We start from the raw sequence: 57,160 nt of genomic DNA, 5'->3' as shown, positions 1-57,160 counted from the left end.
CTCGTAGTTGTAGAGGCAGTGCACCAACGGCACCAGGTACGCCTCGAAGTAGCGGCGCAGCCAGTCCTCCGGGGCCAGGCCGGAGCGCTCGATCAGGGCTGAAACCATGGGCTTTCCGGCGGAATCCACGTGCAGCAGCGCGGCCATGGTGGTCAGTTGCTGCCCGTCCTCAAGGAGCGGCAGCGGACTTTCCCGCCACAGTGCGGACAGCATTTTCCGGTACGGCGACCCGCTGGCTGACGCGGCCTCGTAGGTCCTGTTGTGGTAGCCGATGGCCGCGATTTCGCCGATCATGGTGAACCCGCGCTGTTGCAGTGCGGCGTCGGCGGTGATCAGCTTCCGCAGCCAGTCGTTGATGGCCGGCGTGGCCTTCATGTACTGGGGTGAGAGGCCGCGCATGAACCCCATGTTCAGCACGGACATGGCGGTCTTCACGTAGTTCCGCGAGGGCTGGCTGGTGTTGAAGAACGTCCTGATGGACTGCTGTGCCTGGTAGGAATCGGTTCCGGTTCCCAGGTAGACGATGCGCTGCCGGGCGATTTCAGCCGCGAAGGTGACCGTGAGCTTGTTCTCCCATTGCCAGGGGTGGACCGGCATGAAGAAGTACTGGTCCGGGTCCAGGCCCTGCAGCAGCAGTTCGCTGGTGAAGCTGCCGGCCAGGGGGCCCAGTTCGGCGTCGAGGTGTGCCGCGTAGTCCAGCCCGCTGCTGGTGCTGACCACTGCGTGGCTGCGGTGCACGGCGATCCATTCCAGCAGCACGGGCGCCCCGGTTTCCGGCGCGAAGGCCAGGTAATCGCTGACGCCGAACCCCAGCCGGCCGTTGTTGGCCACGAAGCACGGGTGTCCTTCGGTCATGCTCCGCTCGATCGCCTGGAAGTCGGCGGCGATGTCCTGCCCGCCCGTCACCCCGGCGGCCAGTTCCCCGGCGGAGGGCTGGCCGGCCCATTGCTTGTAGGCATGGCTGGCCAGGGTGCTGCTGACCTCTTCCAGGTAGACCGGGAGCATCTGGAGGTTGATGCCGAGGGTCTTGTGGAACACGGTGATGAACTCCAGCACGTCCAGCGGCGCTTCGGTGCCGTCCTGGAGGTGCCGGATGGAGTCCGCGCTGATGGACCAGTGCTCCAGCTCCAGGATCCTGGCGGTGAACCGGTACTCGTGGGAGCCGTCGGCACTGGCCAGGCGGTAGGTGTTGGCCTCCGGAGCGCCAGGCACGGGCTCTGGTGTGAGGATCCGTTCGTGCGAGAACTCGGCGATCGCCTTGCGGAGCAGGTGCCGGTTGGCGGCATCCCACCGGCCACCTTCGAGGTGTGGCGCTGCTGCTGCGGCGGTGGCGGTGGAATCAAGCTGGACGGTCATAGTGCTGCGGCTCCCTGCAGGTCTTCTGTCTGGGTGGTGGCGGTGGTTTTCAGCTGGAGTAGGTTTTCACGGGCAGCGAGGTAGCCGGCCCGGGTGCAGAAGCTGAGCAGCGCATCCTTGTCCGGCAGCCCCACCACGCCCGCGGGCAGGAACCCGAACCGTCCGTTAAGGGCATGGATTTTGGTGTTGCGGGCGTCGGGTTCCACCACGATGCGCTCCACCTCCGGCCTGCCGAACAGCCGGGCCAGGACGGTGTCCATGACGGCGGTGGTGAAGCCCGGCTCCGGGTCGCCCGACGGCGGCGCCACCAGCAGGTGCATCCCCGCGTCGCCGGGAAGGACGGGGTAGGCGGCGGCCAGCGGCGAGGACGCCGGAAGGTACTCCTCCATCAGGAAGGCGGGGACGCCGCCGTCGAGCCCCAGGAGGGCGTGGTGGTGGCCGCTGGCCTGGATCTTCGCGTATTCGTCAACGACATCGGCCTCGGTGGCGGACTGCATTCCCCAGAACGAGGCGTACGGCTGGGTTACCCAGCTGTGCAGGAGCGGTGCGTCCGCCACGGGGTCCACGCAGCGGAACGTAAACCTCATGCCGGCACCTCCACGGGCACGTTCCCCGCTGCGGGTGCCGGATGTTTTCCGGACTGCGCAGGCGCCCCGAACTGCTGGAAGGCGATGCTGCGTTCCACCGGGTATATCTCGCGGCCGGTCATTTCCCGGAGGATGCAGGAGTTGCGGTAGGCACCCATGCCCAGGTCCGGGGTGACGAACCCGTGGGTGTGCAGTTCGGCGTTCTGGACGAAGATCTCGCCCGGTTCAACGCCGGTGCTGTAGTTCCGGTCCACGGCGAAGCGGCCGGAACCATCCCGGGCAATCCGGTCCTGTACCCCGGTGAGGAACGCGGGTTCACGGTAGCCGTACCCGGTGGCCAGCACCACGGCCTCGCTGTCCAGGGTGTAGGAGGTGCCCTGTTCGCCATGCTCCAGGTGCAGCCGGTGAGTTACACCGGCCGCGTCCCATTCGGCGGCTGTCAGCGTGGAGTGGGTGAGCAGCTGGGTGTCCACCATGCCGGACAGGCTCCTGGTGTAGAGGAGGTCGTAGATGGCATCGATCAGGTCCGAGTTGATGCCCTTGTAGAGGTTCTTCTGGGTCTTGTTAAGGTGGTCTCGCTGCTCCGGCGGGAGGCCATGGAAGTAGTCCACGTATTCCGGCGAGGTCATCTCCAGGGTCAGCTTGGTGTACTCCAGCGGGAAGAACCTGCCCGAGCGGGTCACCCAGTTCAGCTGGTATCCGTAGGCGTCCGCTTCCTGCAGCAGCTCGTAATAGATCTCCGCCGCGCTTTGGCCGCTCCCCAGGATGGTGATGCTGCGCTGCCGCTGCAGTTCGGCTTTCCGGGCCAGGTACTCGGCGTTGTGGAAGGCCACTCCCCCGCCTCCGGCAGCCGCGGCGGCAAGGATCCCCTCGGCCGCAGCCGGCACGTACGCGGAGGTGCCGGTGCCCAGCACCAGCCGCCGCGCGTAAAGCACCTCCGGCCCGTCCGGACCTGACACGGAGAGCCGGTACACGCCGTCGTCGTATGCCACCTCCTGCACGGCCGTGCCGAAACGCACTGAAGGCAGCTGCCCGGCCACCCACTGGCAGTACTGGTTGAACTCGGCGCGCAGCGGGTAAAAGTTTTCCCGGATGTAGAAGCGGTAGAGCCGGCCTGTCTGCTTCAGGAAGTTCAGGAATGAGTAGGGCGAAGTGGGGTCCGCCATGGTCACCAGGTCAGCCATGAAGGGAACCTGCAGGTGCGCGGGTTCCAGCATCATGCCGGGGTGCCAGTCGAAGGAATCGCGCTGTTCGAGGAAGATGCCGTTGAGGCCCTCCACGGGTTCTGTGAGGGCGGCCAGGCCCAGGTTGAAGGGCCCGACGCCGATCGCAGCGAAGTCGAAGATGGCGCCGTTGGCGGAGGTGCTCATGCGGTGGTTTCCTTCTGCAGGAGTCCGGCGCCGGTGCTGCGCAGGAGGGTGATGATCTCCGTGATGTCTTCGAGGGTGGCCTCGGCGTTGAGGAGCGTGAACTTGAGGTAGTGGCGTCCGCCCACCTTGGTGCCGGCCACCACGGCTTTGCCGGAAGCGAAGACGGCCGCCCGGATGGCAGGGTTGAGGGCATCGGCGTCCTCATCGGAGAGGCGTGCGCCGGATTCCAGCACAGGGCGGTAGCGGAACACGAGGGTGCTCAGCTGCGGTGCAGCGGCAAGCTCGAAATCGTGGTCGGCCTCGAGGGCCGAACCCACGCGGGCGGCGAGGTCGATGGCCTCGTCGAAGAGCGCGCCAATGGCGTCCGCCCCCATGATGCGCAGGGTGAGCCAGAGCTTCAGGGCGTCGAAGCGGCGGGTGGTCTGGATGCTCTTGTCCACCTGGTTGGGGATGTCCGCCAGGGCTGCGCTCTCCGGGTTCAGGTAATCGGCGTAGTACGTGATGTGGCGCAGCATCGCCGCTTCCCGGACCAGCAGGGCGCTGGAGCTGACAGGCTGGAAGAAGGTCTTGTGGAAGTCGACGGTGACTGAGTCCGCGAGTCCTGTGCCGTCCAGCAGGTGCCGGTACCGGCCGGAGACCATCAGGCCGCCGCCGTAGGCGGCGTCGATATGGAACCAGGCACCGTAGGCACGGGCCAGGGCGGCGAGCTCTGCGAGCGGGTCCACCGCGCCGAAGTCCGTTGTCCCGGCGGTGGCCACTACAGCCATGGCGGTCAGGCCGGCGTCGTGCGCTTCCGCCATGGCCGAGGCAAGTGCCGCCGGGTCCATCCGGTGGTCCGCGGAGCACGGGATGGTGATGACGGCATCAAACCCGAGGCCCAGCATGGACGCTGACTTCTGGACGCTGAAGTGGCTGTCCTCGGAGGTGAAGATGCGCAGGGTATCCAGCAGTGCCGGGAGCCGGAGGGATGCCCGGGCAGGGTCCTGGCGGAGGCCGGCCACAGCGTGGTTCCGTGCGATGAGCAGGGCCTGGAGGTTGGACTGGCTGCCGCCGGACGTGAAGATGCCGTCAGCCGCGGCGCCCAGGTGCAGCCGTCCGGCGGCCCAGTCGATGAGGCGCCGTTCGATCATGGTGGCGCCGGCGCTCTGGTCCCAGGTGTCCAGCGAGGAGTTCACGGCGGACAGGATGGCCTCACCCACCAGCGCCGGGATCACCACGGGGCAGTTGAGGTGGGCGGCGTACTTGGGGTCGTGGAAGTAGACGGCGTCGCGCAGGTAGACGTCCTCGAGTTCCTGCAGGGCCGCGGCGGTGTCCGGCAGAGGGGTGTCCAGGTCCACGGCGCCGACGCGGTCCCGCATTTCGGCGGGCACGACGCCGGTGAACGGCCGGGTGGTCCGCTCCAGCTTGGTTGCCACGGTGGTGACGCCCTGCAGCACCTGCGCAACGTACCGGGGTGAGTTCCGGGCATTGAATAGGTGGTTGGTTGCCCCGAGGGCCAGTTCCACGCGCGAGCCGAAATCCTGCCCCTGCGGAACTGTGTTGTCCAGGTCCTGGCGGGTCACGTCGGGGCGCGTGGAGTGGTCCACTTGCGTCTCATCGAGTCGGGGCATCAGCGGCACGGGTCTTCCTTCGGTCAGCAATTTGGAGGCGTTGCGTAGGTAAGCCTTACTTAGGATGCCCTTTTAATCAAACTTTTGTGCCCTATTTCTCTTTCGCCCCGGAATGGCGGGGTTTATATGATGTGCAGAAGGTCATTGACTGGCGCGAAGCGGGCCTGTGGTGCACAATTCACGCCCCACCCATGGCGCGCGGGCGGGAATGTCCGGCTTGTCACACCGTTAGTAAGCATGCTTTGCTTGTGGGGATACATGACCTCCGCAAGCAGTTCGCGGCGGGGCTGGACGAACAGCCTCGTGAAGAAGCCCAAGGATGAACATCGCATGACCACCGCAACGGAACACCGCCTTACCGCGTCCGGGGAACGCACAGAGTCAGCGGGCCGCACAACCCAGCCCCTGGACCTGGGGCTCCTGGTCACCCTCAATTCGCGCATGCACTGCCGCACGCCGATGCAGCGGATTGATCCGCAGGACCTGCCCGTCGGGCAGCCTGTTTACGTCGATGGAACCGGTGTGCTGCCCGCCGGGCCGGCCACAGCGGCCGGAACGGTGGTCACCTACCGCTGCGCCTGCGGCTTCACCCTCGACGATCCCGCCTTCAGCGCCACAGTCAGCGACCAGGCCCTGGCCAGCTGACGCAGGAATGACCGCAGTCCCGCCATGTAGCGGGACCGGCTCCCATCAGCTAAATCGCCAGGGCGAATCCGGGCCGCTCCCGCTGACGGGGCGCCCGTGGCGGCAGCTGAAGCACTGCCGCGCTATCCCTCCGGCCAGTCGACGAACTGCTCGTACCCTTCGTGCTTGCGGAGGTAGCTGGAGATGAAGGGGCAATGCGGGATGACCCGCTTGCCGGTAGCCACAACGTCGTCCAGGGCGAAATGCGCCAGCACCTTGCCCAGGCCCCGGCCTTCGAAGTCCTGGCCCGTCTCGGTGTGGGTGAAGTCGATGTGGCCCGGCAGGTCCCGGAAGAAGGACTGCACGGCGAGCCTGCCGCCCACCAGCAGTTCATACCGGTGCTCCGCGTCGTTGCGCCGCAGCGTGACATCGGGGGCGAACCTATCCTCGGTGGACAACGTGTTCTCGGTCATGGTTCGACACTGGCACTACTTCACTCCGCTGGCAATGCCCTTCCGCCCCCTCCTGCGCCAGGCACGCCCGCGCGTACCAGCGGCGGCCGTTTTTCGCCCAGGGACAGGACTCCGCCAGGGCACCGCACCGAGGATCAGTTGGATGAGGGCAAAGAAGGCAGCCCCGGTTCCCAGCAGGGCGAGGGTGAGGCCACCCAGCGCTGCGTCCGCCACCGGAAGGAAGACCACCACGACGGCGGCGCCCACCGCGGCGGGCTTGGCGCCGGAGCCCGGAGTCGCCGTCGGGGCGTCCTCGATGCGCCCGAAGGCGGCGATGACGGGCAGCAGCAGGAGCAGCAGTACCGGCAGGACCACGGCGCGCGCCCACCACCATTCGGGCGTTCCCGACTCCGGTTTCGGGACAGGCGCAAGCAGCAGCAGGCCGGACATGGCCGCCAGCAGGGGCAGGTGCCAAAGGTACACCGTGAGGGACCGGGCACCCGCGATCTGCAGCACCCGGCTGAGCCACGGCCACGTCGCCACCCCTGCCAGGACCGGCCGCGCGGCCTCCATCAGGGCCGCCTGGGACACGCCCAGCAGCAGGAGGGCCAGGTTGGGTGGGTTGAGGTTCACCAGCATGTTCCCGGTGTAAAGCCCCAGGCCCGTCACAGCGCCCAGGAGGACATTCGCTGCCAGGGCCACCGCTGCCAGTCCGGAGCGTGAGAGCACGGCCAGTTTGCCGTCGGCGATGAGGAAGCCCATCTGCTGGACGGCGCACCACAGGAACAGCAGGTTGATGTTGGCCAGGAGTGGCAGGGTGCCGCGGAGGCAATCGACGGCCACCACCAGCGCAGTGAGCAGGAGGAAGGTCCGCCAGGGGGCACGGGCGTGGAATGCCGCAAGCAGGGGAATGTTCAGCTGCGCGGCGAGGTAGGCGGCCAGGAACCACAGGGGCATTCCTGCCCCGGCAGCCATCAGCTCGATAACCTGGGGATGCACCCCGAGCAACTGCGCCGCGCCGAGCCCCAGGAACATTGTGGCCAGCAGGGCCGTGGCGGGCCTGACCAGCCGCAGCAGGCGTGCCCGGATGAACAGGGCAGCTGTGCCGCCGTTTGCCGAAAGCCGCCGCCAGGACTCCAGGCCTGTCATCCCGCCGGTAACGAAGAACAGCGGCATGACCATGAAGATCCAGATAACAGGTTCGAACCAGCGCTGCTCAGCCAGGGTGTTCTGCGTGGTCACCGTCCCGTCGGCGTGCAGCACGGGGCTGACCATCATGCAATGGCCCACCACCACCAGGGCCAGGCAGGCGAACCGGACAAGGTCGATCACCGGATCACGGCCCGCCGTGCGCGCCGTCCCCGCCCGGAGGCTTCCGCTCAGGCCGCCGGCGGTACCCACCGTGCACCCCGGAGCGTCCCGGCCCTGTTCACAGCACTATTGTGCGCCTGCCGTCCGGGGTGGCGAAGGATTGAGCGCCCGCGGCAGGAGTCAAGCGCCGCGCAGTTGGAGTGACCGCGCAGCTAGAGAGCCACAGCCAGTACGCCGAGTACGACGGCGAGCAGCGGCGTGGCGCCCTGGGTTGCGGCCGCTCGGAGGTACTTGCGCCCGGACAGGGCCAGGACCAGCGCCGCCAGCAGCATGGAGCCGCAGCCGGCGAAGATGAGGGTCCAGCCGGCCACGTCCTGCGCCGAGCCGTCCGCGCCGACAGCCACCAGGCCTATGCCAATGAGGGCTCCAACGGCCAGGAACAGGTTATAGAAGCCCTGGTTGTACGCCAGTGACTTGGTGATCTCCGCGTTTTCCTGGGACTCGATGCTGAAACGCTTCCACGTTGCCGGTTTGGTCCAGGTCACGGACTCCATCGTGAAGATGAAGACGTGCAGGGCGGCAGCAAGGAACGCGAAAAGGAGGGAGGCCAGGATCATGGCTCGATCCTAGCCTCCCTCCCCGGAGTTTCTTCGCGCCCGGGACTTATCGGGTCAGCGTGGCCAGCGTGGCGTCGGCAAACTCTCCGGCGGACCGGTTCCAGTGGCCCAGGAGCGCCTGCAGGTTTTCACCGTCGGCGCGGTGGACGGGGAGCTGCTCCTGCAGGGTTGCAAGCACCCCGGTGCGCAGCTCGGTGTTGAAGTTGACCTTGCCCACGTTCATGGCCGCGGCCTTCACCAGCTCTTCGGCCGGAATACCGGACGCGCCGTGCAGGACCAGCGGAAGGTGGGTCCGCACGGCGATGTCCTGCAGCACGTCCCAGCGCAGCTGCGGCTCGCCCTTGTACTTGCCATGGACGTTGCCCACGGCAACGGCAAGGAGCTGGGCGCCGGTACGGGCCACGAAGTCCTCCACTTGGGCGGAGTCGGTCAGCCCTGCCACGGCAACGCCGGACTGGTCTGCAGGCCCGTCGGCCGAGAACGCGCGGTCCTCGTCGCCGGCCAGGCCGCCGAGCTCGGCTTCCAGCACCACATCGGGGTGCCCGTTGGCTGCCAGCAGTTCGCGGGCGGCCACCACCAGGGCGATGTTTTCCTCATAAGGCAGGGAGGAACCGTCGGCGAGGACCGAATCCGCCCCCGCCGCGACGGCGTCGGCCATTACCGCGAGGTCCGTGGCGTGGTCGAGCTGCACCGCGACCGGGACGGTGGCCGCGTCCGCCAGGCCCCGAAGGGCCGTGACCAGGCGGAGCCCGTTGGGGGTGGCGGCCGTCTTGGGAGCCACCAGCAGGATGACGGCGCGTCCGGATTCCTCGGCTGCGCCCACCACGGCCATTGCGGTGGTGAAGTCGTAGCACGTGAAGGCGGGAACAGCGGAGCCCTGCTGCAGCGCGGAGGTGACCAGGTGGTCGAGTCGGGTGCGCATCAGACGCCCAGGCCTCCCACCAGGATCCAGACCACGAAGGTCAGGGCGAAGCCGGCCAGGCCCAGGACCGTGGTGAGCACGGTCCAAGTGCGCAGGCCGTCGGCCACCGAGAGCCCCAGATAACGGGTCACGATCCAGAATCCGGAGTCGTTGACGTGGCTCAAGCCGAAGGCACCGAAGCCGATGGCGACGAGAATCAGCGCCGTCTGGATGGGCGAGAAGCCGCCGTCAGCCACCGAGGCGGCGAGCAGGCCTGCGGTGGTGATGATCGCCACCGTGGCGGAACCCTGCGATGCGCGCAGGATGGCGGCGAGGATGAAGGCCATCACGATGACGGGCAGGCCTGCGGTCTGCAGCCCCTCGGCGAGTGCCTTGCCGATGCCGGAGACGGTGAGGACCTTGCCGAAGACACCGCCGGCGCCGGTTACCAGGATGACGATGGCCGTGGGGGCAAGTGCCGAGTCCATGACTTCACCGGTGTGCTGCGAGGACCAGCCGCGGCGGATGCCCAGGAAATAGTAGGCAAGGCCGAGGGCGGTCAGAAGGGCGATCAACGGTGCGCCGATGAAGGCGGCAAGCTGGGCGGGGAAGGAATCCTTGGGCAGGACAACAGCGCCCACAGTGCCCACCATAATCATGAAGATGGGCAGGACGATGAGCGTGATGATCATGGCCGGACTGGGTGCGGTCTTGACTTGGTTCTTGACGGCAACCTGGGACGTACCCTGGGCAGCTTCCTGCTCCACCTGCGAGTTGCCGGTGCCAAAGAGGCGGAACTGTTCGGCCGTTGCCGGCAGCATGGAGAACTCGCGGCGGTTGAGCTTGCGGGCAACGAAGTAGCCGAGGACACCCACCGGGATGCACAGCACCAGGCCAAGGATGGTGGCCCAGCCGATGTCGGCGCCGAGGATCCCGGCGCCGCCCACCACGCCAGGGTGCGGCGGAACAACGACGTGGATGGCCAGCATGATGGCGCCCACGGGCAGGCCGATCTTGACCGGGTTGACGCCTGCGGCCTTGGCGAAGCCGTAAATGATGGGGATCAGAATGATGAATCCGACGTCGAAGAAGACGGGGATGGCCAGCAGGAATGCGGCAGCGGTCAGGGCTGCAATCACCCGGCGGGGGCCAAGTATTTGGGTGAACTTGCCCGCCAGCGACTGCGCGCCGCCGGAAATTTCGATCATCTTTCCCAGCATTGCGCCGAGGCCGACGAGGATGGCCACTGAACCAAGCGTCCCGCCCATTCCTTCCGTCACGGTCTTGATGACGTCCGGCAGCGGGATGCCTGCCACCAGTGCAACGCCGACGCTGACCACGAGCAGGGCGAGGAAGGCGGGGATTTTAAACTTGATGACGGCCACAAGCAGCAGGGCGACGCCTGCCGCTGCTATGGCCAGGAGAGCTAGTGCGCTCATCGTGTGTCTCCTTTGACATCGCCAGATAAGACTAGCGAGCTGGTTTCTTCGGGGAAATGCTGTGTTACACGGGGGTACGACGGCGGCGGAGGGGGGACCGCCGCCGCCGTACGTTTCGGGGAGGGTGCTGCGGGTTGGTACTTAGTTGGTGCGCTTGGCGGGGGCTACCACCTTGATGACTGCGGAGTCATCGGCGGCGGCGAGGCCCTGGGCCTGGCCCAGCAGGTAGAGCTGCTCCGCTGCGGCGGCAACCGGGGCTGCCAGGCCGGCGGCGCGGGTGGCCTTGCCCACGATGCCCATGTCCTTGACGAAGATGTCCAGGCGGGAGAGGACCTCGGCGCCTTCCTCGTTGTAGGCCTCAAGGATGCGCGGGCCGCGGTTGGAGAGCATGAAGGAACCTGCCGCGCCGGCTTCGAGGGCGGCGAGGGTCTTCGCCTGGTCCAGGCCGAGCGCGTCCGCCAGGGCCAGGGCCTCGGCGGCGGCCGCGATGTGGACGCCGCAGAGGAGCTGGTTGACGGTCTTCAACGCCTGGCCGTCGCCGGGCTTGTCGCCCACCACGGTGAGGGTGGAGGCCAGCAGTTCCAGCGCGGGAGCCGCCTTTTGGCGGGCTTCGGCGGAAGCGCCGACGACGATCAGCAGGTCGCCTTCCCCGGCGCGCTTGGGTCCGCCGGAGAGCGGCGCGTCAACGAGCTCGACGCCGTAGGCAGCCAGCTTCTCGACGGTGGCCGGAATGGCTTCGGTACCAACGGTGCTGCCGAGGATGACGACGGCGCCGGGCTCCAGGACGGAGGCCACGCCGTTCCCGCCGAAGAGGACGTCGTTGAGCTGTTCGCCGTTGCGGACGGCGAGGAGCACCGCGTCGGCGCCCTTGGCTGCCTCGCGGGCCGTGCCGAACGTGGCGATGCCGGCTTCTTCAGCGAGCTTCAGGCGCGGTTCGGCGATGTCGAAGCCGTGCACGGTCAGCTGCGAGGCGAGGCGGGTGGCCATGGGCAGGCCCATGGCGCCAAGGCCCAGGACAGTGACGGTGTAGTTGCTGGTCATGATGTTCTCCGTTGAATTGAATAGGGGCCACGCTCGCCGGGTTCCCTGGCCGAGCTTGCGAGGTTAGGGGGCGAGTGGGGATGTGTAGCTGAGCTTGCGGGTGACCTGGGCCAGGGAGTCGTCGTCGCCCACGTTGCCGGCGAAAACGATGTACGGGATGCCCTTGGCGGGACCGTCCACCGGTTCCCAGAGGGAGACGATGCCCGGCAGCATGGGGCCGCGGACAATGGCATGGCGGATTTCCAGCCCGTGGGCCGCCACGTCCGAGGACGTGATGCCGCCCTTGGCGATGACGAACCGCGGCGGGAAGGTCTTCAGGGTGCGGTTGACCACGGCCACGACGGTGGCGGACACAGTCCTTGCGATCCGCAGGCTTTCGGCGGGGTCGTCGGTCTTGATCAGGAGCCGGCTGGTGTGCACGATGACGTCGCCGCCGCGGAGGGCCTCGACCACGGCGTCCACGGTCCGGTCCAGGTGGGCCGCTGCGACTGCTTCGGCGGCGAGAAGCTTCTCGACGTCGATCTCGATGATGCTTGCGGAGCTGTGTTCGGCCGTGAGGACGTTCAGTTGGCGGGTGGTGACGCCCACGTGCGAACCCACCACGATCAGGCCGCCGGCGGTGGACGGCGTGTTGCCTTCGTAGGCTTCCTCGGCAGTCAGGGCCGTGCGGACTTCCTGGCCGATGCGTCCGCGGACGAACGGCGGGCCGACGCGGTAGAGGAGTTTCTTGCCGCGGCGCTCGGCTTCTTCGAGGCCGAGCGCCAGTGCGCGGAAATCGTTCTCGGTAACAATGTCCGCCACGATCGGGGTGGAGTTGGCGGCTCCCTCGATGGCGTCGGCGATGGCTTTGGCGGAGATGGCGGGGTCCTGGGCGGCGGAGCCGGCGCGGATGGTGTCCAGGTCCAGGACGATGACGGAGTCGGCGGTGAACCGGCCCTTGGACTTTTCCTCCACATATTCCGCCATGACGGACGTGCTGAAGCCGAAGCTGGCATCCTTGGCGAACTCGGTCTCGGAGACCGGGACCAGGGTGCCGGCGGTTTCACCCGTGCCGCGCATGTAGTGGACACCGCCGATGGTGAGGCGGCCGGCGTCGGGGAAAGCGGGGACCAGCACGACGCCGTCGGTGCCTTCACCGCTTACCTCGCTGACCGTGGCGGCGATGACGTCGGGCTCCAGCGGGTAGTGGCCGCGGAGGGTGGAGTCGCTGCGGCTGACGAATGCGAGCCGCAGGCCTGAATCCGTGCTGGAACCGGCGGCGGTGAGGGCGTTGCGGACCACTTCCTCGTTACGGGCGGCGGCTTCGGCCGGGTCCAGGCTGCGGGTGTTGGTCAAAACGTAGACCGCCGGCTTGGACTGGCTGAAGGCCCAGGCGAAATCCTCAACGTCCCACTGGGTGAGCACAGGCAGGTCTGCCACGGACTGCGTTCCGGTGGGGTCGTCGTCGAGCACTACCAGGACGCGGGGAGTCTCCGCGTTGGAAGCGGCCAGGGTGCTGGCCACGAGAGCTGCGGGAATGGGAAAGTCCGCGGGATAGGCGGCCAGGACGTCTGCTTCAAGCGTCACAGTGCACTCCGTTGTGTTGCGATCCGGGGGCCGGATCAAGGTGTAATTGAATCTGTAAGATGTCTGACATCTTGCATTTGAATGCTAGTGTGGCACACGACATAAAAGACGCGCAAGTAGACTTGTCAGACTTATCCGCCGGGTAGACGCCCACGGCAGGAATCAGGGGAACCATGGCAAGGAAGTCGTTGGTTGGCGTTGTGGCCGACGAACTGCTGGACCGCATCATCGACGGCGAATTTCCGCCGGGATCAACAGTCCCCGGCGAGCACGAACTCAGCGCCCGGCATGAGGTCAGCCGGATGACCGTCCGCGAAGCCATGAAGACGCTACAGGCGCAGCAGATCCTCAGCGTTGAGCGTGGCCGGGGCACCTTCGTGAACCCGCTGAACCGGTGGACCTCACTTGAGGCCGTGCTCCGCGCGGCGTCGGAGGGCAAGAACGAAGCCGAGACTTCCGTGCAGCTCATCGAACTCCGCCGCATGCTGGAAACCGGGGCCTGCGAGCTGGCTGCGGGCCGGATCTCCGAGGCGGATACCGAATCCCTGTTCGCCTACATTGCGGCGATGAAAGCCGCCCACGCCATCAACGATGTCACGTCCTTCGTCGAAGCCGACCTCGCCTTCCACGACGTGATCCTGCGCGCTTCCGGCAACGTGTTCGTCTCGGTGCTCTTTGAGCCGCTGCACCGTGTCCTGGAAAAGCGCCGGGCCGAAACATCTGCCGTTCCCGCCATCCAGGAGCACGCCATCGGCCACCACCAGAACATCGCAGAGGCCCTGCAGTCAGGGGACGCCACCCGCTCCCGGCTGGCCATGGATGCCCACATGCAGCAGACCCTGGACGACCTGAAGAACCTGGTGCTCCCCGCCAAGTAGCGGCGGGAACTAGCTTGCCAGCGGAGCCGTAGTTCCGCGGACCACCAGTTCGGTGGCCACTTCCAAAGCTGCGGGCACCGCGCCCTGGCCCTCCTGCTGCTCGATGAGCATGCCCACGGCCATGGTGGCCAGCTGGGCCAACGGCTGCCGGACGGTGGTGAGCGGCGGCGAAGTCAGCGCGGCCTGGGCGATGTCATCAAACCCCACAATGCTGAGGTCCCCGGGTACCTGCAGCGAGCGCTGTGCCGCCGCATTCATCACACCCAGGGCCTGCAGGTCACTGCCGGTGAAGATGGCTGTGGGCCGCTCGGGCAGGTCCAGGAGGTCGGCACCGAGGCGCATGCCGGACTCGATGCTGAAGTCCCCGTCCCGGACAAGCTCCGGCAGGACCGGCAGGCCCGCCTCGTGCAGGGCGGCCGCGTATGCCGCGTACCGCGCCCGGCCGTGCCCGGGGCTGTGCTTGCGTCCGGTAATGATTCCGATCCGGCGGTGCCCCTGGGACAGGAGATGCCCCACGGCGGCGAGCGCCCCGGAGAACGACGCCGGGCTGACGCTGGGGATATCCAGGCCTTCGGTCCCCTCGGGGTCGATGGCGACGGCCGGGATCTTCAGCGACCGCACCAGGGTGACCAGGCGTGAGCCGCTGCGCGGCGCCAGCAGCATGACCCCGTCCAGGCGGTTCGCCGAGGGTTCACGCAGCTTCCGCCAGCGGTCTGCACTCACATGTTCGGCCCGGACATACGCCACCGCATATCCCAGCCGGTCCGCTGCGGCCTCCACGCCTTCCATGGTGGCAAGGACCCAAGGCGAATCGAAGTTGTTGACCACCAGCTGCAGCATCCCGGGCTGGGCCGCGGGGGCGTTCCGCTTGGAATAGTCCAGCTCATCCAGGGCCTGCTGTACTTTGGCGCGGGTGGCGTCCGAAACATGGGTGCGGCCGTTAAGGACCTTCGAGACGGTGGGTACGGATACCCCTGCGGCGGCCGCAACGTCTGCGATCTTGGGACGCGGGGTGGCGGTCAACGGGGCAGTCCTTGGGGTCATGTGGTTGCGGCGGCGAGCTGCGGGGCAGTAGCCCGGCGAACGGGCGCCGTGTCCACGCGCACGGGTCCCACGATAACACTGCCGCCTTCCTGCGATCCCAGCGGCGACGTGGCAAAAATCCCCAGTTCCGCGCCGATCCACTTCCCCTGCACGATGCCGAAGTTCCAGCCCTGGACCTCCCACGGCTCCCCGGGGCCAAGGCGCCAGGCAAAGGTGGACCGGGGCGTCCCGTCAGTGCGGATCTGCAGCTCCACCCGGGAAGCCGGAAGGGAAATGCTGCGGCTGGGCGCCTGCTCCGACGGGCCCTCTCCCCCGGTTCCGCTTCCCAGGACGAATCCGTTGGCGGTCCGGACGATGCCGAGCCAGGCGTATTCCTGCCCCAGCACCACCACGCCGGCCCGGGTGCCCACCGGGACATCCTGCAGTTCCAGCGAGGTGGTGAAGGTGGAGGGTGTGCCGGGAAGGATCTGCGCCAGGACATTGGGCAACTCGCGGAGGTTGACGGGATCGTTGGCCTGCGGCCGCAGGATGAGTCGGCCGCCACCGGGCTGGAAGGACCAGGAGTGCCGGGGGTTGGCTTGCCAGTGCCACTGCGGGCCGAGCCACGGTGAGGCGAAGTCGTCGCTGGCCGGCGGCGCCACATCCTGCGGCGAAGTACCCCGTGGGTAGGCGTGGCTGGCCACGGGGGTTCCCGGGCCGCCGTCGGACGCCTTCTCCCCCATCCAGGGCCAGCCGTCTTCATCCCAGCCCATGGGCTGGAGGTGGACCACTCGTCCGTAGGGACCGCGGTCCTGGAAGTGCAGGAACCAGTCCTCCCCCCGAGGGGATGTCACCCAGGCGCCCTGGTGCGGCCCGTTCACCGGACTGTTCCCCTGCTCGAGGACCCGGCGCTCCTCATAGGGACCGAACGGCGACCTCGAACGGAAGACCGACTGCCAGCCGGTAGCAACGCCGCCGGCAGGCGCGAAGATCCAGTACCAGCCATCCCGCTTGTAGAACTTGGGCCCCTCCAGCGTGGTGTAGCCGGGCAGGTCGTCTCCGTCGATGACGGTGGTTCCTTGGTCCAGCAACTTTCCGGCGTCGGGGCTCATGCGGTGCACCGTGAGGCGGTTCTTGATCCCGATCCGGCTTTTCGCCCACCCATGCACCAGGTACGCCTGGCCGTCGTCATCCCACAGCGGGCAGGGATCGATGAGCCCGCGGCCTGCATACAGGAGGTGCGGCGCGGTCCAGGGGCCTTCAGCCTTTTCGGCGCTCAGCACGAAGATGCCGTGGTCCGGATCCGGGTAGAAGATCCAGAACCGTCCGTCGTGGTACCGCAGCGCCGGCGCCCAGACCCCGCCACCGTGGCGGACCAGGGAGAAGTGGCTGCCCTGCGGCAGCTGCAGCAGGGCGTGGCCGGCATGCTCCCAGTCCACGAGGTTCCGGGACTTGAGGATGGGCAACCCGGGAACGCGGTTGAAGCTGGACGCAACCATGTAATAGGTGCCGCGGACCTGGACGGCATCGGGGTCCGGCCAGTCGGCGTTGAGGATGGGATTGGCGTACACGGGGACGGCGTTGCGCGAAGTCATGATGTCCTGTCGGGATGGCTGGGCGTGCGTACGGCGGGATGGTGTTCAAGCAGGTGGAGCATCTGGTCCGGTGATGCCACGGCACCGTCGTGGATGACGGCGTGCAGCGACTGGACCAGCGGGCGGGCGGCGACGGCCACAGCTTTTTCGGACCAGGCCACGGCCGGGCCCACGCCCAGGTAGCCCTCGGAGCGGATGAACCAGGGGCGGGCGGGAGCGTCCTGGGCAAGCACCACCGTGACGGCCGCGCCGCCGGTGACGGTGCTGATGGCAAGCCAGGGTGAGCGGGATCCGTGCGCCGGATCCGCGCCCGCACCGGCAGCGGAGAAGACCCGGGTTCCGGAGCAGTCGGCGGGGAAGCGCCAGAAGATGCCGCCGTATCCGGCGCCGCTGCGGCCTTTGACGGCCGACGACGACACCTCCAGGGCGGGGACGCCTCCGGCCGGAACCATCACCGATGTCAGGGACAGGCTCCAGGTTCCGGGGGCGGGGTGAGCGAAGACCTCCACCGAGCGGCGTTCCGTTGCAAGGAGGGTTCCGTGCCTGGAAGTCCACAGCACGGTGCCGATGGAACGGCCTTCCTCTTCGGTCCATCCGTCCAAGGCCTGGTTGCCGTGGTTGGGCAGGATTACGGGTCCGCGGTCCTGCGTATAGGTGGACCCGCCCCAGAAGTTGGTGCCGTTCAGGTCCGAAAAGGCTACGGACAATCCCAGGTGGTGGATGTGGTCAGCCGGCGCCGCGTCCGTCAGCACGGTTCCGGACAGGGAGCGCACCGGGTGGAAGTACGGCCTCGGTGCACTGGCCGGCGCAACGCCTGAGCCTGGAACCAGGGTCATGAGCCGGGCGGACTCAAGGGCGGGGATGGGCAACGGCGCCTCCTTGCGGTGGGAAATGCATCGCATCCGTGGCGATGGAGAACAGCATAGGCATACAGAAAGAAATCGGCAATAGTTCCAGAAACTTTCTGCTTTCGGATCTGTATCGGTTTTAGAAAAAGTGTTGACAGTCCCAACTCCCACTTGCTAGAAATCGTTTACTCACTTCTTTCGCATCTTGGCCTCGGGCTTGCTATTAGCTCGTTGGCAGCAAAGGTCGTTGGCAGAGGCAGCAGAAAGTTTCTGAAAAATTCAGCAGGCTAACGCTCCTACCGGGGGCAGCCACAGAGAGGCGTCATTCAATGAAGAAGACAGCAACCACCGGGTTCTCCCGCAGGCTCTTCCTGGGAGCGGCAGTCACCGCTGCGGGCCTGGGACTGAGCGGCTGCGCCGGGGGTGGTTCCCCGGCAGCAGGCGGCAACGTTGAACTCAACTTCGTCTACTGGGGAGATGCCAACCGGGCAAAAATGACGGATGCGGCCATCAAGATCTTCGAGGAGAAGAACCCCGGCATCACCATCAAGAGCGAGTACCAGGACAGCGGACCCTACGCAGACAAGCTGGCCACCCGGTTCGCCGGTGGCAACCCGCCCGACGTCCTGAACATGGCCAACCGCAGCCTCCTCGAATACGCGCAGCGGGGCACCCTGGCGGACCTGAAGGAACTTCCGGAGCTCAACCTGGACAAGATCCCTGAGACAGTCCTGAGCCGCGGCGAGGTGGACGGCAAGCTGTACGGGCTTGCCACCGGCGTAACCACCATCGGCATGGTGGTGAACAAGGCCATCACGGACCAGGCCGGCGTCACCATTCCCGATGACAAGACCTGGAGCTGGGAGGACTATGCGAAGTTCGCCGCCGAGGTGACCCAAAAGACCGGCGGAAAGGTGTACGGCGCGGGCTACGACGTGTCCACGGAGACCGGCCCCATCCTCTTTGCCCGCCAGCGCGGCGAGGACTTCTATACCAAGGACAACAAGCTCGGCGTCAGTGAGGACACCATCCGTGAGTGGTTCCAGTACAGCGTGGACCTGCGCAACTCAAACGGTTACCCGCCCGCCGGCTTCTTTGAGCAGATCGGCGGTTCAGCCGCGCAGTCCTACCTGGCCAAGGGCACCGTGGCCTCGCAGATCATCCCCATCAACAACTACAAGGCATACAACGAAGCCGCGGGGGGCAACGTTGTCCTGCTGAGGATGCCGGGCGAGACAACGGAGAAGCGGCGCGGTTACTCCGCTGACCCCAGCATGCTTTGGTCCATCGCGGCCAAGTCCAAGCACCCCAAGGAAGCGGCAAAGTTCGTGGACTTCCTGATCAACGACGCCGACGGGGCCGCAGAGACGCTCACCCAGCGCGGTGTGCCGATCAACCCCGACGTCGCCGACGCCATCAAATCGAAGCTCGGGGCGGACGACACCAAGTTCGTTCAGCTGGTGGCCGACCTGCAGAAGGACGACCTTCCGCCCGCCTATGTCTACCCCAAGGGTGCCAGCGTGGTGGCGGACACCCTCAAGCAGCTTGCCACCGAAGTGGAATTCGGCCGCGTGACACCCGCTGACGCCGCCAAGACCTTCCTGGAGAAGAGCAATGCAGCCATTAACAAGTAAGGCTTTTCGAGTGCAGAGAGGAACTGACGCATGTCAGTACTGACCAAGCAGGCCCCCGGCGCGGCGGCATCGCTGGCGGCCGGGCCCCCGGGCCGCCGGAAGCAAGGCACGCCGCGGCGCAGGAACCAGCGGTCCGGGTACCTCTTTCTGCTGCCCTGGTTCCTGGGCATGCTTTTCACCATCATCCCGTTCTTCGCCTCGCTGTACCTGGCGTTCACGGACTACAACCTCTTTACCGAACCCAACTTCGTGGGGCTGGCCAACTTCCAGGCAATGACCGAGGACCCCCGGCTGTGGCAGTCGCTGAAGGTCACCTTTATCTACACGTTCGTTTCGGTACCCATTTCGCTGGCCGTCGCGCTGCTGATCGCCCTGGTGCTCAACAGGGGGCTGCGCGGCCTGGCCATCTACCGGTCCGTGTACTACCTGCCGTCCCTGCTGGGCGGCAGCGTGGCCATCGTCATGCTGTGGCGCTACATCTTCGGCAACGAAGGGATCGTCAACGGCTTGCTGGGGGTGTTCGGCATCGCCGGCCCCGCGTGGGTCACTGACCCGAACTTCTCCCTGAGCACTCTCATTGTCCTCAACGTCTGGACCTTTGGCTCCCCCATGGTGATCTTCCTGGCCGGGCTGCGGCAGGTCCCCACCATGTACTACGAGGCCGCTTCCATTGACGGCGCGTCCCGGTGGCGGCAGTTCCGCAACATCACCATTCCGCTGATCAGCCCCATCATCTTCTTCAACCTCATCATGCAGCTCATCGGGTCCTTCCAGACCTTCACCCAGGGCTACGTCATGAGCGGCGGCACCGGCGGCCCGGCTGACTCGACGCTGTTCTACAACCTCTACCTGTACCAAAAGGGCTTCACCGAATTCGAGATGGGGTACGCCTCGGCGATGGCCTGGCTGCTGCTGATGATCATTGCGATCTTCACTGCCATCAACTTCATCGCATCCAAGTTCTGGGTCTTCTACGACAATTAAGGCAACCCCCATGGCACTCCTCGAATCTCCTCCCACAACAGCCACCAAACCCGGGAAGCCGGCCAAGCAACGCAAGCAGGCGGATCCGGAAGACGCCCTCACCGGCACGCCGGGGACCCGCTTCTCCCGGCACCTGATCCTCTGCCTGGTGGGCCTTGTCATGCTGTACCCGTTGCTGTGGCTGGTCTCCAGCTCCTTCAAGCCCAGCAACGACATCTTCCGGCAGCTGGGGCTCTGGCCGGAGAATTGGGATTTTAGCAACTACGCCGAGGGCTGGACCGCGCTCAACCAGCCCTTCCACGTCTATCTGATCAACTCGATGATCGTGGTGGTCTTCTCCATCATCGGCAACATCTTCTCCTGTGCCCTGGCGGCTTACGCCTTTGCCCGGATGGAGTTCACTGGTCGCAAGCTGTTCTTCGCCCTGATGCTGGGCACGCTGATGCTCCCGGGGCACGTGCTCCTGGTGCCGCAGTACATCATCTTCTCCCAGCTCGGCTGGCTGGACACCTACCTGCCGCTGATCGTGCCCAACTTCATGGCCACCAATGCGTTCTTCATTTTCCTCATGGTGCAGTTCATGAAGGCGCTGCCCAAAGAACTGGACGACGCCGCGCAGATCGATGGCTGCGGACCGTTCCGCACGTTCCTTCGGGTCATCCTGCCGCTCTGCGTTCCCGCCATGGCCACCACCGCCATCTTCACGTTCATTTCAACGTGGAACGAGTTCTTCGGCCCCCTGCTCTATATCCAGAACCAGGACCTCTACACCGTCCCGCTGGCGCTCCGGGCCTTCATGGACTCCGAGGGCCAAAGCATGTGGGGACCCATGTTCGCCATGTCTGTGGTTTCCATCGCACCCATCATCGGCTTCTTCATTGCCGGCCAGAAGTACCTGATCAACGGCATCGCCACCACAGGCCTGAAGTAGCCCACGTCTCTCCACGCATCACCCACTCACCAACACACAATGCACGGTGCCCGGGCTGGAGGCTGCCCGGGCGCCGGAACAAAGGAGTTTGCATGAGTTTGCGTCGCTTCTTAGGTGCGGCAACCGCCGTCGTCCTTCTGTCCAGCCTGGCGAGCGCCCCGGCGACGGCCGCACCGCCGTTGCAGGGGCCCGGTGCCGCGGCCTCGCCGGTCCGGGCACCCTCAGTCCAGTCCCCATCAGTCCTGGCACCCGCCGTCCTCGCCCCCTCTTCGCTGTCCGAGGGGAATGGGCCGCTGTGGAAGCAGACGCCCGACGGCTTCGCATCACTGCCCGGGAACGGACTGGCGGGCACCACCGGCGGGCAGGCGGGGCGGATTGTCACGGCCTCCACCATCGCCCAGCTCCAGGAGTATGCCTCCGCTGCGGAGCCGCTGGTCATCTTCATCAACGGCTCCCTCACGGCTGATCAGTATGTCAAGATGCCAGTCGCTGCCAACAAGAGCATTATCGGCATGGGCACAGGGGCAGAGGTGGTCAACGCCGGTTTCAAGCTGATCAACGTCTCCAACGTGATTTTCAGGAACTTCACGGTCCGGGATTCGTACATCCCGGGTGACTGGGACGGCAAGCGGCCGGACAACGACCGGGACGGCATCCAGCTCGATACCAGCCACCACGTCTGGGTGGACCACATGAAGTTCGAGCGGATGGGCGACGGCCTGATCGATACCCGCAAGGACTCGGACTACCTGACTTACTCCTGGAACGTCTTCGCGGACAACAACAAGGCCCTGGGCGTGGGCTGGACCGCCAACGCTGTCACGAAGATGACCATTCACCACAACTGGATCCGCAACACCACCCAGCGGAACTTCAGCCTGGACAACACCGCCGCCGCGCACGTCTACAACAACTACCTCCAGGACGTGGGCCAGTACGGCATGATGGGCCGCAACAACGCCAAAGTGGTGCTGGAAGGAAACTACTTCACCGCGGTCCAGGACCCGATTGTCGCCAAGGACCCCGCCACCCAGGTGGTGAACAGGGATAACATCTTCGACTCCACCCGCGGTCGCAAGGACAACGCAGGGGCCGCATTCGACCCCGCGGCGAACTACTCCTACACCAAGGACGATGCCGCGGCGGTTCCTGGCATCGTCAGTGCCGGCGCGGGACCCCGCGAAAACAATGCACCGAACAAGGCCGCAAACATCACTGTGGCGCTGGACGGGACGGGCGACTTCGGCAGCCTGCAGGCGGCCATCGGCTCCATCCCGGCCGGCAGCACCCAGCCGCGGACCATTTCCGTGAAGCCGGGCACCTACCGCGAAGTGGTGAACGTCTGGGCTGACCGCCCCAACCTCACCATCCAGGGCGCGACAGCCAACCCGGCCGACGTCGTCATCACCTACGACCTGCCAGCGAACGGCGCCAAGTTCTTCGGCGGAACCTGGGGAGCCGTGGGCAGCGCCACGCTGACGGTATCTGCCCCGGGCACCACCGTCCGGAACCTGACTGTCGAAAACAACTACGACGAGGCCTCCAACGGGCCAAGCCAGGCGCTGGCCGTCCGCAGCGTCGCCGACAAGGTGGTGTTTGACGGCACCCGATTCCTGGGCAACCAGGACACCTACCTCGCCGACACGTCAGGCCGGGACGCCACCGCCCGGACATACCTGAAGAACTGCTACATCGAAGGCGACGTGGACTTCCTCTACGGCCGCGGCACCGCAGTCTTTGACGGCTGCACCATCCATTCCCTGGACCGGGGAAGCGACACGAACAACGGTTACATCGTGGCCCCGAGCACCAAGAACTCCAACCCCTACGGCTTCCTGATCGTCAACAGCACGCTCACCTCCGATGCTGCTCCCGGCACCGTCAGCCTGGGCCGCCCTTGGTTTGCCAGCAGCGACCCTGACGCGCTACCCATGGCAGTCGTTCGCGACTCCGTCCTGGGCAGCCACATCGCGGTCCAGGGCTGGGCGGACATGAGCGGCCACTCATGGACGGAGGGACGGTTCGCCGAGTACAGGAACACCGGCCCCGGAGCGTACGTGAACGAGTTCCACCCGCAACTGTCCGACGATGACGCCGCCAAGTTCACAGTGGACGCGTTCCTCGGCGGCTGGACCCCGGCAGGACGCGGCTGAGATGACCGGCAACCATTATTTCGAGGAGAACCCCCGATGATGTCCATGGCTGGATCCGTTGTACTGGCCACCGCGGTTGCCCTCGCCGGGCCACTTCCGTCAGCTGCACCGTTCGGCGCCGAGCGTTCGCAAAGCACCCCGGACCTGGGGCGGCAAGTCCTCGCAACAGGCGACGGCTGGGCCTCCGCTGACGGCGGAACCACCGGCGGCTCCAATGCCGTGCCCGCCAACGTCCACGAAGTTTCAACGAGGGATGAACTCGCCGCCGCGGTGGCGGGAAACGAGCCCAAGATCGTGCACGTGAAGCAGGGCTTCAACGCAAACACCGCCGCGGATGGCACCGCCATCACGTGCGGGGATTATGCAACCGGCGGTTACTCACTTGAGGCCTACCTCGCGGCTTTCGACCCGGCTCAATGGACCGGGCCGGCCGCTGGACCCCTCGAAGACGCCCGCAAGGCCTCAAGTGCGAAGCAGCGCGAGCGCGTCCGGATCAATGTCGGCGCCAACACCACCATCGTGGGCATCGGCGATGTCCAGCTCACAGGCTTCACGTTGAACATCGACAATGTGGACAACGTCATCGTCCGCAACCTCCATATCTCCGACGCCTACGACTGCTTCCCGGGATGGAACGGGGACACCTGGAAAACCGAATGGGACAACGTGGTGGTCTCCGGTTCCACGCATGTGTGGCTTGACCATCTGACCCTGGATGACGGCGAAACAGCCGACGCCGCGCAGCCACGCTATTTCGGTGAACTTTTCCTGCGGCATGACGGCCTCCTGGACGTGGTCCGGCAGTCAGACCTGGTCACCATTTCCTGGAGCCGGCTGGTGGGACACGACAAGTCGCTGCTCTGGGGGAACGGGGACGGAGTCACGGCAGACCGGGGCAAGCTCCGGGTCACGCTCCACCACAACGAGTTGGTGGACCTGGAACAACGGGCGCCCCGGGTCCGGTTCGGGCAGGCACACGTGTACAACAATGTGTACCGCGTGACGGACCCAGGGCGGTACCAGTACTCATGGGGTGCGGGCGTGGAATCCAGCATCATCGCCCGTAACAACACGTTTGAACTCGCGGAAGGCATCCCGGCTGCACACATCATCCGGAATTTCGGCGGCACGGGAATCGACGAGGCAGGCACCTGGGTCAACGGCCGAAAGGTCAACGTCCTGGACGCCTATAACGCTGCCAACCCGGGTGCTGAGCTGGTTCCCGCAGTCAGCGGCACCGCCGGGCCGCACCTGCGAATCGAGCCGGCTCCGGCAGCCCGGGAAAGGGTGGGGCGTGAAGCAGGGTCTGGCCAAGGCTCTTGAAGTCCTACTAGTCTTCAGGAACGGCCCGCAACCGGGAGCAACGATGATCACGAGGAGCCAAGTTGTCCAATCACACGTACAGCATTTCTGAAATTGTCGGTACCTCCACTGAGGGCGTAGACGACGCCGTTCGGAACGGGATCGCCAAGGCCTCCCAGACCCTCCGCAACCTTGACTGGTTCGAAGTCAAGGAAGTCCGGGGCCACCTCGAAGACGGCAAGGTGGCGGACTGGCAGGTGACCATCAAGATTGGGTTCCGCCTCGAAGAATAGTGGGACGGGTCCTTAAAACGGATGAAGAAGGCCGTGACCCCGGGGGTCACGGCCTTCTTCATGCGGCACATCCCTTGTGCCGGCACTGTGTGGGCTTCGCTTTAGTAGGCCTGCCCCAGCGACCGGCGCCGCCATACCGTGGGAACGCCGTCGAACGCGGGAAAAACGTGGCCTTCGAAGAAGGACAGCACCGTATGAGGATCGTGGTCCGGGCTCCACAGTCCTGACACCGGGCAGTGCGAGCCGGTGGACGTCGAGGCGGTGCCGGCGGGAGCGGCCTGGCGTTCTTTCAGCAGCGCGATGCGTTTCATCGTTGAGACCATCCTTGGGAAGAAGTGTGTTCCCCAAGCCTACGAAACCCCAAGGGCCGCCAAAATGGATATCTGGCCAAACTAAGCATCCCTGACTGGCCAAACGTACAAGGCTTTTAGGGCTCTGCGACGCCGGTCGGCGGAGCCTCGGCTGCCCGCTCCCGTTCGGACGGCGCCTCGCCCGCGCCCAGGCTGCCCAGCAGGGCCAATGCGTCCGACGACGGCGAGCCCGGTTTCGCTGAATACACCCTCAGCACCTGGTCGGGGTCGTCGGGGAGGGCGAGGCTTTCAAAGTTCAGTTCGAGGTCCCCCACGGTGGGGTGGTGCAGGCGCACGATCCCGGCGGACCGGCTGGCCACCCGGTGCCCGGCCCACCACTGCCGGAACTGTTCGCTGTTTACCGCCAGCTCCCCCACCAGCTGGTTGGCCTGGGGATCGTTCGGGTGGCGGCCCACATCGAGCCGCAGGGCACCGGCAGCCTCGGCCGCCAACGTCTTCCAGTCGCGGAACAGCTCCCTCGCCGCCGGATCGAGGATGAGCCAGCGGGTGAGGTTACGCTCGGCCGCGGGCAGCGAGGGGAAATCGGTGAACAGCAGGTACGCCATCCTGTTGCCGGCGAGGACGTCGTTGCGGCGGCCCAGCAGCAGCGCAGGCACATCGCCCACGGCCTCGAGCAGCTGCCGCAGCCCCGGCCGCACTCCCTGGGCTGCCGGGCCGGAGGTCCGCGGGTTGGCGGCGCAGTTCTCGAGCAGGTCCATCATGTGCGCATGCTCGCTGCTGTCCAGCCTCAAAGCCCGCGAAACCGCGTCCAGGACCGTCCGGGAAGGATGGATGTTGCGGCCCTGTTCGAGCCGGACGTAGTAGTCCGTGCTGACGCCGGCCAGGCGGGCCACTTCCTCTCGCCGCAGCCCCGGTACGCGGCGGGCGCCCGTGGTGGGCCCGGCACCGGCGTCCTCGGGTGTCAGGCGCGACCGCATGGCTTTGAGGAATTTTCCGAACTCGGCACTTTGACCCATGCTGACCATTCTGCCCGCCCGTACGGCACTCCTCCTACACCGAAGGTAGGACTGCCAGTCCTAGGAAAAACAGGATCACGGTTACCTGCTGACGTGGCGGGGAAAAGTGCATAGGCTCGATACTGAGCCGGCGGAAACCGCTTTCTCCTTTGTCGGGCCAACGGCACCGATCCCAGCACCAGCATCATCCAAGGAGCACCATGTCAGAGCTGACACTGAACAACGGCGTCACCATCCCCCAGCTTGGCCTCGGCGTTTTCCAGGTTCCGCCGGAAGACACCCAGCGGATCGTTGAGGACGCATTCGAGGCGGGTTACCGGCACATCGATACCGCTGCCGGATATCGCAACGAGGCCGGCGTCGGCGCCGCCATCGCGGCGACGGGCATCCCACGCGAGGACATTTTCGTCACCACCAAGCTCCGGAACGGCGAGCAGGGCAAAGCCCAGGAGGCGTTCCAGAACAGCCGCAAGGCGCTGGGACTCGACTTCGTCGACCTCTACCTCATCCACTGGCCCGTCCCGTCGCAGGGACTGTTCGTCCAGGCCTGGAAGGAACTGGAACGGCTCTACGACAACAAGCAGATCCGGGCCATCGGCGTCTCCAACTTCCTCTCCGACCACCTGGACACCCTGCTGGAATCGTCCGAAATCGTCCCCGCCGTGAACCAGATCGAACTGCACCCCAGCTACCAGCAGGCGGACCTCGCAGCCAAATGCCGGAGCCTCGGCATCGAAGTGGAGGCCTACAGCCCGCTCGGGCAGGGCGGCGACCTGAACGGCAACGCCGTCACGGCCATCGCAGACGCCCACGGAGCCACCACGGCACAGGTGGTGCTCGCCTGGCACCTCGCCTCCGGAAACATTGTGATCCCCAAGTCGGTTGACCCCGGCCGGATGCGCGAGAACTTCGCCGCGTCCTCCCTCACGCTTTCCGACGACGAACTGGCCAGCATCACCGCTCTGGAGTCCGGTGCCCGCATCGGCTCCGATCCCGCCGTCGCGTCCTTTACCCAGATGTAGAAAGGTCTCTCCAATGCAGTACACCCATCTTGGCCGCTCAGGCCTGCAAGTCTCCCGCCTTTGCCTTGGCACCATGAACTTCGGCCCGCAGACCGAGGAAGCCGCCGCGCACAGCATCATGGACTCCGCGCGGGAGAACGGCATCAACTTCTTCGACACCGCCAACGTGTATGGCGGTGAGGGCCACCGCGGCTGGACCGAGGAGATCATCGGACGCTGGTTCGCCAAGGGCGGCGAGCGCCGCGAACACACGGTGCTGGCCACCAAGCTCTACGGCACTATGACGGACCGGCCCAACGAATCCAAGCTCTCCGCGCTGAACATCCGCCGAGCACTGGATGCCAGCCTCAAGCGGCTGCAGACGGACTACATCGACGTCTACCAGTTCCACCACATCGACAGGAACACCCCGTGGGACGAGATCTGGCAGGCCATCGAGGTGGCGGTCCAGCAGGGCAAGATCCTGTACTCGGGCAGCAGCAACTTTGCGGGCTGGCACATCGCGCAGGCCCAGGAGGCAGCGCACCGGCGCAACTACACGGGCCTGGTCAGCGAGCAGTCCATCTACAACCTGTTCCGCCGCGAGTTGGAGCTTGAAGTCATCCCGGCGGCGCAGCAATACGGCCTGGGGCTTATCCCGTGGTCGCCGCTGCAGGGCGGGCTCCTGGGCGGCGTGCTGAAAAAGGAGCGCGACGGCGTCCGCCGCACGGAGGGACGGGCCCTTGAGACCCTGAAGAAGCACGAGGACCAGATCCGCCAGTACGAGGACCTCGCCGATGACCTGGGGCACGAACCCGGGGACGTCGCACTCGCCTGGCTGTTGCACCAGCCCGCCGTTACGGCACCGATCGTCGGGCCCAGGACGCAGGAACAACTGGACGCCGCCATCCGCGCGCTGGACGTCACCCTCGACGAGGACGCGCTTAAGCGGCTGGACCACATCTTCCCGGGGCATAAGACCGCTCCGGAAGACTACGCGTGGTAACCCCGCCGCCAGTTGCCGGGACTGCCGCGGGGACGGTGGCGCCGAGGAGCATCCTCTTCATCGGCGGCACCGGGGTCATCAGCGCGGCGGCGGCTGAACACGCCGTCGCGCTGGGCCACCGGCTGACCATCCTGATCCGGGGCCGGTCCACCCGCCCGGTTCCAGACGGTGCGGAGGTCCTGCACGCGGACGTCCGGGACCCGGCGTCGGTTAGGGAGGTGCTGGGCGGGCGGGAGTTCGACGCCGTCGCGGACTTTATCTCGTACACCGCGGACCAGGCGCAGGCCGGGCTTGAGTTGTTCCGGGGCCGGACCGGACAGTACGTGTTCATCAGTTCCGCGTCGGCGTACCAGAAGCCACCCACCCGGTTGCCCATCCTGGAATCCACGCCGCTGAAGAACCCGTTCTGGCAGTACTCCAGGGACAAGATCGCCTGTGAGGAGCTGCTGTTCCGCGCCTACCGGGACGAGGATTTCCCGCTCACCGTGGTGCGGCCCTCCCACACCTATGACCGGACCAAGATCGCCATGGTGGGCGGCTGGACGGACATCCACCGGATGCGCGCCGGCCTCCCCGTCATGGTCCACGGCGACGGCACCTCGCTGTGGACGCTGACTCACAGCAAGGACTTTGCCAAGGCCTTCGTGGGCCTGCTCGGCAGGCCGCAGGCGGTGGGCGAAAGCTACACGATCACCTCTGACGAGTACCTGCCGTGGAACCAGATCTACCGGCTGTTCGCCCGGGCTGCAGGGGTGGCCGAGCCGGAACTGGTGCACGTGGCCTCGGAAACCATCGCGGCCCACAGCCCGGAGCTCGGGCCCAACCTGCTTGGCGACAGGTCGCACTCGGTGGTGTTCGACAACACCAAGATCAAGTCCCTGGTGCCGGAGTACACCGCCACCATCCCGTTCGCCGATGGTGCCCGGGAAATCGTTCAGTGGTACGACGCCAACCCGCAGCTGCAGCAGGTGGACCAGTCCTACATGGACCTCAGCGACACCCTCACCAAATGGGCCGCGGGCGGCGTGAACTAGCGCCACGCCAGAACAAGCAGGGACAACAGGAACAAAGCAGGAACCAAAAGGACGCCGACGGCGGGAGGTGGGCTCCCGTCGTCGGCGTCTTTTTCCTGCTGCGCCCCATGGGGCGGAGGCCTACTTCCGGCGCCAGGTGCCGGCGTCGTCCGCGGCGAACGCCTCCAGCGCCGGCAGCGCGCGGCCGGCAAAGTCGAAGACCGCCTGGTTTTCCCAGGCATTGCCGGACGCGGGGTCGGCCGGATCCCAGCCGTTGCCTGGAACCGACGTCCAGGCGGGCTCCCAGTAGACGGCGCCGATGCCGCGTCCGCCAGGAGCGGATGCCACCACGTCCTGGACCGCGCGGAAGTTGGCGGCCTGGCCCGCCGGTGTTGCCGGGTAGCCCTTGACGAGCTGGGACCCGTTGGCGATCACGTTTTCCCACGGGGCGTTGGGGCTGTCCTCGAGGGTGAACGGGTACGAGGTCTCCACCACCAGCACGTCCTTGCCGTACCGCTGGGACAGGGTGGTCACGGCGTTCTGCAGGTCCGCCAGGGTGCCGTGCCAGTACCCGTAGTAGGACAGGCCGATGATGTCCATGGGCACGCCGCGCTTGGTGGCTTCATCGAACCACCAGGTCAGCCCGCCGATGCCGTTGTTGATGTTGGTCAGGTGGAGCACCGTCCTGGTGTCCGGGCTGACGTCCTTGACGGCACGGGTGCCGGCTTTGAGGAACATGGCGAGGTTGTCCCACTGGGCCCCATCCACACCGTCCGCAGGATCAACGTCCCAGGTCTGGCCCAGCGGCCAGAGCATGCCGGGGTTGATTTCGTTGCCCACCTGCGCGGCATACGGCGTGATGCCGGCGGCCTTCAGCGCAGCCATGACGTCCTTGGTGTGTGCGTACACGGCGTCGGCCATGGCTGCCGCGGACATGCCCTTCCAGGCCGCGGGAACGCCCTGCGCCCCGGGATCGGTCCAGCGGTCGGAGTAATGGAAGTCCACCAGCACCTTCATCCCCTGGGCCTGGGCGCGTTTGGCCATGTCCACCACCTGCTGCCGGGTGTTGTAGCCATCGGCCGGATTGACCCAGACCTTCAGGCGGACCAGGTTGGCGCCGGCATCGGCAAAAGCCTCCACAGGGTCCACCCGGGTTCCGTCCGCCGTGGCGTACACGGCGCCGTGGTCCTCGTTCTTGGGCACGCCGGAGAGGTCAGCGCCGCGGAAGGTGCGCTCCACCCGGCCCTCGGCGAAGGTCACGTTGTCCATGCTGGCCCAGGCCCCGGCGCCCGTGGTTGTAAGGGAGAGGGTGCATTTACCCGCCACATTGGCGCTGACGGCGAGGGTCAGCCACTGGTCATCGGTTTCCGTGGAGGGCAGGACGGTGGAACCGTCGCTGCCGCATCCGGAGAGGACCAGGCGCGAGGAATCCACCGGGCCGCCCGACTTGATCGAGGCGCGGAAGGTCCACCACCCCTTCTTCAGGCCCGTGACGGTCTGCGAAGTGGTCACCGTGTTGTCCGAGGCCAGGTAGTGGGTGAGCCGGTGCGCCGAGTCGGCTCCCCCGGGCTCCACCGTGGCCGCGCCGGCCGGGCCCAAAACGGACCAGCCCGCGGTTCCCGCTTCGAAGCCCGGATTGGCTATGGACTCCGGTCCAACGCCAGGGGGCTTGCCCGGGGCCGCAGCGGCAGGACCTGTAGCCAGCAACGTTCCTGCCAGGGCCAGCGCGGTGACGGCGGCCAAGGTTTGGCCGGAGGGCAACGCCCGGCCGGAAAGTTGTATGCGGCCAGACTGTCGTTTGCGGGCAATGCGCGTCGTGCGGGGAATTATCACTGGGGCGTCCTCCTTGACGTTGAACCTTGGCAGCCGTTGGTGTGGAACCTTGGCGTGGAAACCGGCCGGGGCCTGGGCGGCCCCGGCCGGCGGTCTGTGGGGCTAGCTGGATCCTTCAGGGTTGCGGATGACCCGCACGGTTCCGGCCGGAATGGCGGCAACGCCGTCCACCCGCTCCCCGGAAACCATGTCCAGTCCCGAGACTGCGAATGACGCGTCAGCCTCGGTGTGGTTGATCAGGAACGTGAAGCGGTCTGCGCCGTTGCTGCGCACGGACACCTCCAGGCCCGGCGGGTGCCCGTCTCCCGCGGACAGCCCGGCGTGGGCCAGCGCCTCCGCCAGAATGGCGGCCAAGCCGCCGTCGTCCAGGTCCGTGGAGACGTACCAGGCCGTGCCGCTGCCGAAGGCATTGCGGGTGATGGCCGGTCCCGGCGCCGCCGGACCGTCCTGGTAGCGGGCCACGACGTCGGCCGTGGTGGGGTGGATTTCCTCGGACCAGATGGTGCCGGTCCCCCGCCCGGCGCTGAGCTGGACTGCCTGGTGTTCACGCAGGGGCAGGAACTCGTGGATTTCCAACCCCAGCAGGTCACGCAGCGGTCCGGGCGAAGCTCCAGGGGGAACAGTGTCCGTGGCGTCCACGATGCCCGAGAAGTAGGACACCATCAGGTGCCCGCCGCCCCGCACATAGTTGCGCAGGTTGGCCGCCGCAGGTTCACCCACGAGGTACAGGGCCGGGGCCAGCACCAGGTCGTAGCCGGAAAGATCCGACTCAGGGTGGGCGAAGTCCACGGCGACGCCGCGGTTCCACAGCACCGAGTAGTAGGCCTCGATCCGCTCGCGGTGGGTCAGCCCGTTGCTGGGCCGCCACTCCAGGTCCTGGGCCCAGAAGGATTCAACGTCCCACAGGATGGCCACCTTGGCGCTGACGGTGGAGCCCTTCACGGCCGTGAGCTTCTTCAGGTCGTCGCCCAGGTCCAGGACTTCCCGCCAGATCCGGGTGCCCGTTCCGGCGTGCGGAAGCATGGCCGAGTGGAACTTTTCCGCCCCGAAGCGGGAGGCGCGGAACTGGAAGAACATCACGGCATCGGCGCCGCGGGCCACGTGGGCCAGGCTGTTGCGGGCCAGCTCCCCCGGACGCTTGGCGATGTTGCGGCCCTGCCAGTTCACGGCGCTGGTGGAGTGCTCCATGAGCATCCACGGCTTGTTCCCGGCCAGCGAACGGGTGAGGTCTGCATCCATGGACAGGAGGATGTGGTTGTCCGTCCGCTGCGCCACGAGGTAGTGGTCATTGGCCACGATGTCCACCTCCCGGCTCCAGGCCCAATAGTCCGGGGACAGGCAGTTGGTGGCCATGAAGTTGGTGGTCACCGGGGTGTTGGGGGCGTAGCGGCGGATGACGTCGCGTTCTGCGATGAAGCACTCCAGCATGGCGTTGGAGGTGAACCGGGCGAAGTCCAGCCGCTGGCCCTGGTTGCTGACGCTCGCGGAGATCCGCGGGGCGTCTATCTCGTCCCAGGCGTTGTACTTCTGGCCCCAGAAGAGGGTGCCCCAAGCCGCGTTCAGGGCGTCGAGGCCGCCGTAGCGGGCCTGCAGCCAGGTCCGGAACGCCGCCACGGAGGCGTCGTCGTAGGATTCGCTGACGGGGGCGCCGTACTCGTTGTGGACATGCCAAAGGACGACGCCGGGGTGGGAACCATAGCGCCGCGCCAGCTGTTCGGTGATGTTCACCGCAGCCCGGCGGTAGTCCGGCGAGCTGGGCGCGGCCATTCCGCGGGAGCCGTGGCCCAGGGTGAGTCCGTCCCGCGTCACGGGATGGGCCTGGGGGTACTTCTTCCAGAACCAGGCCGGCGGGGCGGCGGTGGGTGTGCCCAGGTCGATGCTGATGCCGGCATCGGTGAGCAGGCCGACAAGGTGGTCCAGCCACTCGAAGTCGTACTCCCCTTCCCGCGGTTCCAGCAGGACCCAGGAGAAGATTCCAACGCTGACCAGGTTGATGCCGGCTTCGCGCATCAGGGCGATGTCCTCCACCCACACCTCGCGGGGCCACTGCTCCGGGTTGTAGTCCCCGCCGTAGCAAAGGCCCGCCGGGCGCTGGACCCACGGCGCCGGCGCGAGTCCGGGTGCTGGGGCCTGCAGGACGTCTGTCATCGGGTGATCTCCTTAGAACTGTGTGCGCTCCCAGTAGTATCACAGCTCCTAGTTGAAGTGATACAGGCAATATTCTGTTGACATAGATCACAACTGTGTGAATTACTGGAACCGCTCACAGGACTTGGTTGACGCAGTGTGTCCGCCTCCGCCGCAGCACAACGGATCCCGCACCGGGGTCCCACCAGCTCTTACACAGCCAGCTTTTTCGACAAGGAGGACGGAATGCGCAGCTCATTTCGTGCAGGCGCAGCGGCAATGATGGCCGCAGCGGCCCTGCTTACCGCAGGATGTTCCACAGGCTCGGGCACCAACGCCGTGGAACAGAACACCGATCCCAACCAGAAGGTGGAACTGACCTACTGGGCCTGGGCTCCGAACCTGGACAAGGTGGTGGATATCTGGAACGAGAAGAACCCCAACATCCACGTCACGGTCAACAAGCAGGACGGCGGCGATCCCGCCATCACCAAACTTCTGACGGCCGTCAACGCCGGTTCCGGCGCGCCGGACCTGATCCAGGCGGAGTACCAGAAGATCCCCACCCTGGTTGCGGCGGACGCGCTGGCAGACCTCTCCGGAACCGAAGCCAAGGACACCAAGGACACGTTCCCTGAGGCCGTCTGGAATTCCGTCACCCTTGGTGGCGACGCCCTCTACGCCGTTCCGCAGGACACCGGCCCCATGGCGTTCTACTACCGTGCGGACATTTTCGAGCGCCTGGGCCTCGCCGTCCCCACCACCTGGGAGGAATACGCCGCAGCGGCCAAGACCGTTCACGACGCTGACCCCGAGGCTTACCTGGGCACTTTCTCCTCCAACGACGCCGGCTGGTTCACGGGCATGGCCCAGCAGGCCGGCGCGTCATGGTGGGCCATCGACGGTGACGCGTGGAGCGTCAAGATCGCCGAGGATCCCACAGAAAAGGTGGCCGGCTACTGGGGAGGCCTGGTGGAGCAGGGCATCATCGACAACAAACCCATGTACACCCCCGAGTGGAACGCCGCACTGAATAACGGCAAGCAGGTGGGCTGGCTCAGCGCTGCCTGGGCCCCCGGCGTGCTCTCCGGCAATGCCGGCGCAACGGCCGGCAAGTGGAAGGTGGCCTCCATGCCGCAGTGGGATTCCGCCAAGCCCGCCACCGGCAACTGGGGCGGCTCCTCCACCGCAGTGACATCACAGTCCAGGAACGTCGCCGCGGCTTCCAAGTTCGCTTCGTGGCTGAATACCGATCCCGAGGCCGTCAAGGCACTGGTGGACGTGGCCGGCATCTACCCGGCCGACACCGAAGGTGCCAAGACGGCGCTGACCAAGGCGCCGGAGTTCTTCAGCAACCAGCCCGACTTCTACGAGGTGGTGGGCGAAGCTGCGCAGACCGTCACATCGTTCAGCTACGGTCCCAACGTCAACGTTGCCTACAACGCTTACAACGATCAGTTCGCCAAAGCTGCCCAGGCCAAAACCAAGAGTGCGTTCCTGGACGCCGTGGCCGGCATGCAGCAGGTCACCGTTGACGACCTGAAGAAGACCGGCTTCACAGTCAAGTAGTCCCGCCCGCCGGGAGGGTGCCACGGCGCCCTCCCGGTGCCGGTCCCCACCACCCCACCCAAGGAAGTGCAACATGGCAGCGACAGCGACCGCGCCAACCACGGCGGAGAAGACCGCAACTGCCGGCTCCGGGACTCCCCGGAAGGCCCGGAGCTTCAGGCAGCGTGCCCTGACCCCGTACGCCATGCTGGCGCCTGGCATTGTCCTGTTCCTGGTGTTCATGGCGGCACCGATCGCCTACACCCTGGTGTTGAGCTTCCAACAGAAGAAGGTCAGCGGGTTGGGGCTCGGCAAGGGCGCACAAAGCACAGTGTTTGCCGGGTTCGACAACTACATCCGCTCCCTGACCGACCCCGAGTTCACCGCCAGCGTCCTCCGTGTCCTCACCTACGGCGCCATCCTGATTCCGCTGATGCTCGGCTTCGCCCTGCTTTTCGCACTCCTCCTGGACTCGCGGCGCACCCAAGCCGGCAACTTTTCACGCACCGCCATCTTCCTGCCCTATGCCGTGCCGGCCGTCATCAGCTCGCTCCTCTGGGGCTTCCTGTACCTGCCCGGCGTCAGCCCCTTCCACTTCGTGGCGGACAGGCTGGGAATCGCGTTGCCTTCGCTGCTGAACCCGGACCTGATCACCTTTGCCATCGCCAACATCGCCCTGTGGGGAGGCGTGGGCTTCAACATGATCGTCATGTACACCTCGCTCAAGGCCGTGCCCCAGGAAATCTATGAGGCCGCCAAACTGGATGGCGCCTCAGAGATCCAGACCGCACTCCGCATCAAGATCCCCATCATTGCCCCCTCCGTGGTCATGACGGCCCTGTTTTCCATGATCGCCACCCTGCAGGTCTTCGCCGAACCCACCACGCTCCGCCCGCTGGCAAACAGCCTCTCCACGAGCTGGTCCCCGCTGATGCTCGTCTACCGGGACGCCTTCACCCGAAATGACATTTACTCCGCGGCCGCAACCAGCATCATCATCGCCCTCGCCACCTTCGCCATTTCCTTCCTCTTCCTGCGCATTGTGCAGAAGCGGGCCTTCGGACAGGAGAACTGACCGTGTCCACTCCCACTGAGATCCGCGAGAAGCCGAGCTTCCTTTCCTCCGGCATCCTGATCCTCGGGGCGCTGTACTGCCTGTTCCCGGTCATCTGGGTGGTGGCCGCGGCCAGCAAAAGCAGCGACGAGCTCTTCTCCACCTTTACTTTTGCGCCCAGTGTCCATTTGTGGAACAACATCGTGGAGCTGACCGCCTACCGGGACGGCGTGTTCTGGCGATGGATGCTCAACACCGCCCTCTACGCCGGCGTGGGAGCCCTCCTCTCCACCTGGGTGTCCGCCCTCTCCGGCTACGTCCTGGCCAAATACGACTTTCCCGGCAAGAACGGCGTGTTCAAGGTCCTCCTTATGGGCGTGCTGGTTCCAGGCGTCATCCTGGCCATCCCGCAGTACCTGATGCTGGCCCAGCTGGGCCTGACCAACACGTACTGGTCCGTTCTCCTGCCGCAGATCATCAGCCCCTACGGGATCTACCTGGCCCGCATCTACGCCGCAGCGTCGGTTCCCGGGGACGTGATCGAGGCTGCCCGGACGGAGGGCGCCAAGGACATGTACATCTTCAACCGCATCGCGTTGCCCATGATGCTCCCCGGCCTGGTGACCATCTTCCTGTTCCAGTTCGTGGCCATCTGGAACAACTTCATGCTGCCGTACATCATGCTGGGCGATGACACGCTGTTCCCGTTGACGGTGGGCCTGAACGGACTCCTCAACCAGGGCGCCACCGCTCCGGCGCTGTACACGCTGGTGCTGGCCGGAGCCCTGCTGTCCATCGTGCCGCTGGTCATTATGTTCCTGTTCCTGCAGCGTTACTGGCGCGTTGACCTCGCCGCCGGCGCCGTAAAGGCCTAGGGCTGGATAGGCTCGGATCATGATGCAACCGCAAGGCCGGCCCCGGCCCAAGATTGACGATGTGGCCAGGGAGGCAGGCGTCTCGCGAGGGACAGTTTCGCGGGTGCTCAATGGCGGGCACTGGGTCAGCCCGCCCGCCTTGGCCGCCGTCAACGCCGCCATCAAAAAGACCGGGTACCGCGTCAACCCCCACGCCCGGAACCTGGCTACGAACAAGGCCAACTCGGTGGCCTTCCTGCTCACCGAAACACACGACCGCCTGTTCGCCGACCCCAACTTCGCCGTCCTGATGCGGGGCGCCGCCGACGCCCTGGCCGAGCACGACATTCCCCTTGTGCTGATCATGGCCGGCACGGACGACGAGAAGCGCCGGGCCACCGATTTCCTCACCGCCGGCCATGTGGACGGAGTCCTGCTGGTCTCCTCGCATGGCAGCAGGACGGGCGTCATCGCCGACATCATCGCCGCCGGCGTGCCTGCCATCGCCTGTGGCGTTCCGCTCGGCTTCGAAAAGAAGATGGGCTACGTGGCAGCCGACGACTACCAGGGCGCCCTGGAGTTGTTGGAGTTCCTGGACTACGGCGGCCGGAAGCGGATCGCCACCATCACCGGTCCGCAGGACACCTCCGGCGGCATCCGGCGGCTGGAAGCCTACCGGGCACACCAGGGCGAGGCCTTCGATGAGGCGCTGGTGGCGCCGGGTGATTACAGCCGCGAGAGCGGTGCCAGGGCCATGCGTGAGCTCCTCGCCCGGGTCCCCGACGTCGACGCTGTCTTCGCCGCCAACGACCTCATGGCCCTCGGCGCGCTGGAGGTATTGCACGACGCCGGGCGGCGGGTTCCCGAGGACGTTGCAGTAGCCGGGTTCGACGACATTTCGGCCGCCTCCGCCGCGGCGCCGGCCCTGACCACGGTGCGGCAGCCGTTCGACCGGATCAGCGAGGAAATGGTGCGGTTGCTGCTGGACGTCATCGCCGGGAAGAACCATGCTGCCATTACCATTCCCACGGAACTGGTGGTACGGGAGTCGGCCTGAGGGGCCGCATTTCTACAACGTTCTAAATACCTCACGGCGGGTTCACAAGACAAGGCTTGTTTTGCCCCACCCCGCCGTCTAGATTGCTGGGGAAGCGTTTTCCCAATTCCAAATTGAAAGGATTCACTGATGAATCCCTCCAAGGCTCCCGCACGCCTCCTGTCGGTCGCCACCCTCGGCCTGGCACTCACCGCAGGCTGCCTCGCAGCCCCAGCTGCCGCCGTCGGGCCTTCCTCCTCCAAACCTGGCAATCCGGGAATCCAGCTCGACTACCTGGACCGCGGCCTTGTGGCCGCGGGGACGTCCGAAGGCGTGTTCCTCAGCTGGCGCCTGCTGGGCAACGAGGCTACCGGGTCCTCCGCAACCGGACTTACCGGCACGGACTTCAACGTGTACCGGGACGGGCAAAAGCTGGCGACAGTTACGGACAGCACCAACTACCAGGACCCCGCCGGGACCGCCGCGTCGAAGTACCAGGTGAGGGCCGTCGTCGGCGGCGTCGAACTGGACGAAAGCGCCACTGCCACCGCGTGGGGCGGCAACTTCAAGGACATCCCGCTGAAGAAGCCGGCCGACGGCACCACGCCCGCCGGCCAGGCCTACACCTACTCGGCCAACGACACCTCAGTGGGCGATGTGGACGGCGATGGCCAGTACGAGTTCATCGTCAAGTGGGACCCGAACAACTCCAAGGACGTCTCGCAGGTGGGCTACACCGGCAATACGTACGTGGACACCTACAAGTCCGACGGCACGCTCCTCCACCGGATCGACCTGGGCGTGAACATCCGCTCCGGGGCCCACTACACCCAGATGCTGGTCAACGATTTCGACGGCGACGGCCGGGCCGAGCTGATGATGAAGACCGCCCCGGGCACCAAAACCACCAACTACAACGCGGACGGCACCGTGGCCGCGGAATCGTTCATCACCATGCTTCGGGCCGACATCAATGCCGGGTACTCGAACAGCGACGACTACCGGATGAGCGCGGCGGACTACTACCAGCACATGGTGAAGACCTTCCAGGGCTGGACTGAGCACCCCGAGGTGAAGGCCGGGAACTGGCCGGCCACGCTCGAAGAAGCCTTCGGCATCGCGCCTAAGTACAAGTACCCGCTGTCCCAGGCCGATGCCGAGGCGCTGACCGACTACTTCATGGACGTCTACGCCCCCTCCCGCAGCGCCCGGAACAACCTCCGCGCGTTCGAGGGATTCATCGTGTCCGGCCCCGAATATCTGACCGTCTTCGAAGGCGCCACGGGCAAGGAACTGAAGACCGTCGCCTACCAGCCGGGCCGGACCGACGACGGCATGATGTGGGGCGATTACGCCATGGCCCGCATCGAACCGGGCAACCGCGTGGACAGGTTCCTCGCCGGCGTCGCCTACCTGGACGGCAAGAAGCCCGCTGCGGTGTTCGCCCGCGGCTACTACACCCGCACCACCCTGTCCACCTACACCTGGGACGGCGCCAACCTCTCCCCCGTGTGGAACGTGGACTCGGGCTGGACTCCCATGACCAACCCGTTCAACGACTCCCCGCACGGCCGCGACGGCACGGACCCCACCTACGGCAAGCTCACCACCCAGGGCTTCCACTCCCTGAGCGCCGCCGACGTTGACGGCGACGGCAAGCAGGAGATCGTCTACGGTTCGGCAACGCTCGACGACGACGGCTCGCTTCTGTACAGCTCGTTCGACACCCTGCCGGCCGGCAGCGCCGCGCCGGGTGAGGAGGCGCGCCTGGGCCACGGCGACGCCATGCACGTGGCGGACATCGACCCCGATCGCCCCGGCAAGGAGATCTTCACCGTCCACGAGGGCGCTACCTACGCGCCTTACGGTTACGCCATGCGCGACGCTGCGACGGGTGAGGTGCTGTTTGGCGCCTACTCGGGCAAGGACACGGGACGCGGCATGATCGGCGACGTCGATCCTTCCGTTCCGGGCCTGGAGAACTGGGCGATCGGCATGCAGTCCGCCGACGGACGCAAGCTTTCCAGCACCAGCCCCGGCACCAACATGAGCATCAGGTGGTCCGCAGACATGACCACCCAGATTGTCAACGGCTCCGGCGACCAGACCCCCACTATCGACGACTGGACGCGGGGCCGCCTGCTGGCCGCCGACGGCACACGCACCAACAACGGAACCAAGGGCACCCCCAGCCTGGTGGCGGACATCCTGGGCGACTGGCGTGAAGAACTGGTGGTCCGCACCGCCGACAGCTCCGCATTGCGGATTTACCTGAGCACCGAGGTGACGGACCACAAGCTCTACACCCTGATGCACGATCCCCAGTACCGCGCTGAGGTGGCCCGCCAGAACACCACATACAACCAGCCGTCCTACACCGACTTCTACCTGGCATCGGACATGAAGTTCGGCAACGTCCCACTGCGGGCCGCGTGGCTTCCGGGCAGCGTGAAGGCACTGCAGAATGCGGTGGAGGACCTGGTGGAATCGGGCGGGATCGCCGGCCCCGTGGCCAGCCAGCTCACCGCTGCCGCCCAGCAGGCACAGAAGGCCGTGGAGGACAGGGACGCCGCCAAGGCAGGGCAGGCCATCCAGCGATTCGTGAAGTTCCTGGCCCAGCAGAAGAACCCGGACAAGGTCTCCGACACGGCCAGGGCGGTGCTGAACCATAACGCAGGCAACGTCCTCCGCGCTTTCGAAGAATAGAGTTTCGCCGCTTGATGACCCTCACGGAAAGGACCGCCGGATTAACGGCAGACTGTTGATATGACACTTGCACCGGTTATCGCGCTCAACGACGGATACTCGATTCCCCAGATCGGTCTTGGCACGTGGCCGCTTGACGACGACCAGGCGGCGGACGCCGTCGTCCATGCCGTAGAGGCCGGCTACCGGCACATCGATACGGCAGTGAAGTACGGCAACGAACGCGGCGTGGGCAATGGCATCAAGGCCAGCGGCGCTGATCGCGGCGAACTCTTCATCACCACCAAACTGGATGGCGAGTTCCAAGGGAATGACAGGGCTGTGGAAGGCCTGGAGGGCTCGCTGCAGCGGCTTGGCCTCGACTATGTGGACCTGCTGCTGATCCACTGGCCCTTGCCCGGCCGGGAGCAGTTCATCTCCACGTGGAAGACGTTCGAGCGCCTTCAGGCAGAGGGAAAGGTGCGCTCCATCGGCGTGTCCAACTTCAAGCCGGAGCACCTGGAGCGGTTGATGGCTGAAACGGATGTTGTTCCCGCCGTCAACCAGGTGCAACTGACCCCTGCTGTGACGCGGGTGGCTGCACGGGAATTCCATGCAAAACATGGCATTGCCACCGAGTCCTACAGCCCCTTGGGAGGCTCGGGGGCCGGGATCCTGGGCGCGCCGGTGGTGGGCCGGTTGGCCGAAAAACACGGCAAGACGCCGGGCCAGGTGGTGCTGCGCTGGCACGTTCAAAACGGATTGGTAACGATTCCGAAGACCGCCAATCCGGACCGGATGCGTGAGAACCTGGATGTCTTCGATTTCGTCCTGGATCCGCAGGATCTCGCGGAATTGGCTACCCTCGACGAGGGCCCCGGCGCCGGAACCGATTCCGACGTGACCGGGCACTGAGGCAGGCCTGAGCAGCCACTTTCCTCCTCTCCGGGGTTGGCAAATCGATAGTAAGCATGATTACTATTAGGGCAGAGGATGAATTGCCGCCGGGATCCGGGGGCGTCCTTACTTAGGAAGAGGAGCGAAAAATGGGTTTCATTGCATTTCTGATTCTCGGACTTATTGCCGGTGCGATTGCAAAGGCGATCCTTCCGGGACGCCAGGGCGGCGGCTGGATCATCACCCTGGTGCTGGGCGTCGTAGGTGCCCTCCTTGGCGGATGGATCGGCGGCGCGCTGTTCGGCGGCGGACTGCAGGAGTTCTTCTCGCTGCAGACCTGGCTGCTGGCGATCCTCGGATCGCTGATCGTCCTTGCGATCTACGGCATGGTCACTAAGCGCGGTGCGCGCCGCTAACGCAGCGCCCACAGCCAGGAAGCCGGCCTGGGGAGTACATCCCCGGGCCGGTTTTCACATTCCCGGCCACGGCGTTGCAGCCGGGCCGGACCTGAAAACCTTCTTTCGGAGCAGGAGTTCACCATGAAAAACAAACTTCTTTTGGGTGTTGGAGTTGCCGTCGGTTACGTCCTTGGATCAAGGTCCGGACGCGCTGCATACGACAAGCTGAAGGCCCGCGCCGCCGGGGTCTGGGACAGCAAGCCCGTTCAGGACAAAGTGGCAGTTGCTACCGAAGCCATCAAGGAGAAAGCCCCGGATGTAGCCGACCAGCTGTCAGAAGCAGCCCGGCGTGCTGGAACTGTGCTGGGCTCGGCGATGCACCGCGATGACTCCTCCGGGAAGTCCACGCCATCCAGCGCCGATACTTCACCCTCCGTCGGTTCGGCGGGCGGACTAGGCGAAGACCACATCCCTGCGCACAGCACGCATCCCGAAACCACGAACCTCGGCACCACCAGCGAGGGCAACTCCAATAGCTAGCCGCTCCTCGGAGACGGCCGTCCCGGGGTGAACCCCCGATTGACATGGGGCTCCTGCCTTCCGTGTGCTACAACTGATTCGCCTTGCCGGCCGTCGCGATCCTTGGGGGATGCGCCGGCCGGCAGCGTGTTTAAAGCACCATCCGCTGTGCACTGCCGGTTCGAGGCCGTTTCGAGGCGCCCCGTTCAGCGGGGCCCGGCACGCGTCAACCTCAGCCGGGGGATGAACCGGACACCCGTGCTCGGCCGAAACCTAAGACCTGGCGTCAGGCCATTGGTTGGGGTCGTAACCGTTGATCCCCGGTACACGCCGTGCCGGCTGGAGGCTATCCACGTCTTCTGCATGCTCAGGCGCAACTGAACCCGCATTCTCAGCGGCGTCTTTACCCGGCTCCTCCGAGTCCTCCCGGACCGTCTTTCCCCGTTCTCTGCCAGCCATTTGCCACTCCCGGCCCCTTGTTGACGAAGGCCCAGCTGCATGAACCACTAAGGCAACCCTAGTCCCGGAGAAACGCCGAAACCGCTGGATCCCATCAAGAAATGACAATATCTTTCGGCGCGGCTGCGCGTCCGCTCCGACTGTGGTTGACGTGAACGGGTCGCGTGGCCGGGTCAAGGGCAGATACGGGCCAGGTTGTCCACATAGGGGTTTGTGGTGGTCCTGATTGTCAGTGCCCTTTGGCAGAGTGGGGTCATGGAAGCCATTGGGGAGCAGTTGACGGAGAGCGAAGACTCTTCGGGCTTGCCGCCGCTGGGCTTTCGCGCCGGCAGTCACCTCCCCGCCGGGCGGGACGCCGGGCCGAACGTCAGCACGGCAGGCCACGACGGCGGGCACCAGGTCCGCGCGACAGGCCACGACGGCGGGCCACAGGTCCGCGCGACAGCACGCCTTTGGCCCGTTCCCGGCTCCCCCGCACCGGACCAAGCCTCAGACCAATCAGCAGCAGACCAGCTATTGGACCCGCCTTTGGATTTGTCTGTCCTGACAGCACGGGTGGCCGCCGCGGCGGTCACAGCCCGCGAAGCCCTGCCCACGGCCGACTACACCAGGGCGGCCACGTTCGCCGCCGACGTCGAAGAGCTCTCCCGCTGCGTGGAGTATCTCCAACTCACCGCCGCCGGGGCCGTGGACCACACCCGCACCCACGCGATCACCGACGCCGCCACCCGGGCCGCCACCCACCGGGCCGCACGCCGCACCACCACCGGGGTCAGCCCCTGGGACGCCAACAGCACCGAAACCCCCAACGAAACCGACGCCAACTGGCCCACACCCGCCGGAACACCCACTGCAGTGAGGTCCCCAGCCGATGACGGCTGCCGGAACACCGCCGAGTTCCTCCGGCTCAGGCTCCGCATCCCCATCCGCGAAGCCCGCCGCCGCCTCACCCTCGCCCATCAAACCCTGCCCGGCACCACCCTCACCGGCACACCCACACCGCCACCACACGAACACCTCGCCACCACCCTCGCACCGGCCGACGCCAGCACCGGCCAGCCCGCCACCACGGCCACACCACCCCACACCATCACCGCACCCGCAGTGTCCTCCCACGCGGCCACCATCATCACCGCCACCCTCGACCGGCTACAACACCACACCACCCCCGAAACCCTGCACCGCATCGAACACCACCTCACCCACGCCGCCACCACCGCGGACCCCGACTTCCTCACCCGCCTGGCCCAACGCCTCACCGAAACCCTCGACGCCGACGGCACCGAACCCACCGAAGAAGCACTCCGCCACACCCAAGGCGCCTTCATCCGCAAACCCCGCCACGGCCTCCACCACGTGGAAATCTTCGCCACCACCGACCAATACGAACACCTCCTCACCGCCATGAACATCGCCACCAACCCCCGCACCACCACCCCCAACACCAACACCAACACGGCAGCCACAACCGGCGACAACACCGCCACAGTAACCGGCACCACGGCCGCAGGCTGTAGCGACCGCACCGTGCCTGAAGAAAGCGCCCACAAAGACAATCAGGCATCCCCCGCCCCGGACCTGGAACGCCGCACCCGCCCCCAACAACAACTCGACGGCATCATCACCGCCGTCAAAACCGCCCTCACCACCAACCACCTCCCCACCACCGGCGGCAACAGACCCCAAATCATCGCCACTATCAACCACCACGACCTCTTCCCCACCCCCACAGCACCACGCGCACCGGCCGCGGGAACCTTCGCCTTCGCCGGCCCCATCGCCGCCACCACCCTCCGCAAAATCGCCTGCGACGCCGACATCATCCCCGCACTCCTGGGCACCACCAGCGAAATCCTCGACCTCGGACGCAAAACCAGACTCTTCACCCCAACCCAACGCCTCGCCCTCACCGCCCGCGACCAAGGCTGCACCTTCCCCAACTGCACCATCCCCGCCCCCTGGTGCGAAGCCCACCACATCACCTACTGGTCACACGGCGGCCACACCAACACCACCAACGGCACACTCCTCTGCAACCACCACCACCACCTCATCCATAAAGAAAACTGGACCATCACCACCACCGGCGGCACCCCAACCTTCATCCCCCCACCCCACATCGACCCCACCCAAACACCCCAACAAAACCACTACTTCAAACCACCACCACTGCCACCACAACCCACCGCAACCAACACCCCCCCGGCCATGACCCACCATCCGAACAAAGACAGCACGCTCACGCCCAAACATCAGGAGCCCGCGGCCGCACTACCGCCGCCCGACTGACGCACGCCGCGGGCGGCGCGCGCAAAAGTGAGGTGGGGATGCGGGTGCAGGCCAAAACCCGTGCAACCCCCGCAGATTCGGACGCCACACCATGTGAAAAGTTGGGCGGGCGGCCGCCAGGACATGAGGCCCCGCCGCCGCCGGAGGCGCCCCTAGTTATGGGCGCTCCCCACCACAACCGTTCCGTCGAGTTCCTCTGAATGAACCGTGGTCACAGCGAGCCCTTCGGCGGCCACGAGCGCGGCTGTGCCGTCGGCTTGCTGCTCGCTGGTTTCGATGAGCACGCAGGCGTGGGGCGCGAGCCAATCCTTGGCGCCTGCTGCCACACGGCGGTGGAAGTCGAGCCCGTCAGCGCCGCCGTCGAGGGAAATGTGCGGTTCGTGAACGCGTGCCTCGGGCGGCATGGTTTTGATGGCATCGGTGGGAACGTACGGTGCGTTGACGGCTAGGATGCAGACCCTGCCTCTAAGCCCGTGCGGGAGCGCATCGAACAGATCACCGGTGTGGACCTGGCCACCCATGGCCTTGAGATTGCTCCGCGCACACTCCACAGCCACTGGATCAATATCCGCCGCGTGCAGTTCTGCTCGTGGGAATCGTCGCGCAAGGGCCGCACCAACGGCTCCGGAACCGCAACATAAGTCCACCACCACACCATCGAAGAAAGCATTTCCCCGTGGGCCTTGGACCGCTGTGGCGATTCCGGACGGGGAAGCACCTGAAACGGCGCCGCGTGACATACCGCCCTCTGCTGATATCAGCTCAGCGGCAAGCCGAACCAACAGTTCGGTCCGGCGCCGCGGAACGAAAACACCGGGCCGGACCGCCATGCGGTGGCCATCGAACTCTGCCCAGCCCAGGATGTACTCCAGCGGAACACCTGCCACCCGGCGCCGCACGCAGTCTGTTAGCTCGGCGGGGTTGGGCGCCTGCTCGAGGAGAAGCACGGCTTCCTCCTCGGCAAACACGCAGCCGGCGGCCCGCAGAGCGTCGGCCACTCCGACGACCCCCATACCCAGCTGTCTCGGAGTTCCGGAGGACGGGACAGGATGCAACGTGCTCCCCTTCGGAATGAGTGCGGGCACTAGGGGTTGCCCGGCGCTGGGAGACCGGCCGGCGAGGGAGTGAAACCCGAGACAACGAGATCATCCACCGGATCACCCTCCATCTGCCTGGCTGGAAATTTCATCGTAATTGACGCCACGCCGCTGCGGCAGTGGCTGTGTTTATTGGCAGGATGGAGCCATGACATCTGCCTCCGGGACACCTGCCACAGAGGGCCAAGCTCCTCACACCGCCATCATCTGGACAGGCGCCTACACCCCGGACGGCGGCGGACGTGCGGAGGGCATCGGCGCCCTCCGGGCCAACGGGGACGGGAGCCTGGACTGGCTCGGCACGGCAGTGGAGGCCCAGTCGCCGTCGTTCGTTGCCGTCCATCCGACCCTTCCCGTGGTGTATGCGGTGGCCGAGCAGCGCAAAATGATTCAGGCCTACCGGCACGTCAGCGGCCACACGCTGGAACCGACCGGCACACCCTGGCCCGCAGGCGAGGCCACCTGCCACGTTGCAGTAGACCCGCAGGGCCGCTTCGTCACCGCAACCTGCTGGGGAGACGGCCAAGTCCTGCTTTATGAATTGGATGCCGACGGCGGGATCACGGATCGGTTCCCAGCCTCGCCGTCGGTTGATCCGCATTCGGCCCACTCGCCCGATGAACGCCGGCAGAGCAGGGCGCACACCAGCCTGATGCTGCACGACGGGCGGGTCATGACCACAGACCTGGGCCACGACACACTCCGAATCTGGACTTACAAAACCGGAACCGGGCTGGTGGCCGACCATGAGGTTGTCCTGCCGTTCGGCAGCGGCCCCCGGCATCTGGCACAGCACGCCGGCGGGAACGTGTTCGTCGTTTCCGAATACTCCATCGAGGTCTTTGTTGTCCGGCCGGACGCCGGCATCTTCAGGCTGGTGTTCCGCGGTCCCGCAACACTGGGAGGTGCCAAGGACGGCGACTCGGCCGCCGAAATCTGCCTCGGCCCCGAAGGCACCTTTGCCTACGCAGGTGTCCGCGGATCCAACCGGATCAGCGTGCTTGAGGTGGGCAGCGTTGGCAGTGAACTGCTGCCCGTTCACGACCTGGACAGCGGCGGAGACTGGCCCCGGCACCACCTGGTCCGTGGTCCCTGGCTCCACGTCGCCCACGAGCGCTCCGATAATGTGGCCACCTTCGCCCTGGACCCAGGGACAGGCCTTCCCGGACCGGTGGTCCATAACGTCGAAACTCCTTCGCCTACCGCCCTGGTACCAAACGGCTGACACGGCCGTGCGTTATCCAGGTGCGGAACGTGAAGCGGTCACCATCCGTAGCGGATGGCTCCCGCCTCGAAGCGGCACGACGGCGGCCAGGTCACCTTTCCGCGACGACCACTTCACCCACGTGATCACCGCCGGATAGCGGCGCTGCCTTACCTGTCGGCCGGATGGCCGAGGATGCCGAGCAGCCGCCGGATGGCATTCTCGGCCGTGGGCGGCGGGCCGAAGACGGCCCGCTGCCGGGTGGTGTTGGCGACGTAGCGGCCGGTCTGGAACCAGCCCATCATGGACGCCATGTCCGGCACCGTCGGGTTTACCCGTCCCAGCACCACTCCGGCCGTCTTCAGCACCCTCAAGGGCACTGAGCGGACCCCGATCTTCGATCCGCTGAGCCGGCCCATCATGTCCGCCACGTCCTTCATGCGGACCGGCCGGTCCCAGCCGATGTCGATCCGTTCCCCGTCGACCCCCGGAGCATCTACGGCATCTGCCAGGTAACCGGCAAGGTCAGGGGTGAGCACAAAGGTCAGCGGAACGTTGGGCGAACCGAACCACATGAGTTTGCGCTTGGTCACTGGGTCACCACCGAACCGCGTGACCTGGTCCAGGAAGGCGCCCGGCCGCAGCGCTACGAACGGTACCCCGAGCCCCTCGAGCTTGTCCTCCATGAGCTTCTTGTGCCAGAAGTGCGGCACCTGCGGGGTTTCGTCGCAGGTCAGGATGCTGGTGAGAACAAAGCGCCGGACGCCTGCCCGGGCGGCCGCTTCGGCCAGGTTGGCGTTGCCCGTGGTGTCGGTTGCGGGGCTGTCGCCCTGGCGGTGCTTTGTGTAGCCCGCAGCTGTGGTGATCACGGCGTCCGCCCCGGCCATGGCCTGGTCCAGTGACAGGGGGTCCATCATGTCGCCCCGGGCAATCTGCACGCCCCGGGATTCCAGCCCCGATGCATCCGACCCCGGCCGCACCAGGGCGCGGACTTCCTTGCCCCGGTCCAGCAGCGCAGTGACCACCTGTCCGCCGAGCATGCCGGTACCGCCGACCACCAGTACTGGTTCGCCGTTCATCGTGTTCTCCTCACCATTGACTAGCCGTGCAGGGCCTCCTCCACCGCCGCGAGCAGCGAGTTGAACCGCGCGTTGGCGGGGAGGTCATCAAGAAACACCGGCTTTCCGTCGGGGCCGGCCAGCGGCACCTGCCAATTGGGGTAGAGCTCCTCGGTGGTCCCTGGCTGGTTCTGCACCCGCCGCTCCCCCACCGCATCCACCAGCGCCACGCCCAGCAGCACGGACGGCGTCTGGCTGAGCAGCAGGTGCAGGGCCTCGATGGTCTGCTCCTCTGCGTCACCGCCGGTGCCGGCTCCGGGCAGGTAGCCGCGTTCGCGGAGCAGCGCGAACATCTTTTCCAAGGACGCGTTGTGCTGGGCTCGCTCTTCGGCCTCGGACCGTTCCAGCAGACCCAAGTGGCTGCGCAACGCCACGTGGTCCCCGGCGAGGTACCCGGCGGTGGGTGGAAGATCGTGCGTGTTGACGCTGGAAAGCGCCTGCGTACGGTACCTTTCGGGCGCAAGGGGGGAATCGCCGTCGTACTCAAACCAAAGAATGGACGTGCCCAGGATGCCGCGCGCGGCAAGGTAGTCCCGCACCCACGGTTCGAAGGTGCCCAGGTCCTCGCCGATCACCACGGCCCCTGCCCGGTGCGCTTCCAGGGCCAGGATGCCGATCAGTGCCTCATGGTCGTACGTCACGTAGGCGCCGTCGCCGGGGGCGTTGCCGCTGGGGATCCACCACAGCCGGAACAGTCCCAGGATGTGGTCCACCCGGATTCCGCCGGCATGCCGAAGCACGGTGGCCAGCATGTTCCGGAACGGCTGGTAGCCCGCTTCGGCCAGCCGGACCGGATGCCACGGCGGCTGGCCCCAGTCCTGGCCCTGCTGGTTGTACATGTCCGGCGGCGCACCAACACTGGTGGCGGGGGTGAGGACGCCCTTCAGCGTCCAGGCGTCCGCGCTGCTGTGGTCCACGCCGACTGCGAGGTCATGCACCACGCCCAGCCGCATCCCCGAACGCAGCGCTGCCTGCTGCGCGTTCTCCAGCTGCTCGTCGCAAATCCACTGCAGCCACCGGTGGAATCCAATCCGGTCCTCGAGCCTCCCCCGCAGCGCCTGCGCCTCCTGCGAATCCAGCGAGAACGCGGGGTCGGTCCACATGGGGTCGTCCGGCGCAGCGTCCTCGCGGATGGCTGACCAGAGGGCAAAGTCATCCAGGCCGCTGCCGGAAATGCGGCAGAACTCATCGAAGGCCGCCTGCCGGGACGGTGACCTACGCGTGTGGTACAGCAGTTCCAGGGCCTGCAGTTTCGCTGCGTAGACCGCGTCCCGGTCCAGCCGTTCGGCGTCCTTGTTGAGCTCTGCCACTTCCTCGCGCAGCTTCTCCAGCGCGGCGCGCTTGCGGGGGCGCAGGTAGGCAAGCTCCGGAATGGCCTCGATCCGGATATAGATCGGATTGAAGAACCGCCGGGTGGACGGCGAATACGGTGAGGGCTGCACAGGCGGAACCGGTTCTGCGGCGTGCAGGGGGTTGACGAGCACGTAATCGGCGCCGCGGGCTCCACTGAGTGCGGCGAGGTCGGCAAGGTCGGAGAAATCCCCGATTCCCCACGAACGCTTCGAACGCACGGAGTACAGCTGGGTGGCGAGCCCCCAGCCGCGCCGTTCCTCAAGGTCCCGGGCGGTATCCAGCCGGGCCGGCGTCACCACGAGGGTGGCGGTGGCGGTGACGCTCCCGGCCTCCGCGTGCAGCGTGTGCCAGCCGAGCGGAAGGTCCTGCGGCAGGGCGAACGTGGCCCGGCCCATTGCCACGCCGTCCACGTCCCGCGGCTGCACCCAAACGTCCTGCTGGGCCGCGTCCACGCTCCCGGCACCGCCTTCAAGGCTGATGCGGAGGCTCACCGGGGCGCCGTCGGGGATGTGGACCGGTACCTGGGCCGGCTCGCCCTGCTGGATGACGACGGCGGGAGGCAGCGTCTTGCGCCAGGGCGCCAGTTCCGCTTCGGCCAGCCCGGCCCGGATCTCCTCATCGGTATGGGCCGGCACGCCCAAAGCGCCCAGCACCTTCGTCAGAGTCTCCGGAGAAACTGCGTGCGGCAACCCGTCCCAGCCCTGGAAGGAAGTACCCACCCCATGGGCGTCCGCGAGCTGCTGCAGCAGGTGGGCATCCACGGCCGGTGGTTCCGCGGGCGCGTTCCGCCGTATTACGTGTTGCTGGTCTGATGCCGTCATGCGTGTCCGCCTCGTCTGGTGTGATGGGCCTGAACTTACGTGCTGCATGTTGCACCGGGCGTTTGCACCCCCGCGCACAACCGTTGATTCAGATTATTGCAGTGCTGCCGCGGGACGAAACTGCGGACCGGAACCGGCCTGCCCGCCACAAAACGTCACGCCCGCTTTCCTGCGTTACCTCCCGCGTCGAAAAGAGAAGGAACAAGGCGGGATTCCGCCGGGTGGAAGTGAATCTGTGTAGCCTCGTGACGACCGGCGGCACGCATCAATCACTCGACGACGCGCCGGCACCAGGCAGACAGCAACAGGTATTCAGCCGTATACGCAACTGGCACACAGCCAACAGGAGGGAACCGGGGATGAGCCTCAGCGAACTGAGGGTGTTCGGACGTTCGGGCACCCCAATCAGCCAACTCACCCTTGGCACCCTGAACTTCGGCGAAGGCGCCGGCGGTCCGCACGGGGCCCCCACCGGCGCGGACGAAAGCATCCGCATCATCCACGCAGCCCTTGACTCGGGCATCACCGCCATCGACACGGCGGACGTCTACTCCCAGGGCGAATCCGAGCAGGTGGTGGGGCGGGCCCTGCGCGGCCGGCGCGACGACGTTTTCCTGGCCACCAAGTTCCACGGCCAGATGAGCGCCAACCCGGCCCATTCCGGGAACTCCCGCCGCTGGATCACCCAAGCCGTGGAGGGCAGCCTCCGCAGGCTGCAGACGGACCGGATCGACCTCTACCAGGCGCACCGGCCGGACTACAACACCGATGTGCTGGAAACCATCACCACCCTCAACGACCTGATCCGGCAGGGCAAGATCCTGTATTACGGCACGTCGGTCTTCACACCGGCGCAACTGGTGGAGGCCCAGTGGCTGGCCAACACCAATCACCTCATCCCTCCGCTGGGCAACCAGGTGCCGTATTCCATGCTGGTCCGCGGGAATGAACGCGATGTGCTGCCCATCGCCCAGCAGTACGGCCTCGGTGTCCTGGCCTACGGTCCGCTGGCGGGCGGTTGGCTCTCCGGAAGCTTCACCTTCGAGGCAGGCAAGGCCCCCACCCGGGTGCACTCCCTCCCGGGCCGGTACGACATCTCAGGGCCCGCCAGCGAGCGCAAGCTCCTTGCCGCGGATGCGCTCGCCCGGCTGGCGGACAAGCTGGAACTTTCGCTGGTGGACCTGTCCATCGGGTTCGCCCTGACCCACCCGGCCATCAGCAGCGTGATCATCGGGCCCCGCAACGAGGAACATCTCCAGGCCTACCTCGGCGCGGCGGATGTCCGGCTGAGTGAGCCGGTCCTGGACGCCATCGACGACCTTGTGCCGCCGGGCACCAACTTCGTGGAGCGGGACGCGGGAGCCATCGTGCCGTCCATTGAGTTCGCGGAATTGCGCCGGCGGTAGGCGGCTTTCCGGTGTAGCGCCCGACTTAGCCTGAGGTGCGCCGACCACGCAGGCCGCGGTCCCGCCGTCGTGCGCTGCCTTAAAACGGTGCTGAGGCGTGCGCCTGGAACGCGTCCTCAGCCGTGAGCCAAACAGGTGCCCTAACTCCGCTTCGCGGGCCTGCCTATCATGGCTTGGATGAAGGCGCTTTTCACTGTTGGGCACGGGACGGCCGCGCAGGAGGACTTCACCGCGCTGCTGGCATCGGCGGGCGTGACCTCCCTGGTGGACGTGCGGATCGGCCCGGGCAGCCGCAAGCACCCGCAGTTCGGCAAGGACCTGATGTCCATGTGGCTGCCCGACGCGGGGATCAGCTACCGTTGGGAGCGGCGGCTGGGCGGATTCCGCAAGCTGCCCCCGGATTCCCCCGACACCGCCCTGCGCAACGACTCCTTCCGAGCCTACGCCGCCTATATGCGGTCGCCTGATTTTGGCGCCGCCGTCGGCGAGCTGCTGGCCGCTGCGCAGGACCAACAGACAGCGATCATGTGCAGCGAAACCGTGTGGTGGCGCTGCCACCGCCGCCTCATCGCCGATTACTGCCTCCTGCTTGCCGGCCGGCCTGTGGAACACCTGATGCCACCCGCCAAGCTGACGCCGCACGTGCCCACCCGCGGTGTCCGGGTCGGTACAGGGTCGCTGGTTTACGACGTCTCCGGCACGGAGTACCCCGGGATCGTAGTGGAGGGCATCGCGAACCCTTGACTCGATGGTGGAAGGCTCTTAGCGTCGTAAGCGATACCCGCGTCTCATGGAACCCAGGGGCATCCGATGCCAATGTCTGAAGAGGAGCGGAGGCTGCTCAAGGAGCTGGAGCTCGGACTGATCGCCGACGATCCCCATCTGGCCATGGAGCTGCTCTCCGGTTACCCGTCCCGCCGTATTCCGCCGGGCCTCCTGCCTGGCTCCTTCGTGTGCTTGCTCGCGTTTGCGATCATCGCCGCAGGCATTGGCAGCCAGGAGCTGGCCGCCGTGGTGGTGGGCGCTATGCTGCTGGTGCTGGGTGGCTGCCTCCTGCTGAACCGCCCCGCCACCGCGCGCGGTCCGCAGCGTGGCAGGGCTGCCGGGTGACGCACCCGGGGCCGGGCTACCGGCTGACGTCGTTGTGACGGGCAAACGGCTGCCGTTCTCGCTACAGGGTTACCGGCTGATGTCCTGGTGGCCGACGCGTGCGGGCTGAGTCCCTCCGGCCTCTGGCGCTGACGGCATGGTTTCCGCCGTGGCGGCAGGCAGCGGGGTGCGCTGGGTCCGCGGCGTCAGGATGAACAGGCTGCCCAGGACGACGGCGGCGCCAAGCCAGCCAAGTGCCGGGAGCCGCTCCCCCACTACCAGGACGGCCAGGACAGCTGCCACTACCGTTTCCAGCAGCGAGATGCTGGTGGCCGTGCTGGCCCGGACCCGCGCCAGGCCCCAGCCGAACAGGATGTAGCCGGCGAACATCGGGACCAACGCCATGTAGGCGCCCACCGAGAAGTTGGTCCAGGAGTCGAGCAGCGGTGCACCCGTGACGGCCAGGACCGGCATCAGCAGCAGCCCGCCCAGCCCGAAGATGCTGCCCATCGCAGCCCGGGATGGGATGCCACCGCCGATGAGCCGGTGCGCCGCCCACGAGTAGAGGGCATACGTGCCGCCGGCCAGCAGCCCCAGGAAGATTCCAGCAGTGGGACCCCAGGCCCCGGCGGCGTCCGTACCGGCTGCTGTACCGGCTGCTGTACCGGCGCCGGTCGCAGGACTGTGGCTTGCGAACGAGAGCAGCGCCGCTCCGCCCACCCCAAGGACCGCACCAATGATCCAGCGACGGGTCAGCGGCTTCCGGTCGGTGAACCGTTCGATCAGGGCCGCAGCAACGGGCGCCGATCCGATGGAAACCACAGTTCCCACGGCCACTCCGGACAGGTGCATGGAACTGTAGAACGCCAGCGGGTATACGGCCACCGCGGCCGCTCCAACTGCCACGAGCCGCCAGCGCCGCAGGATGCCGGACCGCTGCCGCCTGATGGCACGGGCCGCGAACAGCGCCTGGAGCAGGCCGCCCACCCCCATCGCCACGGCGCCGATGGCCAGCGGGCTCACCCCGGGTGCGAGCGTGGCGGCTGTCCCGGTGGTGCCCCACAGGATAGAAGCCGCGACGACGAACAGGGCACCCCAGAGCGGCGCGTTGCCGTACCCCGCATGCACAGCGACGCCTGAAGCGGGGCTGCCTGTCCCTGGGGAATCTGTCCCCGTACTTCCGGATGCGGGGCTCGCGGTGCCGTGGACCTCGGTTCCAGGGGTGTCATTCCCAGGGAATCCAAAGGCACCGTTGTTTGGCCGGTGGCTCTCCGTCACAGTCCTGCCAGCATCTGCTGGGCAATGCGTTTGGCGTCCCGGAGGCTGGCGTCGTCGCCTTCGAGGCCGGCCCTCGCCATCGCCCCCTCAAGGAGGAAGGAGAGGTGCTGCGCGAACCCGGAGGACCGTTCGGACGCGTCCGGTGAGGCCGCAGGCCCGGGACGACCGGCCAGATGGGCAGCCAGATGGGTGGCCAGCAGGTGTTCCACCTCTTCTTTATGCTGCCGCACCGCCAGCCTCCCGGGATGGCCGACGGGCAGTTCGGCCGCCGCATTCAGCAGGCCGCAGCCGCGGAAGCCGTGCTCGTAGGCGAAGTTGGCGTGGTCCAGGTAGGCGTCGAACACGGCGAGGACCCGTTCAGCGGTGGTGGCGGCGATTGCCACCCGGGCGCGGTACAGGTCCAGCCATTCCTCATGGCGGGCTTCGAGGTAGGCGGCCACCAGATCGGCCTTGGACGCAAAGTTGTTGTAGAGGCTTTTCTTCGCGACGCCGGCCTCGGTGGTGATGGTGTCGATCCCCGTGGCGCCCACGCCCTGCGCATAGAACAGCCGGGCGGCGGCTTCAAGCAGCAGTTGCCGGGCCGGCCGACGGGCGGGCAGGGTTGCGGCGGAAGCAAAAGCAGCAGCGGGCAGCGGTGCAGCGGACGAAGCAGTGGGCAGTGCGGCGGCGGATGGGGCTGATGCGTCGGCGGACATGGTGCTGCTCCTTGGGTAGGTAGACCAGTCTACCTACCCAAGGAACCGTGCACCAGACCCCATCAGCTATGCCGCGGCCGCGGCCGCCCGTGACCGCAGGTCCAGCACCACGGCGTCCACGAGAGCGCCGGGGTCCAGGGCGATATCGCCGATTATTTGCGCCTCATCGGGCTCCAAGGCTTGGAGGGTGGCCAACTGGGACTCGAGCAGCGTGCGGGGCATGAACTCGTGGGCCCGCGCGTCCATCCGCGCGGCGATGGTTGCCGCACTGCCGGAGAGGTGCACGAAAACGACGCCCGGCGCTGCAGCCCGCAGAAGGTCCCGGTAACTGCGCTTCAGCGCGGAACAGGCGACGATGGGCGCAACCGTCGTGCCGCCGTCGTAGTTTGCCGCGGTCCCCGCTCCCCGGCCTGAGGGTCCCGTCTCTGCAGGATCCCCTGCAACATCCCGCGCTGCCAGATCCTGCGCCGCCAGCAACTGGCCAATGCGCGCGAGCCAGGGCTCCCTGTCGGCGTCGGTGAGCGGGATGCCCGCGGCCATCTTCTCCTTGTTGGCGGCGGGGTGGTAATCGTCGCCGTCCAGGAAGGGAACGCCGAGGCGCCCGGCCAGCAGGGCGCCCACGGTCGACTTGCCGCACCCGGACACGCCCATCACCACCAGCGGCGGACCCTGCGTGGTCACTGCCCGCCTGCAGCCTGCGCGGAACCGCCGCCGTTGAAGCTCAGCAGGACCTTCCCGGAACTGGTGGAGTCCTTGGCAACCTCGAACGCGTGCAGGGCATCGGACAGCGGGAACTCATGGGTGATGACGGGTTCGATGTGCAGGCTGCCGTCGGCGAGCGCGGCGATGACCTCATCGATCTCGTCATTGAAGCGGAACGAGCCCTTCAAATCCAGTTCGCGGGTGATGGCCAGCGAGATGGGCAACGGCTGCATGCCGGTGGGCAGCAGCCCCACCATCACCACGGTGCCGCCGCGGACGGCGCCGCGGATGGCCGAGGCGAGGCCGTGGTGGTTGCCGGAGGACTCGATCACCACGTCCGCTTCGACAGCTTCAATGGCTGCCGTGTCCGCGGCGTTGATGACCTGGTCGGCACCGGCGGCGGTGGCGATCTCCAGCGGCTTGGGGTGCAGGTCCACCGCGGTGATGTGCGCGGCGCCGGCACGCTTGAGCACGGCGACGGCCAGCGCGCCGATGGGTCCGGAGCCGATCACCAGGGCCGTCTTGCCACTGACATCTCCGGCCCGGGACACGGCGTGCCAGGCGACGGACGCGGGTTCGATCAGGGCTGCCGTGCGAAGGTCGATACCCTCTGGCAGGGGCCGCAGCATCCGCACGGGAAGGTTGACGTAGCGGCTGAACGCGCCGTCCGTGTGCGGGTAGCGGGCCGCGCTGCCCAGGTAGGTGCAGCCGGGCGAGAGGTTGGGCCGGTCGGCCGGGTACTTCGCCGCGCCGGGTCCGGGGGTGGCGGGGTGGACGGCGACGGCGGTCCCCGCCTGCGGTCCCTCACCGTTGGCCGCGGCGCGGACCACCACGCCGGAGATCTCGTGGCCCAGGACCAGCGGGTCCTTCAGGATGGACTCCCCCGCGGCGCCGTGCAGCCAGTAGTGCAGGTCCGAGCCGCAGATGCCGCCGTACAGCACCTCTACCACGGCCTGGTCTTCGGCCGGATCGGCCAGCGGGACGTCATCGATGCGCAGGTCCCCGGCGGCGTGGGCCACCAGGGCCGGGCCGGAGGCGGGCAGCTTTTCAGTCGCAGTGTCCTGGAAAGTGTTCCCTGGCATCAGACCACCACCGTCATTCCACCGTCGATAAAGATTGTTTGGCCATTCACGAAGTCGGATCCGCTGGAGGCAAGCCAGACCACCGGTCCTGCGAGGTCCTGCGGGGTGCCCCAGCGGTGGGCCGGTGTGCGGCCCAGGATCCAGGAGTTGAACTGCTCATCGTCCACCAGGTTCTGCGTCATTTCCGTGTGGATGTACCCGGGGGCGATGCCGTTGATCTGCAGTCCGGAGGCGGCCCACTCAGCCGTCATGGCGCGGGTCAGGTTCCGCAGGCCGCCCTTTGCCGCCACGTACGGGGCGATGGTGGGGCGGGCCAGGTCTGTCTGGACCGAGCAGATGTTGACGATCTTGCCGCGGCCGCGCGGGATCATGTGCCGCGCCGCTTCCCGGCCCACCAGGAAGGCGCTGGTGAGGTCCGTGGAGATCACCCGTTCCCAGTCGGCCACATCCAGGTCCAGCATGGGGACGCGGTGCTGGATGCCGGCGTTGTTGACCAGGATGTCCAGCGGGCCGACGTTCTCCTCGATCCAGGCGATGCTGCGGGCGGCGGCGTCGCCGTCGGTGACGTCGAAGGCGATGCTGGTGATGCGTCCGGGCGGGAAGCCGGCGGCGAGCGCAGTTTCGGCTTCCTTGAGCCGCTCCGGGTTGACGCCGTTGAGCACCACTGTGGCGCCGGCGTCGGCCAGTGCGCGGGCCAGCGATGAGCCGATCCCCCGGCTGGAGCCGGTGACCAGGGCAACGCGGCCGGTCAGGT

The 57,160-nt window shown here is 66.6% G+C and carries 50 protein-coding genes (2 of these 50 cut by a window edge); 24 read left to right on the top strand and 26 right to left on the bottom strand.

Features of this window, described 5'->3' with window-relative positions; all coding sequences use genetic code 11:
* The 4 genes in view from ACP3TD_RS03185 to ACP3TD_RS03170 are tightly spaced (each overlapping or abutting the next) and all read right to left on the bottom strand, a layout consistent with a single transcriptional unit that may run on beyond the window.
* On the bottom strand, positions 1-1,356 hold the 5' portion of the coding sequence (locus ACP3TD_RS03185; protein ID WP_426765355.1) for an IucA/IucC family protein. Its footprint begins 534 nt before the window's first position; only the first 1,356 of its 1,890 coding nucleotides appear in the window; the start codon lies at positions 1,354-1,356; its stop codon lies beyond the left edge, outside the window.
* Positions 1,353-1,943, bottom strand: coding sequence for a GNAT family N-acetyltransferase (locus ACP3TD_RS03180; RefSeq protein ID WP_426765354.1), 591 nt, complete (start codon positions 1,941-1,943; stop codon positions 1,353-1,355). Before ACP3TD_RS03180 ends, ACP3TD_RS03185 begins: the two co-directional genes overlap by 4 nt.
* On the bottom strand, positions 1,940-3,313 hold the full coding sequence (locus ACP3TD_RS03175) for a lysine N(6)-hydroxylase/L-ornithine N(5)-oxygenase family protein (protein ID WP_426765352.1): 1,374 nt from the start codon (positions 3,311-3,313) through the stop codon (positions 1,940-1,942). Before ACP3TD_RS03175 ends, ACP3TD_RS03180 begins: the two co-directional genes overlap by 4 nt.
* Positions 3,310-4,932 (bottom strand): pyridoxal phosphate-dependent decarboxylase family protein, encoded by a 1,623-nt coding sequence (locus tag ACP3TD_RS03170; RefSeq protein WP_426765350.1) that lies wholly within the window; start codon positions 4,930-4,932, stop codon positions 3,310-3,312. Before ACP3TD_RS03170 ends, ACP3TD_RS03175 begins: the two co-directional genes overlap by 4 nt.
* 321 nt (positions 4,933-5,253) lie before the next feature.
* Here ACP3TD_RS03170 and ACP3TD_RS03165 point away from each other — a divergent pair, with 321 nt between their 5' ends.
* The gene (locus ACP3TD_RS03165; protein ID WP_426765348.1) at positions 5,254-5,568 is read left to right on the top strand and encodes a hypothetical protein; all 315 of its coding nucleotides are present in this window, start codon (positions 5,254-5,256) and stop codon (positions 5,566-5,568) included.
* 122 nt (positions 5,569-5,690) lie between these two features.
* Here the strand turns inward: ACP3TD_RS03165 and ACP3TD_RS03160 are convergent, their stop codons facing one another.
* From ACP3TD_RS03160 to ACP3TD_RS03130, 7 genes are all read right to left on the bottom strand, one after another.
* A complete protein-coding gene (locus ACP3TD_RS03160) occupies positions 5,691-6,020 on the bottom strand; it encodes a GNAT family N-acetyltransferase (RefSeq protein WP_015935736.1) in 330 nt (109 codons plus the stop codon).
* Positions 6,021-6,035: 15 nt separating this feature from the next.
* The gene (locus ACP3TD_RS03155; protein WP_426765346.1) at positions 6,036-7,400 is read right to left on the bottom strand and encodes an acyltransferase family protein; all 1,365 of its coding nucleotides are present in this window, start codon (positions 7,398-7,400) and stop codon (positions 6,036-6,038) included.
* A 122-nt stretch (positions 7,401-7,522) separates the two neighbouring features.
* Positions 7,523-7,927, bottom strand: a complete 405-nt coding sequence (locus ACP3TD_RS03150) for a DUF1304 domain-containing protein (protein WP_426765344.1) — start codon at positions 7,925-7,927, stop codon at positions 7,523-7,525.
* A gap of 46 nt (positions 7,928-7,973) precedes the next feature.
* Positions 7,974-8,849, bottom strand: coding sequence for a class II fructose-bisphosphate aldolase (locus tag ACP3TD_RS03145; protein ID WP_426765342.1), 876 nt, complete (start codon positions 8,847-8,849; stop codon positions 7,974-7,976).
* Positions 8,849-10,267 carry a GntP family transporter gene (locus ACP3TD_RS03140; RefSeq protein ID WP_426765340.1) on the bottom strand — a complete coding sequence of 473 codons (1,419 nt, stop codon included), beginning with the start codon at positions 10,265-10,267 and terminating at the stop codon, positions 8,849-8,851. Before ACP3TD_RS03140 ends, ACP3TD_RS03145 begins: the two co-directional genes overlap by 1 nt.
* 141 nt (positions 10,268-10,408) lie before the next feature.
* Positions 10,409-11,308, bottom strand: a complete 900-nt coding sequence (locus ACP3TD_RS03135; RefSeq protein ID WP_426765338.1) for an NAD(P)-dependent oxidoreductase — start codon at positions 11,306-11,308, stop codon at positions 10,409-10,411.
* A gap of 63 nt (positions 11,309-11,371) precedes the next feature.
* Positions 11,372-12,874, bottom strand: coding sequence for a four-carbon acid sugar kinase family protein (locus ACP3TD_RS03130; RefSeq protein WP_426765337.1), 1,503 nt, complete (start codon positions 12,872-12,874; stop codon positions 11,372-11,374).
* A gap of 173 nt (positions 12,875-13,047) precedes the next feature.
* Here ACP3TD_RS03130 and ACP3TD_RS03125 point away from each other — a divergent pair, with 173 nt between their 5' ends.
* On the top strand, positions 13,048-13,752 hold the full coding sequence (locus tag ACP3TD_RS03125) for a FadR/GntR family transcriptional regulator (protein WP_426765336.1): 705 nt from the start codon (positions 13,048-13,050) through the stop codon (positions 13,750-13,752).
* Positions 13,753-13,761: 9 nt separating this feature from the next.
* Here ACP3TD_RS03125 and ACP3TD_RS03120 read toward each other — a convergent pair whose 3' ends face one another.
* The 3 genes from ACP3TD_RS03120 to ACP3TD_RS03110 are packed head-to-tail and all read right to left on the bottom strand — an operon-like array spanning position 13,762 to position 17,239.
* Entirely contained in the window at positions 13,762-14,775 is a 1,014-nt protein-coding gene (locus tag ACP3TD_RS03120) for a LacI family DNA-binding transcriptional regulator (protein ID WP_426765335.1), read from the bottom strand.
* A gap of 17 nt (positions 14,776-14,792) precedes the next feature.
* The gene (locus tag ACP3TD_RS03115; RefSeq protein WP_426765334.1) at positions 14,793-16,370 is read right to left on the bottom strand and encodes a family 43 glycosylhydrolase; all 1,578 of its coding nucleotides are present in this window, start codon (positions 16,368-16,370) and stop codon (positions 14,793-14,795) included.
* Positions 16,367-17,239 carry a PmoA family protein gene (locus ACP3TD_RS03110; RefSeq protein WP_426765333.1) on the bottom strand — a complete coding sequence of 291 codons (873 nt, stop codon included), beginning with the start codon at positions 17,237-17,239 and terminating at the stop codon, positions 16,367-16,369. The genes ACP3TD_RS03115 and ACP3TD_RS03110 overlap by 4 nt, the downstream gene beginning before the upstream one ends.
* Positions 17,240-17,547: 308 nt before the next feature.
* On the opposite strand from ACP3TD_RS03110, the gene ACP3TD_RS03105 reads away from it, so the two are divergent.
* The 6 genes from ACP3TD_RS03105 to ACP3TD_RS03080 all read left to right on the top strand — a co-directional run bounded on the left by ACP3TD_RS03105 (position 17,548) and on the right by ACP3TD_RS03080 (position 24,515).
* Complete coding sequence (locus ACP3TD_RS03105) at positions 17,548-18,852, top strand: ABC transporter substrate-binding protein (RefSeq protein WP_426765332.1); 1,305 nt, start codon at positions 17,548-17,550, stop codon at positions 18,850-18,852.
* A gap of 30 nt (positions 18,853-18,882) precedes the next feature.
* Entirely contained in the window at positions 18,883-19,836 is a 954-nt protein-coding gene (locus ACP3TD_RS03100) for a carbohydrate ABC transporter permease (protein ID WP_426765331.1), read from the top strand.
* Positions 19,837-19,846: 10 nt separating this feature from the next.
* On the top strand, positions 19,847-20,767 hold the full coding sequence (locus tag ACP3TD_RS03095; protein WP_426765330.1) for a carbohydrate ABC transporter permease: 921 nt from the start codon (positions 19,847-19,849) through the stop codon (positions 20,765-20,767).
* Between the two features lie 92 nt (positions 20,768-20,859).
* Positions 20,860-22,920 carry a pectinesterase family protein gene (locus ACP3TD_RS03090; RefSeq protein WP_426765329.1) on the top strand — a complete coding sequence of 687 codons (2,061 nt, stop codon included), beginning with the start codon at positions 20,860-20,862 and terminating at the stop codon, positions 22,918-22,920.
* Positions 22,921-22,956: 36 nt separating this feature from the next.
* On the top strand, positions 22,957-24,243 hold the full coding sequence (locus ACP3TD_RS03085) for a pectate lyase family protein (RefSeq protein WP_426765327.1): 1,287 nt from the start codon (positions 22,957-22,959) through the stop codon (positions 24,241-24,243).
* A gap of 62 nt (positions 24,244-24,305) precedes the next feature.
* Entirely contained in the window at positions 24,306-24,515 is a 210-nt protein-coding gene (locus tag ACP3TD_RS03080; protein WP_091717704.1) for a dodecin, read from the top strand.
* Positions 24,516-24,616: 101 nt separating this feature from the next.
* Here the strand turns inward: ACP3TD_RS03080 and ACP3TD_RS03075 are convergent, their stop codons facing one another.
* A complete protein-coding gene (locus ACP3TD_RS03075) occupies positions 24,617-24,826 on the bottom strand; it encodes a hypothetical protein (protein WP_015935719.1) in 210 nt (69 codons plus the stop codon).
* Positions 24,827-24,942: 116 nt separating this feature from the next.
* Positions 24,943-25,842 carry a helix-turn-helix domain-containing protein gene (locus tag ACP3TD_RS03070; RefSeq protein WP_426765326.1) on the bottom strand — a complete coding sequence of 300 codons (900 nt, stop codon included), beginning with the start codon at positions 25,840-25,842 and terminating at the stop codon, positions 24,943-24,945.
* A gap of 200 nt (positions 25,843-26,042) precedes the next feature.
* On the opposite strand from ACP3TD_RS03070, the gene ACP3TD_RS03065 reads away from it, so the two are divergent.
* Genes ACP3TD_RS03065 through ACP3TD_RS03055 form a run of 3 tightly spaced genes read left to right on the top strand, consistent with a single transcriptional unit; the run spans position 26,043 to position 28,883 of the window.
* Complete coding sequence (locus ACP3TD_RS03065) at positions 26,043-26,864, top strand: aldo/keto reductase (protein WP_426765324.1); 822 nt, start codon at positions 26,043-26,045, stop codon at positions 26,862-26,864.
* 13 nt (positions 26,865-26,877) lie between these two features.
* Positions 26,878-27,849: an aldo/keto reductase gene (locus ACP3TD_RS03060; protein ID WP_426765323.1), complete on the top strand. Its 972-nt coding sequence runs from the start codon at positions 26,878-26,880 to the stop codon at positions 27,847-27,849.
* Entirely contained in the window at positions 27,843-28,883 is a 1,041-nt protein-coding gene (locus tag ACP3TD_RS03055) for an NAD-dependent epimerase/dehydratase family protein (RefSeq protein ID WP_426765322.1), read from the top strand. Before ACP3TD_RS03060 ends, ACP3TD_RS03055 begins: the two co-directional genes overlap by 7 nt.
* A gap of 120 nt (positions 28,884-29,003) precedes the next feature.
* On the opposite strand, the gene ACP3TD_RS03050 is transcribed toward ACP3TD_RS03055, so the two are convergent.
* Positions 29,004-30,623, bottom strand: a complete 1,620-nt coding sequence (locus ACP3TD_RS03050) for a glycoside hydrolase family 53 protein (protein ID WP_426765321.1) — start codon at positions 30,621-30,623, stop codon at positions 29,004-29,006.
* A gap of 174 nt (positions 30,624-30,797) precedes the next feature.
* Complete coding sequence (locus tag ACP3TD_RS03045) at positions 30,798-32,843, bottom strand: beta-galactosidase (RefSeq protein WP_426765320.1); 2,046 nt, start codon at positions 32,841-32,843, stop codon at positions 30,798-30,800.
* A gap of 225 nt (positions 32,844-33,068) precedes the next feature.
* Here ACP3TD_RS03045 and ACP3TD_RS03040 point away from each other — a divergent pair, with 225 nt between their 5' ends.
* The 9 genes from ACP3TD_RS03040 (at position 33,069) to ACP3TD_RS03000 (ending at position 44,561) form a co-directional block, all read left to right on the top strand.
* Positions 33,069-34,391, top strand: coding sequence for an ABC transporter substrate-binding protein (locus ACP3TD_RS03040; RefSeq protein ID WP_426765319.1), 1,323 nt, complete (start codon positions 33,069-33,071; stop codon positions 34,389-34,391).
* Between the two features lie 73 nt (positions 34,392-34,464).
* Positions 34,465-35,445: a carbohydrate ABC transporter permease gene (locus tag ACP3TD_RS03035; RefSeq protein ID WP_426765318.1), complete on the top strand. Its 981-nt coding sequence runs from the start codon at positions 34,465-34,467 to the stop codon at positions 35,443-35,445.
* A 2-nt stretch (positions 35,446-35,447) separates the two neighbouring features.
* Positions 35,448-36,299: a carbohydrate ABC transporter permease gene (locus ACP3TD_RS03030; RefSeq protein WP_426765317.1), complete on the top strand. Its 852-nt coding sequence runs from the start codon at positions 35,448-35,450 to the stop codon at positions 36,297-36,299.
* Between the two features lie 19 nt (positions 36,300-36,318).
* On the top strand, positions 36,319-37,335 hold the full coding sequence (locus tag ACP3TD_RS03025; RefSeq protein WP_426765316.1) for a LacI family DNA-binding transcriptional regulator: 1,017 nt from the start codon (positions 36,319-36,321) through the stop codon (positions 37,333-37,335).
* Positions 37,336-37,464: 129 nt separating this feature from the next.
* A complete protein-coding gene (locus tag ACP3TD_RS03020) occupies positions 37,465-40,020 on the top strand; it encodes a rhamnogalacturonan lyase (protein ID WP_426765315.1) in 2,556 nt (851 codons plus the stop codon).
* Positions 40,021-40,080: 60 nt separating this feature from the next.
* Positions 40,081-40,914 carry an aldo/keto reductase gene (locus ACP3TD_RS03015; RefSeq protein WP_426765314.1) on the top strand — a complete coding sequence of 278 codons (834 nt, stop codon included), beginning with the start codon at positions 40,081-40,083 and terminating at the stop codon, positions 40,912-40,914.
* Between the two features lie 131 nt (positions 40,915-41,045).
* On the top strand, positions 41,046-41,312 hold the full coding sequence (locus ACP3TD_RS03010; protein WP_056082542.1) for a GlsB/YeaQ/YmgE family stress response membrane protein: 267 nt from the start codon (positions 41,046-41,048) through the stop codon (positions 41,310-41,312).
* Positions 41,313-41,435: 123 nt separating this feature from the next.
* Positions 41,436-41,834 (top strand): YtxH domain-containing protein, encoded by a 399-nt coding sequence (locus ACP3TD_RS03005; protein ID WP_426765313.1) that lies wholly within the window; start codon positions 41,436-41,438, stop codon positions 41,832-41,834.
* A 693-nt stretch (positions 41,835-42,527) separates the two neighbouring features.
* The gene (locus ACP3TD_RS03000; protein ID WP_426765312.1) at positions 42,528-44,561 is read left to right on the top strand and encodes a DUF222 domain-containing protein; all 2,034 of its coding nucleotides are present in this window, start codon (positions 42,528-42,530) and stop codon (positions 44,559-44,561) included.
* A gap of 152 nt (positions 44,562-44,713) precedes the next feature.
* On the opposite strand, the gene ACP3TD_RS02995 is transcribed toward ACP3TD_RS03000, so the two are convergent.
* Positions 44,714-45,574, bottom strand: a complete 861-nt coding sequence (locus tag ACP3TD_RS02995) for a methyltransferase (protein ID WP_426765311.1) — start codon at positions 45,572-45,574, stop codon at positions 44,714-44,716.
* 232 nt (positions 45,575-45,806) lie between these two features.
* On the opposite strand from ACP3TD_RS02995, the gene ACP3TD_RS02990 reads away from it, so the two are divergent.
* Positions 45,807-46,883: a lactonase family protein gene (locus ACP3TD_RS02990; RefSeq protein ID WP_426765310.1), complete on the top strand. Its 1,077-nt coding sequence runs from the start codon at positions 45,807-45,809 to the stop codon at positions 46,881-46,883.
* 149 nt (positions 46,884-47,032) lie between these two features.
* Here the strand turns inward: ACP3TD_RS02990 and ACP3TD_RS02985 are convergent, their stop codons facing one another.
* Together ACP3TD_RS02985 and malQ are read right to left on the bottom strand one after the other, a co-directional pair.
* Positions 47,033-47,941, bottom strand: coding sequence for an SDR family oxidoreductase (locus ACP3TD_RS02985; protein WP_426765309.1), 909 nt, complete (start codon positions 47,939-47,941; stop codon positions 47,033-47,035).
* A 20-nt stretch (positions 47,942-47,961) separates the two neighbouring features.
* Positions 47,962-50,154, bottom strand: coding sequence for a 4-alpha-glucanotransferase (malQ, locus tag ACP3TD_RS02980; protein WP_426765308.1), 2,193 nt, complete (start codon positions 50,152-50,154; stop codon positions 47,962-47,964).
* 359 nt (positions 50,155-50,513) lie between these two features.
* Between malQ and ACP3TD_RS02975 the strand changes: the two genes are divergently transcribed.
* The 3 genes from ACP3TD_RS02975 (at position 50,514) to ACP3TD_RS02965 (ending at position 52,670) form a co-directional block, all read left to right on the top strand.
* Positions 50,514-51,560 (top strand): aldo/keto reductase, encoded by a 1,047-nt coding sequence (locus tag ACP3TD_RS02975; protein WP_426765307.1) that lies wholly within the window; start codon positions 50,514-50,516, stop codon positions 51,558-51,560.
* 177 nt (positions 51,561-51,737) lie between these two features.
* The gene (locus ACP3TD_RS02970; RefSeq protein WP_426765306.1) at positions 51,738-52,304 is read left to right on the top strand and encodes a DUF488 family protein; all 567 of its coding nucleotides are present in this window, start codon (positions 51,738-51,740) and stop codon (positions 52,302-52,304) included.
* A 66-nt stretch (positions 52,305-52,370) separates the two neighbouring features.
* Positions 52,371-52,670 carry a DUF3040 domain-containing protein gene (locus ACP3TD_RS02965; RefSeq protein ID WP_426765305.1) on the top strand — a complete coding sequence of 100 codons (300 nt, stop codon included), beginning with the start codon at positions 52,371-52,373 and terminating at the stop codon, positions 52,668-52,670.
* Positions 52,671-52,739: 69 nt separating this feature from the next.
* Here ACP3TD_RS02965 and ACP3TD_RS02960 read toward each other — a convergent pair whose 3' ends face one another.
* The 5 genes from ACP3TD_RS02960 to ACP3TD_RS02940 all read right to left on the bottom strand — a co-directional run.
* The gene (locus ACP3TD_RS02960; protein WP_426765304.1) at positions 52,740-53,777 is read right to left on the bottom strand and encodes a DMT family transporter; all 1,038 of its coding nucleotides are present in this window, start codon (positions 53,775-53,777) and stop codon (positions 52,740-52,742) included.
* Positions 53,778-53,923: 146 nt separating this feature from the next.
* Positions 53,924-54,622 carry a TetR/AcrR family transcriptional regulator gene (locus ACP3TD_RS02955; RefSeq protein ID WP_426765303.1) on the bottom strand — a complete coding sequence of 233 codons (699 nt, stop codon included), beginning with the start codon at positions 54,620-54,622 and terminating at the stop codon, positions 53,924-53,926.
* 66 nt (positions 54,623-54,688) lie between these two features.
* Complete coding sequence (locus ACP3TD_RS02950) at positions 54,689-55,303, bottom strand: gluconokinase (protein WP_426765302.1); 615 nt, start codon at positions 55,301-55,303, stop codon at positions 54,689-54,691.
* Positions 55,300-56,406 carry an L-idonate 5-dehydrogenase gene (locus ACP3TD_RS02945; RefSeq protein WP_426765301.1) on the bottom strand — a complete coding sequence of 369 codons (1,107 nt, stop codon included), beginning with the start codon at positions 56,404-56,406 and terminating at the stop codon, positions 55,300-55,302. The genes ACP3TD_RS02950 and ACP3TD_RS02945 overlap by 4 nt, the downstream gene beginning before the upstream one ends.
* Positions 56,406-57,160 carry the 3' portion of an SDR family oxidoreductase gene (locus ACP3TD_RS02940; protein WP_426765300.1) on the bottom strand. The gene runs 16 nt beyond the window's last position, so the window shows 755 of its 771 coding nt (coding positions 17-771); its start codon lies beyond the right edge, outside the window; its stop codon occupies positions 56,406-56,408. The genes ACP3TD_RS02945 and ACP3TD_RS02940 overlap by 1 nt, the downstream gene beginning before the upstream one ends.

The sequence above is a fragment of the Pseudarthrobacter sp. 1G09 genome (assembly GCF_050038305.1).
GTDB lineage: Bacteria > Actinomycetota > Actinomycetes > Actinomycetales > Micrococcaceae > Arthrobacter > Arthrobacter equi.
Note: the sequence above shows the minus strand (reverse complement) of the source record. Positions and strands in the feature narration are given on the sequence as shown.

Coding starts and splice junctions, on each gene's coding strand:
- ACP3TD_RS02965 (WP_426765305.1), top strand. CDS start 52,371: ATGCCAATGTCTGAAGAGGAGCGGAGGCTGCTCAAGGAGCTGGAGCTC.
- ACP3TD_RS03005 (WP_426765313.1), top strand. CDS start 41,436: ATGAAAAACAAACTTCTTTTGGGTGTTGGAGTTGCCGTCGGTTACGTC.
- ACP3TD_RS02995 (WP_426765311.1), bottom strand. CDS start 45,574: ATGGGGGTCGTCGGAGTGGCCGACGCTCTGCGGGCCGCCGGCTGCGTG.
- ACP3TD_RS03035 (WP_426765318.1), top strand. CDS start 34,465: ATGGCAGCGACAGCGACCGCGCCAACCACGGCGGAGAAGACCGCAACT.
- ACP3TD_RS03150 (WP_426765344.1), bottom strand. CDS start 7,927: ATGATCCTGGCCTCCCTCCTTTTCGCGTTCCTTGCTGCCGCCCTGCAC.
- ACP3TD_RS02970 (WP_426765306.1), top strand. CDS start 51,738: ATGAAGGCGCTTTTCACTGTTGGGCACGGGACGGCCGCGCAGGAGGAC.
- ACP3TD_RS03000 (WP_426765312.1), top strand. CDS start 42,528: ATGGAAGCCATTGGGGAGCAGTTGACGGAGAGCGAAGACTCTTCGGGC.
- ACP3TD_RS03015 (WP_426765314.1), top strand. CDS start 40,081: ATGACACTTGCACCGGTTATCGCGCTCAACGACGGATACTCGATTCCC.
- ACP3TD_RS03065 (WP_426765324.1), top strand. CDS start 26,043: ATGTCAGAGCTGACACTGAACAACGGCGTCACCATCCCCCAGCTTGGC.
- ACP3TD_RS03100 (WP_426765331.1), top strand. CDS start 18,883: ATGTCAGTACTGACCAAGCAGGCCCCCGGCGCGGCGGCATCGCTGGCG.
- ACP3TD_RS03165 (WP_426765348.1), top strand. CDS start 5,254: ATGACCACCGCAACGGAACACCGCCTTACCGCGTCCGGGGAACGCACA.
- ACP3TD_RS03105 (WP_426765332.1), top strand. CDS start 17,548: ATGAAGAAGACAGCAACCACCGGGTTCTCCCGCAGGCTCTTCCTGGGA.
- ACP3TD_RS03075 (WP_015935719.1), bottom strand. CDS start 24,826: ATGAAACGCATCGCGCTGCTGAAAGAACGCCAGGCCGCTCCCGCCGGC.
- ACP3TD_RS03095 (WP_426765330.1), top strand. CDS start 19,847: ATGGCACTCCTCGAATCTCCTCCCACAACAGCCACCAAACCCGGGAAG.
- ACP3TD_RS03135 (WP_426765338.1), bottom strand. CDS start 11,308: ATGACCAGCAACTACACCGTCACTGTCCTGGGCCTTGGCGCCATGGGC.
- ACP3TD_RS02955 (WP_426765303.1), bottom strand. CDS start 54,622: ATGTCCGCCGACGCATCAGCCCCATCCGCCGCCGCACTGCCCACTGCT.
- ACP3TD_RS02985 (WP_426765309.1), bottom strand. CDS start 47,941: ATGAACGGCGAACCAGTACTGGTGGTCGGCGGTACCGGCATGCTCGGC.
- ACP3TD_RS03045 (WP_426765320.1), bottom strand. CDS start 32,843: ATGACAGACGTCCTGCAGGCCCCAGCACCCGGACTCGCGCCGGCGCCG.
- ACP3TD_RS03070 (WP_426765326.1), bottom strand. CDS start 25,842: ATGGGTCAAAGTGCCGAGTTCGGAAAATTCCTCAAAGCCATGCGGTCG.
- ACP3TD_RS02990 (WP_426765310.1), top strand. CDS start 45,807: ATGACATCTGCCTCCGGGACACCTGCCACAGAGGGCCAAGCTCCTCAC.
- ACP3TD_RS03025 (WP_426765316.1), top strand. CDS start 36,319: ATGATGCAACCGCAAGGCCGGCCCCGGCCCAAGATTGACGATGTGGCC.
- ACP3TD_RS02975 (WP_426765307.1), top strand. CDS start 50,514: ATGAGCCTCAGCGAACTGAGGGTGTTCGGACGTTCGGGCACCCCAATC.
- ACP3TD_RS03125 (WP_426765336.1), top strand. CDS start 13,048: ATGGCAAGGAAGTCGTTGGTTGGCGTTGTGGCCGACGAACTGCTGGAC.
- ACP3TD_RS03160 (WP_015935736.1), bottom strand. CDS start 6,020: ATGACCGAGAACACGTTGTCCACCGAGGATAGGTTCGCCCCCGATGTC.
- ACP3TD_RS03060 (WP_426765323.1), top strand. CDS start 26,878: ATGCAGTACACCCATCTTGGCCGCTCAGGCCTGCAAGTCTCCCGCCTT.
- ACP3TD_RS03175 (WP_426765352.1), bottom strand. CDS start 3,313: ATGAGCACCTCCGCCAACGGCGCCATCTTCGACTTCGCTGCGATCGGC.
- ACP3TD_RS03040 (WP_426765319.1), top strand. CDS start 33,069: ATGCGCAGCTCATTTCGTGCAGGCGCAGCGGCAATGATGGCCGCAGCG.
- ACP3TD_RS02945 (WP_426765301.1), bottom strand. CDS start 56,406: ATGCCAGGGAACACTTTCCAGGACACTGCGACTGAAAAGCTGCCCGCC.
- ACP3TD_RS03020 (WP_426765315.1), top strand. CDS start 37,465: ATGAATCCCTCCAAGGCTCCCGCACGCCTCCTGTCGGTCGCCACCCTC.
- malQ (WP_426765308.1), bottom strand. CDS start 50,154: ATGACGGCATCAGACCAGCAACACGTAATACGGCGGAACGCGCCCGCG.
- ACP3TD_RS03010 (WP_056082542.1), top strand. CDS start 41,046: ATGGGTTTCATTGCATTTCTGATTCTCGGACTTATTGCCGGTGCGATT.
- ACP3TD_RS03145 (WP_426765342.1), bottom strand. CDS start 8,849: ATGCGCACCCGACTCGACCACCTGGTCACCTCCGCGCTGCAGCAGGGC.
- ACP3TD_RS03140 (WP_426765340.1), bottom strand. CDS start 10,267: ATGAGCGCACTAGCTCTCCTGGCCATAGCAGCGGCAGGCGTCGCCCTG.
- ACP3TD_RS03180 (WP_426765354.1), bottom strand. CDS start 1,943: ATGAGGTTTACGTTCCGCTGCGTGGACCCCGTGGCGGACGCACCGCTC.
- ACP3TD_RS03090 (WP_426765329.1), top strand. CDS start 20,860: ATGAGTTTGCGTCGCTTCTTAGGTGCGGCAACCGCCGTCGTCCTTCTG.
- ACP3TD_RS03115 (WP_426765334.1), bottom strand. CDS start 16,370: ATGACTTCGCGCAACGCCGTCCCCGTGTACGCCAATCCCATCCTCAAC.
- ACP3TD_RS03085 (WP_426765327.1), top strand. CDS start 22,957: ATGATGTCCATGGCTGGATCCGTTGTACTGGCCACCGCGGTTGCCCTC.